Source organism: Streptomyces sp. NPDC051286 (assembly GCF_044455345.1).
Lineage (GTDB): Bacteria > Actinomycetota > Actinomycetes > Streptomycetales > Streptomycetaceae > Streptomyces.
Window position 1 is genome coordinate 1 of sequence record NZ_JBITER010000042.1, and the last position, 55,162, is coordinate 55,162.

Genomic DNA, 55,162 nt, shown 5'->3' on the forward strand with positions numbered 1-55,162 from the left:
GTATCCGGTACCTCCCGCGGACTCCGTCCCGCACCGCGACGGGCAGCGCGAGGGCGACGGGCCGCACGGCCATCGGAGTCGCAGCGGCGCCACCCACACCCACGGCGTGCCCCCCCCCCCCCCCCCCCCCCCCCCCCCCCCAACACCCCCCCCCCCCCCCCCCCCCCCCCCCACCCCCCCCCGCCGCCCCCACCCCCCCCCCCCCCCCCGGGGCGCCCCCCCCCCCCCGGGCCCCCCCCCCCGCCCTCGGCCAGGACGACACCACCGCGCTGAGCCCCGCGGAGCGGTCCCTCCTCCAGGAGTGGCTCAACCGGCTGGCCGACGGGGCCGACGGGGTCGGCTGACCGGGCGTGTGGCCGGCCGTCGCACCGGCACGGAAGGTCAGCCGCTGTGGCACACACCACACGGCCACACCCCGCCCGGCGCGGCGGACCATCGCAGTGCCGAGGCGCTGCTGAGTGTGCCGGTCGCCTCGGCGGCCACATAGGCGGCCTCCGCCAGCCGGCGATCAGGGCCGCTGGAGTCAGGGCCGTGCCGGGCGCGTGGCCGGTCAGATCAGTCCGCGGGCGGCTGCCCGGACGCCCGCCTGAAAGCGTGTGTCGGCGCCCAGCTTGGCCAGGACGGCGGCGACGCGCCGCGTGCCATCCGTGCTCCGCGGCGAGCTTCCGCGTGACGGCGATCCCGTGGGACAGGCCGTCCAGGTCGCCGGAGCGCACCGTGAGGTCGGCGAGGCGGCCCCGGCCCACGGCCACCGGATCCACCGCCACCGCCCACAGATCGGCCCCGTCGCTCAGGCGGAAACCGGCCTCGCGCACCGCGCTGACTACCGCCACGTGCGGCAGCCGCGCCACCCGCCCGGCCGTCCCCGCGCCGATCTCGGCGAAGTCGACCGCGCTGATCCGCAGATCCGTCGGCATCGCCGCCACGGCCTCCCGCCCCGCCGTGGCGCTCAGCGAGGACAGCGCCACGGTGATCGCGCTGACGAGCGCCACGCACACGGTGACGGCACCGGCGGTCGCGGTGGTGCGCCGGGGATTGCGGCGGGCGTTGGCCAACGCCAAGGTGCCGCGCGTCCCGGCCAGCCGCCGCATCGGCGCCCGCAGCACGTGGGTGACGGCCCGGGCGAACTGCGGAGTGAGCAGGATCAGCCCGGCCAGCAGCACCGGCGTGGCCAGGGACAGGACCGCGAGATCCCCCTCGCCGGCGGCCCTCTGGTTCGCGGCCGCCCTGGCGGCCGTGCTCGGCCTGTACCTCCGGTTGCTCGACCGGTACCGGGCGCAGGAGCACCGGGCCGGGCTTCAGGCGCAGCGCCTGGACCACGCGCGGGAACTGCACGACTTCGTCGGCCACCATGTGACCGCGATCATCGCCCAGTCCAAGGCCGTACGCTTCGCCACGGCGGCCGGCTGCCCGCCGTCGACCCAGGAACTGGACGGCATGTTCGCGGCCATCGAGGAGGCCGGGTCACAGGCGATGCAGTCGATGCGGAGCATGGTGGCGGTCCTGCGCAGCCCCGGCGCCGCGACGGCGCCCGGCGGCGAACTCGCCGACCTGCGCACCCTGACACAGCGGTTCGCGCGGACCGGACCGGCCACGACCCTCGCCCTCGACCCCCGTCTCGCCGCCGGCGGCCTGCCGCCCGGCATCGCCACCACCGTGCACCAGATCGTCCGCGAGTCGCTGACCAACGTCCGCAAGCATGCGCGCCGCGCCAAGGCGGTCACCGTCGACGTACGCCTGGACGGCGACACCGCCCGCCCGGCCGTTCTGGTGTCGGTGACCGACGAGGGACCGGGCACCGCCGGACACACCGCCGAACCCGCCGACCTCGGCGACGGCCCACGCTCCGGCTACGGCCTGGTCGGGCTGTCGGAGCGCGCGGCCATGGTCGGCGGCACCGTCACCGCGGGCGCGCAGGCAGGTGTGGGCTGGATCGTCGAGGCACGTATCCCGCTTCCAGGTCCGCTCCCCGAACCGCCTCTTGGACCCGGGGAAGACCGGACGAATGCCACCCTGGACGCATGACGATCAGCATTCTCATCGCCGATGACCAGCCGATGATCCGTTCGGCCCATGGCATGATCCTCGGCTCCCAGCCCGACATGGAGATCGTCGCCTCGGTGGCCGACGGCGCGACCGCGGTACGGGAGGCCAGGCGGCTGCGTCCGGACGTGTGCCTGCTCGACGTCAGGATGCCCGGCCTCGACGGCCTGGAGGCGACCCGGCTGCTGGCGGGCCCGGAGGCGGCCGACCCGCTGAGGGTTCTCATCGCCACCACCTTCGACCTGGACGACTACGTGTACCGAGCGCTGCGCCACGGGGCATGTGGCTTCCTCCTCAAGGACGGTTCCCCCGCGCTGCTCATCGAGGCCGTGCGGGCCGTGGCCGCCGACAACGCCCTCATCTCCCCGGCGGTCACGGTCCGCCTGCTGAGGTACCTGACCGACGCCGCATCCGAGGCCGCCTCCGGAAAGCCGGCCGGCCGCTCCCGGTATTCGGCCGGTATGCCGGAACTCCCTCTCACTGCACGTGAGTTGGATGTCGTACGGCTGGTCGCCCGCGGCCGTACCAACGAGGAGCTGGCGGCTGAACTGCACATCACGCTCGCCACCGTCAAGACACATCTCGGCAGCGTGCAGCGCAAGCTCGCGGCGCGTAACCGCGTCGAGATCGCCGCCTGGGCCTGGGAGAACGGCATCTGCACGGGCAGGGAGACACCGGGCGACGGCTGACCGGGCGGCGGGGACCGCTGGCCCCCGTGCTCGAGGAGGGCTACTGGTACTTCTTCTATTTCCTCACCGAGCGCGGGCGGAAGGGACTCCAGCGAAACCGGGAGGACCTGGCCCGCGTCGTCTGGCGTCGCAATTCGCCCGAATGGCGGTTCACCGAGGCCGAGTTCGCGCAGGCGGCGGAGTTGTGGGCCAACCCCGACTATGTCGACGTGGTGATCCACAGCTACCGGCACCGCCTGGCCGCCACTCCCGGTGCCCCCCGGTACGCCGGACTGGAGCGGAGGCTGCTGGACCAGCCGAAGATCATTATCCGCGCGGTCACTCTGGACGGGCAGGCCGACGGCGTCATCCCGCCGACCGACGGACGCGGGTACGCCGCTCACTTCTCGGGCCCCTGGGCACACCACGTCGTCCCGGGCGCCGGACACAACCTCCCCCAGGCGAAACCCGCGGTGTTCACCGCCGCGATCCTCGAAGTCGACGCCATGGGATGACTGCCGACTGGATCATCCCTGCCTTCGGCTCGTGCCGCTCTTCGACCCTTCCGACCTGCTGAATCGCAGCCACCGAGACGCCCTGCGTGTCGCTATGGCTGCTTCTGCGGCCCGCCGGCTCGGCGAGCACCGGGAGGCGATTGTTATGTGCGAGCAGGCACTCCCCGTTGTGCAGGCTCCCGCGCCCCGGGTCGAACGCCTGCCGGGTAGGTCTACGTCCTGGTCATCGGAGAGGAGTTGGCCGCTGGTTACGTTCACAACCCGGGCAGCCGCTACGGTGCAGTTGTGACGATCAACAGGGACACGGCATCCGGGACAGCGCTGTTGATCGCGGCAGCCCCGGCCGGTAAGGGCTGTCTCATCGATGCAACCAGCGTCCTGCCCACGCTCGCGGCCGTCCCGCCGAGCATCCTGACCGGCACGACGGCAGCCACCATCGTTGAACTCACCGACCCGGCCGACCCGCAGACCGTCCTCACCCGCATCCGCGCCGCAGCCGCCGCACCCGGCCCGCTCTCCCTCTACATCACCGGACAACTCCACCTCGACCACAAGCAGCGCCTGATCCACCTCGCACTCGCCCGGACCACGCCAACCACCCTGCGCTACACCGCACTGCCCTGGCACTGGCTGGCCGGCGAGCTCAAACTGCGCCGACCGGGCACCACCACCGTCGTCACCGACGTGGTCGCCGCCCCAGATGCCTGGCAGCAGCTGCGCACCCAGGGCCTCGCTCTCGGCCATGGGATCCGCGTATACGGCCGGATCACCCCGCCGCCGCCCCGCCGTCGAATCGCAGAACCGGCCTACTTGAAGACCCTCGCCGCCGCCTGGCGCAGTGGCATCAACCCGCCACTCGCTCAGCTCCACGAACAGGCCGCCGCCCAGGCCGGCCCCGACGACGCGCTGTTCCTGGCCGTCGACCACACAACCGTCCCCACCCCTGCGGCATCGGCTGTGCCAGTACCGAACCGGCCGCACCGGGAGCCTGCACCTGTTCCGACGGCGCCTGCTCCGGTATCGGAAAGCACCGGGGCGGCCGTTGAGGACCCGCTGCCTGCGATCTTTGCCGCCGCCCACGCCGGGCGGCACAGCGAGGCCGCGTCGCTGGCAGCCATGTGGGAGGGGTGGGCTCTGCGCACCTACGGCGCGGGCTCCGTGCAGACCACTCACTGGATCGAGGTCCGGGCCGACCTCGCCCGTCTGGCCGATGATCCGGCACGCAGCTGCGAATTGTGGATGGCTGCCGCCAACGCCCGCCTCGCCCGGCAACAGCCCCCGGACGACCCCGCCGTAGAAGGCGCCGTGGACCGCGCCCACCACCAATGGCAGGAACTTCGCGACCCACAGAAGGCCCGCAAACTCGGCCCGCCCCTGGTCTCACTACGCCGCCACGTACCCGGCCGACGCCCCGGAGCGGTCGAAGCCGCCCACCGCCGACTGGAACTGCTGCACACCATGCCCCCGGCGGAGACCCAACGTACGGCAGCATCCTGACCAGCAACAGCGCCGTCCCTCACACGCCCGGGGCGAACGCCCTTTACGTCCCGAACGAGGTCGGCGGCCGGCCCGCGGCGTTGACGAATCAGGCGTTGAGGTCCAGCACGCGGACCGGCTCGCCTTCCCACCGCTTCGGAGCGGTGGTGGCGATGATCGCTCCGTCGGGGCGGTCCGCGGTGGGCTGGGCGGCGTACTGACTGTGGGCCGCCGCCCATGTCTCCTGCCGGGCGACAGCCAGGGCTGCGGCCAGATCCAGGTCCAGGACAGTGATACCGGGCAGAGCGGCCAGATGTTCCGCCGTGCCGGGCCTTGCGCGATCGGCTTCGACGAGCGCGCACGCCGGGGCGTAGAGGAACCAGCCGGGTTCGGCGTGGGCCCGGTGGATGAGTCGTGAGGCGAGGACGTTGCCCTGGCCGGCGGCGGCCATCGCGGTGTCGTCCAGGACGATGTGCATGGCGTCACTCACCGGGCCGTCACCCGGGCCAGGCGGCGGTCCAGCTCGCTGTCCAGGTCGTCCTGTTCGGACGGGGTGGGGGCGTAGCCGTTCCAGTCCTTCAGCGCGGTACGGGCCTTCTCCGCCCGTTCGGCCCGTTCGGCTGGGGTGAGCATGGTCTCGGCCAGGCGCGCGAGATAGGCACGCAGCGACAGGCCCTCGGCAGCCGCGATCGCGGCCAGCCGGTCCTTGGCTTCCTCGGGGATACGGATATTGGCATCTGACATCGTCGTACTCCTTCCCATTCCCTCAGGATACGGGTACGGGTACGTACCCGTCATCTACGGGGTCGCCACCGCCTACCGGCTGCCCGTCGCGGGTGGCAGTACCTGACGGCCGCGATTTGTTCCGCAGTGCCGGCAGGCGGCGTGGGGTGGGGGCGGCCGGTCGCAGTCCGAGTTGGCAGATTTTGCGAGGAGCGGAGCAGCCGCCTTCCCGTGGGCTTGGCGGAAACATGTCCGCGCGAGGGGCTTCTTGTGCGCGGCGTCGGAGCCGTTCTGGACGGCCCCGTTCACCGGGCTGGGCCCTCGTCGGTTCGGCAAGCTGATCACCGCGCTGCGGCGTGGGGGTACGGACTTGGTGCGCAAGGGCCGACTGTGGAGCCCCAGAGTAATTCGCTGGACCAAGATCTCTTTCGTGGTAAATTACCGGCATGCTTATCGAGGTTGACAGACCGTAGCCGCCGGGCGTCGATGACACTATCGGCCCGTGCCATTGACTCCGGTCCGCTGTATCCCGGATGTGTATGACGCGCACGATTACACACTTCCGCGTTTGAATGTGCATGCCCTGGCACACCTTTGGCCAGCGCGCTCACATTCCTTTTTGCCTCCTGCCGGAGTACCCCGAATCAGCCTCCCCTCGTGGCGCGTTCACCGCATGCGCTGACTCCTTCGGCGACGTCGAAATTTTGTTCAAGCCGTGATTCCTCCGGTCCGGAATCGGACCGCCATGGCTGACGTCGTTCGAGGAATGCAATGTGCAGTCAGTCCTGTGCGATTCCGTCCTGCGTTCCCGTCGTCATGCGTCGGACGGCGCCCGTTCCTTTCGAGGCCTGCCTCTCGTCAGCGCGATGCCATGGCCCGCCGGGAGAGAGATCACGTGGAAGATTGTGAGCATCACCTCATGACGAACCAGCACCATGCGAACACATCAAGCGACCGGGCTCGACAGTCCCGCGTCGCCCTCGCCAACCCTCCCCCCGGTACCCGACTCGCGCGCATCCGGGAGCATCTCGAATCGATGGGCGCGCCCGATTTCCGCTACCGGCAGTTCGTGAGTGCCCTTCGCCGCGCGGAAGCCGAGACCTTCGACACTGTTCGCGAGTTGCCCGCCGAACTCAGGGCGGGACTCACCGAGAAGTTCGGGCCGCGCATACTTCCCATCGCGCCGGTTTCCCGCCAAGCAGAGAAGCAGGTCGAAAAGGTCGTCTTCGAGTCGGACCCGGGAATCCGTTTCGAGACCGTTCTCTCCCGCTACAGGGCCGGATGGTCCTCGATCTGTGTGTCGTCCCAGGCCGGATGCGGACTGGGCTGCACTTTCTGCGCCACGGCCGCCGTCGGCCTCGCCAGGAACCTGACGGCCGACGAGATCTACGCACAGGTCGTACATCCAAGCTGGCGACTGCACGACAAGGGCCTGCCGGAGAGCGTAGCGTTCATGGGCATGGGCGAGGCACTGGCCAACCCACATGTGTTCGATGCACTGCGCCTGCTTTCGGGAACTGGTTACGGGGAACTGTCGCAACGCCGCATCACCGTTTCCACTGTGGGTTTCGCGCCCAATCTGTCCAGGCTCACCAAGGAATACCCGCAGGTCACGATCACGCTGTCCGTGCACTCACCGTTCAGGGACGAACGTGCACGACTGATTCCGCTGGAGAAGAGATTCCCTCTCACCGAGAACCTGGCGATTCTGGATGAGCACGCGGGTACGGCACGCCGCAAGATCTACCTTGCGTATCTGCTGATCGCGGGTGTCAACGACACCGACGAGCACTTGCATCAGCTTGCCCGACTCGTGGCGTCGCGATCCCGGCCGGAACTTTTCCATGTGAGCGTGATCCGGTACAACCAGGCCCTGGGCGCAGATCCCGCCTACCAGGCGCCCTCGAAGACACATGTCAGTCAGTTCGTCGCAGGCTTGCGCGAACGTGGCATCCACGCCACCAGACGACGCCAGCTCGGCGCGTCCATCGATGCCGCCTGCGGCCAACTGCACGCCCGCTACGCCGCCTCCGCCCCTCCCGGCGACCCTCTCGCCGGTCTTCCGCCAATGAGTCCCGCCGAGGACCGACTGCTGCAGATCGGGCGGCCGTGCCGGTCAGAGTCTCGTCGGACGGCAACCGGCTGAAGCGCCGAACGGGGCTTCAGCACGACGACCGGAGGCGCGCGCCTGCGTCCCGGCCTCGGCCGTCCGCATCATGCACAGCACCACGGCCGTCGTTGGTCCATGCCCCACCCCGGCACCGTGAATACCCGCCCCACAGTCCTGGAGGACGTATGAACAACCATCGTGACCGAGGTCAGCGCACAGTCCCGCCCGTGCCCTTCGACCCGGAACTGAACCCCATCCTGGAGAAACTGGGAACCCCGCACGAGAACGCACCGGTGTCGGCCGACGACATCCCCCGGTGGCGTGCGCAACTCGCAACGGCAGACCCTTCACTCGATCAGCTGCGCGACCATGGCAGGTTCGAGGTCCAAAAGTTCCTCGCGCCCGGTCCGGACGGAGCACCAGACGTCTCACTCGTCGTCGCACGCCCCACCGGCCTGCGCCAACAGGCGCCAGTTGTCTACCACATGCACGGCGGAGGCATGATCGGCGGATCCAACCTCACCGGCATGCAGACGATCCTTCAAGAGTGGGCTGAGCCCCTCGAACTGGCCGTCGTATCTGTCGACTATCGGCTGGCACCTGAACACCCATACCCAGCGGCGATCGAGGACTGCTATGCCGGGTTGGTGTGGCTCGCCCGACACGCCGGGACACTCGGCGTGGACCTCCAACGTGTCATCACCGTCGGCGGCAGCGCCGGCGGGGGCCTCACTGCTGCCTTGGCCCTCATGACCCGTGACCGGAAGGGTCCCGGAATCCTTGGCCAGTTGCTGATGTGTCCCATGCTCGATGACCGCAACAACAGTTCCTCGGCACACCAGATGACCGGCCTGGGCGTGTGGGACCGCCCCGCCAACGACCTCGGCTGGACCGCTCTTCTCGGCAAGGACAGGGAAAGCTCGCAGGTCTCGTGCTACGCCGCGGCCGCCCGCGCAGCGGACCTGTCCCAGTTGCCGCCCGCCTATATCGACGTCGGTGCTGCAGAAACGTTTCGCGACGAATGCATCCAGTACGCGACGCGCATCTGGCAGGCCGGCGGAGACGCTGAACTGCACGTCTGGTCAGGTGGGTTCCACGGCTTCGACGAGCTGGCGCCACACACCGAAGTGTCCCGAGACGCCCGTCGAACCCGCTTCCGTTGGCTCTGCCGTCTGCTGAGCCGCGAGGTCCGCCAGGCGTCTTGACCGGCCCCTCCGCAGCCGCTGCGAGGCGTCAACTGCTCTCCGGCGACAACGGCCGGGCGATTGTGCCGATCGCGGGATACATGCATGTGACGTCCACCGGCGACGCGCACACGTGTCTCACATTGGGGGGGACCGGTTGGCGAAAGGTCGAGGTCAACAGACAGGTGGCTGACCAGCCGTCTGATACGTGTGAAATCAGGTAGGGTTGGGTACGAGATGCCCTAGGTGTGCGCTTAGGGATACTTCGCATCGTTGTGGTGTTTGCCGGCCTGGGTGGCTGATTGGTGTGCTACGTACAACAGTGCCGCGAATGTGACAGCGAATCGTTCGACATTCCTACTTCATGACGGACAGAAGGAGTCTTCGATGACAGAGAACGAGCGCTCGGGTCGGCTCGGCACCGATCGTCGCCGTTTCCTGGGTTTCGCGGCGGCTGGTGTCGTCGCCAGTCAGGTTGGCATGTTCGGCCAGGCTCAGGCAGCCACTGCCGATCAGGCGGCGTCGACGGGTGCCGGTACCGCGGCCGGGTGGGCGCCGCGGCCCGGCTCGGGCATCCGTCCTTTCCGTATCAAGGTCCAGCAGAAGGAGCTCAACGAGCTACGTCGGCGCATCCGGGAGACCCGCTGGCCGGACCGGGAGACCGTCAGGGATCGGTCTCAGGGCGCGCAACTGGCCAAGATGCGGCCGTTGGTGGACTACTGGGGTACCAAGTACAACTGGCGCAGCCTTGAGACGCGCCTCAATGCCCTGCCGCAGTACATCACGGAGATCGACGGGCTGGACATTCAGTTCGCGCACATCCGTTCCCCGCACGCCGACGCCATGCCGATGCTGATGACGCACGGCTGGCCCGGGTCGATCGTCGAGTTGCTGAAGATCATCGATCCGCTGACCAACCCCACGGCACACGGCGGGCGCGCCTCGGACGCCTTCCACCTGGTGCTGCCGACCTTGCCCGGCTACGGCTTCTCGGGCAACCCGACCAAGGGCGGGTGGAATGCCGCCCGCACGGCGCGCGCGTTCCATGAGTTGATGCTGCGGCTCGGCTACCCGGAGTACGTTTCCCAGGGCGGCGACTGGGGTGCGATCATCTCGGAGGTGCTGGCGGTCCAGCAGCCGAAGGGGCTGCTGGGGATCCATGTCAACATGCCCGGTACCGTGCCGGACGACATCCTGCGGCATCTGCGCAACTTCGATCCGGCCCCGGCGAACCTGTCGGCGGATGAGACGAAGGCTTACGACCGGCTGCTTCACTTCTACCGCGACGGCTTCGGGTACGCGGCGATGATGAACCAGAGCCCGCAGACGATCGGCTACGCCCTGGCGGACTCCCCGGTAGCCATGGCGGCGTACTACTACGACAAGATCGCGGAGTGGACGGACTCCGACGGAGAGCCTGAGAAGCTCTTCACGTACGACGAGATGCTCGACGCCATCTCGCTGTACTGGCTGACCAACACCGGGGCGTCGTCATCGCGGCTGTACTGGGAAGGCGCACAGGCCGGCGGCGGACCGTTCAACGCCGTTCCCATTCCGAAGCTTCCGGTCGCGGTGACGGTCTTCCCCGGCGAGATCTACCCCGCGCCGCGTAGCTGGGGTGAGCAGACCTTCGGCAACATCATCCACTGGAACGAGGTGGACAAGGGCGGTCACTTCGCCGCCTGGGAACAGCCGAATATCCTGACCGACGAACTGCGCACCGCGTTCCGAGTGCTGCGGTAGGACGGCACGGGTGTCTGGGGCTGCGAGCACATCGCCGCCCCGCACTCGGTCCCCGGCCGTACGCGACTTGTCCTGGCGGGAGAACCCATCGAGCTCCTCGGTCCCGCCGGACAGCACCCCGCGCAGGCCCGCGACCACCCGGACGACCGCCTCAGTGACCCGGCGGTCTGGGTGCTGAACGCGGCGGTTCACTGCGCTCTTTCCTAACCGAGCCAGACGAGCACAGCGATGCGGATCTCCCGGATGTCACGGAGAATGAGGTACTCGATGATGACCGGTTCGCCGGGGATTTCGAGGGAGTGGCGCACGCCGATGTCGTCCATTGGACCGCCAGGCGGTTTCCGTCCGAGGTCGATAGCACCGCCGACCTCGATGGCGAGCGCCCGCAAGAAGTTCGCGGTCATCTTTGCCAGATCGGGCGGCATGTCCATAACGGCCTGTGCGGGGATCTCCGCGGTGCGGACCGTCCAACTCACTGGGAGCCTTCGACCCGTGCGATCAGGGCGTCGACGGAGACAAGACCACGGCCGGTCGTAGCGTCGGCCCGTCCCCGCGCCGCGCCGGGAGCTCGGTTGAGCATCGCCGTCTTCCACCAGAGGTGCATCACGTCGGGAACAGCGGCCGCATCGGCCGCCAGGACCTTCCGGTAGAACTGGGCACGCTCCTCGCCGCTCAGTGAGTCGCCGATGGCGTTGATGGTGAGCGGGATCGCCGGAATCCTGCCGCTCACCGGGTGATCGGGCTGAGCAGTCACTGCCACTCTCCTTCGCTGTCGTATCCCCAGTGTCCTACGTCCTGGCGCCGGATGGGGCGAAGTCCCTGGACCTACTAGCGATGAGGCCGCTCCAGGCGGTGCCGCCCGTGCGGGGCAAGCGCGGCCGGCCCCGAAGCCGGCCCGACGTCGTACTCGGCGACCGCGGGTACGACCACGACAAGTACCGCCGGCTCGTCCGCGCACTCGGTGTGAAACCGCTGATTGCCCGCAGGGGCACGGAACACGGCTCCGGACTCGGTACCCAACGCTGGTTCGTCGAACGCGCGTTCGCCCACCTGCACTGGCTCCGCCGCCTGCGGATCCGCTGGGAGATCCGCGACGAGATCCACGAAGCCTTCCTGAAACTCGCGTGCTCACTGATCTGCTGGCGCCGCCTGTCACGGCAGACGGCCTGAGGGACCTTCGCCCTCTCGCTCCAGCCATTCCCTGACTGAAGGAGAACGGTCCAGCAGTTCGCTGGCCCGCATGCCGTCGTCGCGCGAGGTCACCCTCGGCAGCGGGGTGAAGTCGTCGGGAAGCACGTCCAGCAGGCTCATCACCCGGTCTCCCGTACGCAGGGTGATCAACAGCTCGCACCGCAGCTGACGCGGAACATCCGGGCGATGGGACAAGCTGTTCCACAGGGCCGGCCACAGGGAGTGGGTTCCGTCAGGTGCCGCATTCGCCACCACCCAGGCTGGGTCCAGCCGCTGGTTGAGGCTGAGCTCACACGCCCGTTCCTCCAGCCTGAGCAGCGAGGCCGTGTCGATGACCTTCACTTCACGAGGCAGCGGCTGATCCGAGTTCATCGCCCCATGCTGCCCGACGGCATCCCTCGACAGGGCCGGGGAGTGTCTAATCAACGGCCCTGTCTCGCTTTCGGTGGTGACGGAGAGTCGTGAGGGGTCGTTGACATTCGCGTGAAGGATGTCTATGAGCTCGTGCAAACGGTGTTCTCGGGCCTGTCCCCGCTGGTCATCGAGGATGTGGTCGACGAAGGTGAGCGGATCGTGGTGCGGGCACGGACTCCGCGGGACACTGCGGTCTGCCCGGTGTGCGGGGCCTCGTCGGAACGCGTGCACGGCTATCACCGGCGGACAGTGACCGACGTGCCGGTCGATGAACGACGAGTGGTGGCCCGTGTGCGGGTGCGGCGCCTGGTGTGCCCCACACTCGGCTGCCGCCACACCTTCCGCGAGCAGGTGCCCGGAGTGCTGGACCGATACCAGCGGCGAACCGTCCGCCTGACCAGGCAAGTCAAGGCCGTGGTCAAGGAGTTAGCGGGCCGAGCCGGGGCGCGTTTGCTGACGATACTCGCGGTGAGCCTGTCGCGTCACACGGCTCTGCGCACGCTGCTGCGCATCCCGCTGCCCGTCGGGCGGGTGCCCTGTGTGATCGGCGTCGATGATTTCGCTCTGCGCCGACGGCACCGCTATGCCACCGTGATCATCAACGCCGAGACCCATGAGCGGATCGAGGTGCTGCCCGACCGCACGGCCGACACCCTGGAGGCGTGGCTGCGCGAGCATCCGGGCGTCGAGGTCGTGTGCCGTGACGGCTCCGCCACCTACGCCGAGGCCATCCGTCGCGCTCTGCCTGACGCGGTCCAGGTCGCTGATCGCTGGCATGTGTGGCACAACCTGTGCGAAGCCGCCCTGAGCGAGGTCAAGGCGCACAGCAGCTGCTGGGCCACCGTCCTGGACGCGCCCATCTACGACGGGCCCCGCGCCCAGACCACCCTTCAACGCTGGCACCAGGTCCACGGCCTGCTCGACCAGGGCGTGGGCCTGCTCGAATGCGCCCGCCGCCTGCAACTGGCCCTGAACACCGTCAAGCGCTACGCACGCGCCGACCGGCCCGAGCGCATGCTCCGCGTCCCCAAGTACCGCGCCAGGCTCGTCGATCCCTACCGCGAACACCTGCGCAAACGCCGGGCCGACGATCCCGGCGTCCCCGTCAAGCACCTCTTCGAAGAGATCAAGGCCCTCGGCTTCACGGGCTGCCTCAACCTCCTGCACAAATACATCAACCAAGGCCGCGCGGATGCCTTCCGCAGCCACATCTCCTGGCAGCCAGGTTGCAGAGCGATTCAGCAGGTCTGCGACATCACCCTCGCGTCACAAGAGTGATGTCGCAGACCTGCCAGCCCTCACTGCGCGGGGCCTGCTGAACTGATCACGCAACGACAGGCCCTTCACGGGACGGAATTCATGGCCTCGACAAACACCACCACTTACCACTCTGACGGAGTCGGCTTACCGACTCGATCTCCCCTGATCGGGTGGCTGGCCGTGAGTTCGATCATGCTGGGAATCTTCTCAATCGTCACGACCGAGATCTTGCCGATCGGCCTGCTCACTACGATTGGCTCCAGCTTCGCCATCTCCGACGGGATGGCCGGGCTGATGATGACCATGCCCGGGCTTCTCGCGGCCGTCTCCGCACCCGTGGTCACCGTGGCGACCGCACACATCGACCGCCGTCTGATGCTGTGCGTGTTCATGCTCCTGCTGGCCATGGCGAACTTCCTGGCCGCCACGGCACCCGACTACTGGCTGGTCCTGGTCTCCCGTGTCATCGTCGGCATCGTCATCGGGGGCTTCTGGTCGATCGGTGCCGGATTGGCCGAGCGTCTGGTGCCCGCGGCGTCGGTCGGCCGTGCCACGTCGGTGGTCTTCTCCGCAGTACCGCTGGGCTCCGTGCTCGGTGTACCGGCCGGCACGTTCATCGGGGACCTGGCCGGCTGGCGCACGGCTTTCGTCGTCATGGGTGCCCTCACCGTCGGTGTACTGACCATGCTGCTCCTGGTCATGCCGCCGCTGCCGCCCAACCGGACGACCCGTCTGAGTGTGCTGCGCGGCATGTTCAAGAGCGTCAACACGCGTTTCGCCCTGCTGCTGACCTTTTTGGCCGTGCTGGCGCACTTCGGGACCTACACCTACGTCACTCCGTTCCTAGAGCACGTCACCCATGCCGGCTCGCAACTGATCACCGTCTTCCTGTTGGTCTATGGTGCCGCAGGAGTCGTCGGCAACTTCCTGGGCGGAGCGGTGGTCACCCGCTACCCCCGAGCCACCTTCGCTCTCGCCGCCGGCGTGATCGCAACCGTCACCTTGCTGCTGCCAGTACTGGGGCGCTGGCAGATCTGCGCCGTCGCCCTGCTGATCGTCTGGGGCGTTGCCTATGGCGCCGTCCCCATCTCCTCCCAGACGTGGTTCGCCAAGGCAACCCCCCACGCGCCCGAGGCAGCGTCGGTGCTGTTCACCGCCTCCTTCCAGGCAACGATCTCGCTCGGCGCGCTGGCCGGTGGTGTCATCGTGGACCGGACCTCCCCGTCCACGGTCATGACGTTCGGCGGCCTTGTCGCCGCACTCATGGTCGTGGCCGCATGGGCGCACTTCGCCCGCCGTCTGACATGGCCGGACAACACCTGACAGCTCGCAGAAACCTCGGACGCTTGTTCCAACGGCGGCGGGACTGTAAAACGTTCGTAACGTTTTACAGTCCCCCGCTCACCCGAAGTGCGTCGTGGTCTTGCTGACCCATTGGGACAGTGTGATCTGCATGGGCAGGGCCGCCCTGTCCGGCCTGCGGCGACGGGGCGACGCGTGGCTGCATTCGGCCCGGGTGACCGCGCACATCCGCTGGTTTTGGCCTCTGCCGCAGGCCAGGGCGTCGCGGAGAAGGGACAGATGTGCCGCCACGGCTGTGAGGCAGCCATGCTCGTCCCGGCATGTGTCGCAGGTTGCCAGGTGAGACCCCACCGCGCTCGCCTCATCGGGTGCGAGAGTCTTGAGCGCGTGTCCGGCCAGCAGTTCACAGAACGTGCGGCATTCCTCGACGGCTGACTCGTCGCCGTACTCCGTGGTCAGGCAGTGGGCTTCGATCATGGCGAAACCTCCGTTCGTGGTCTCACCATCTCCCAGGAACGGCCCCCCGCGCGTCGTCCCCGCGCAGCGATTTACGGCTACCACGACCGCGGTATCCACCGCGCCGGCCTACGGCCGGGGCGGAACACGGAACACCGTGCCAGCGATTTATGCGGGCGCCCGCGGGCGACCCGGTTCGGTCGCCGGACTGACCAGCCCGCACTGGTAGGCGATGACGACGAGCTGGGCACGGTCACGAGCCGCCAGCTTGGTCATGGCCCGGTTGACGTGGGTCTTGGCGGTCAGCGGGCTGACGAACAGGCGATCGGCGATCTGTTCGTTGGACAGGCCCAGTGCAACCAGGCCCGTGACGTCGCGTTCCCGCGGCGTCAAGCGCTCCAGCCGCTCATGCGCGGATGCCTGGCACGGGTCCGGCTGGGCCAGAAACCGAGTGATCAACGCTCGCGTCGCCGCCGGGCACAGCAGCGCCTCGCCGCCCGCGACCGTGCGGACGGCGTCTTCGTTGTCGGCGGCGGAGAGATCCAGGACCACGGGGGCCTGGTCGGCGACGTGCTGCGCCCGGTCCGCGTACCCCACCAATGGCTTCGCCGGCCTTCCGGCTCGCGGGCTGCTGGGAGCACTGGAGAAGGATCTGTACGAGGGAGCCAGGTCACCGGCGCGCCCGGCGGCGGCAGCGCGGACCGTTCCCGGGCCGTGAGGCGATACGCCTTCCACATTTTTTTGGTCATCTGACCTATATTTGGTTTCATGATTGACGAACTCTTCTTTGACGCCGACGGCCCTGTGCTCCTGGTCGGCGGATACGGCACGGTCGGCGCGGAGCTGGCACGGATGGCGGCCCCGTCGTGGCCGCTGGTGCTCACGGGCCGGACCGTGCGGCGCGGACAGCGACTGGCGGACGAGACGGGCGCGGAGCTGCGCACCTGGGACCTGACGGACCCCGCACCGTTCCGTGCGGGGGTCAGCGCGGTTGTCAGCGTCGTCAACGACCCGGACGACCGGGTTCTGCGCGCCGCGATCGACGGCGGGGTGCCGTTCGTGGACGTCACCCGCTGGACCACGCGCATGCAGCGCGCCGCCACCGTCGCGGCACTGGCGCGCCCGACCGCACCGGTACTGCTGTCCTCCGCGTGGATGGGCGGCGTGACCAGCCTCGTCGCCGCTTCTCTCGGCGACCGGCTCGGCGGCGCGGACACGGTCGACGTGGCCATCCGCTGGGACCTCGCCGACCGGGCGGGCGCGGACTCGGTGGAGTTCATGGACCGGCTCGGGCTGGACTTCGAGGTGGTGCGGGACGGACAGCGGCGCACGGTCATGCCGCTGAGCGACGTCCGCCGCGTCCGTATCGGGGAGTCGCTCACCCGGGTCGCCAGGATCGACACCCCCGAGCAGTTCACCCTTCCCCTCACTCTCGGAGCCACGACCGCGACAACCCGGATCGGATTCAGTTCGCCCGCGTCCACGGCGGCCCTGCTGGCTGCCAAGCGGCTCGGGTTCTTCCGCTGGGGCCGCGGCGGGCGCTTCACCAGCGCGCGCCGCGGACTGCTGTACGCACCGGGCGAAGGCGGCACGGCCCAGCTCCGCATCGACGTCACTCACAAGGGCGGCGCCCTCTCCGCGACGGTGACCGATCGGACAGGGCAGGCGCATCTGACCGCACTGGGCGCCCTGATGGGGCTGCGCCGGGTGCGCGGCGAGGACGGTGCCCCCGCACCGAGCGGCGTGGTCTTCCCCGAACAGCACCCGAATCCGCAGAGCGTGCCGTCTGACCTCGCCGCGCAGGGCGTCGACCTGGTGGTGCGCAGGGCCGTGAGCGACGAACAGGCGGACGGCAGGGCAGCGTGAGCGGACGATCCCCCGAACAGGACAAACGCGCGCCCACCACGCCCAAAGGCGTCCAGCGGCGCGCCGCGCTCCTGGACGCCGCCGAGAAGATCCTCTTCGAGTCCGGGTATGGCGAGCTGACCATGCGGGCAGTGGCGGCCACGGCACAGACCCGCCTGGGACACGTGCAGTACTACTTCCCCTCGCGCACGGAGTTGATCGCCGCTGTTCTGCGCCGCACCCTGGACCGTTCGCTCGACAGGCTGACCCCGTTGTTCGCCGGTGCGGCTGCGGACACCCCGTCGGGCGCGGAGGGGCTGATTCGTCAGCTTCTGGCAGAGCACGATGATTCGCGACTCGTCCGGGTCTACGCCGAGTTGTGGGCACTGGCGGGCCGCGACGAAGCCGTCGCGGCGGTTACGCGCGCCTTTTACAACGACTACGAGGATCACGTGGCCGGGTTCATCCGCGCCCGTAACCCAGCTCTCTCCGATACCGCCTGCCGGGCGCGGGCGAGGGTTTTCACCGTACTGATCGAAGGAGCATCCCTCTTCCGCTCCGGCATCGCCGCCCACCGCACCGAGGAAGCCGACACGGAACTCATCAACACGGCAACCGCCCTGCTCGGCTGAAGCTGCCCAAACGCGAGGTCGACCTCCGGGCGGGCAGCCTGCACCCCTGCCCCCAGGCAGGCGGCGCCGGCACAGGTCGGCACTCGGAAATGGATGGACAGGCCGCACCCAGAGTGCAAATGTGTGCAACACGGCACATGTCCATGCATGCCGTGCCGTGTGGTGGCCGACAGGCTTCCGGGCCTACACAGGGCACGGCGGACTGCGCAAGCACGGCGACGACATCTCAATCGTCGCGTCGGACCGTCCGACCATCAGCGCCGCGATGTTCACCCGGAGCCTCTTCGCGGGTCCGGCCGTAGTCCTCAGTCGTGCACATGCCGCGGGACGGAACCTGCGTGCTGTAACGACGCTGGCGCAGAACGCGAACGTCGCCACTGGGCGCCGGGGCGAGGAGAACGCTGCCGAGGTCGTCCGCCGCGTCGCCGGGATTCTGGGCAATCCGGGGAACGAGGTACTCATCGGCTCCACCGGCGTCATCGGACGTCCACTACCGATGGGCGCCATCCGTACGCACCTCGACGAGACCGCCAACATCGGCCTCGCGGCGTTCGTAGCCGGACCCATCGAGACCAGGGCGAGCTGCAGTCGTCCCGGCGTGACGTCGAAGACCTCGAGCAGGAAGCCCGCCGCGGCGTACGCCATCGTCGACAGGGTGAGGGTGAGGCCCCAGATGTACGCCCACGCGGCGGTCCAGCCCCAGGTCGTGCCGCGTGCGTGCCGGGCCCACTGGTAGACACTGCCGGCGTACGGCCAGCGCGAGGCGAGCTCGCCGAAGACGAGCGCCACGAGCAGCTGGCCGCCGAGCACGATCGGGAACGCCCAGAAGAAGCGCGGGCCGGCGGCGAACAAACCCAGCGCGAAGATGGCGTACAGCGCCACGATCGGCGAGATGTCGGCGAAGGCGAGCGACAGTGCGGAGCGGAACCCGAACCCGCGGTTCAGCACGTCGTGGCCGCCGTCCTGCGGCGTCCCGACCGCGCGGTCGGCGGTGCTCTCAAGTCTGGGTGGTCCCATTGCGGTGACCTCCTGGGGGTGGGCCAGTGGATTTCGGCCTCAGTCTCAGGGCCCCGCGGCACGGCGGAACAGCCACCCAATGTCACACTTCGGCGCACCGCCCTATACGAATGCACAACGCGCCCGGTGGCGCCGACCACGGGGTCGGCGCCACCGGGCGAGCTTGGTCCGGCCAGGTAGAGGAGGGTGGCGACGACCAGGGCGACGATCCAGGAGACCTCCGCGCCGCCGAGGTCGTCGACCAGCGGCCCGGTGTAGAGCCCGCTGTTGACGAACGGGAGCCGCGGCGCCGTCGCGGCCATGTGGGCGGTGCGGAGAACAGGGGAATCCCCGTGCGTGGTCCGACATCACGACTTGGACGGGGTGCGTCGGGGGCGGCTAGCGGCGAACACTCTGTCCATCACCCGGCCCGGAAGAATGTGTGCGAGAGGGACTGTGAACGCGGCGTCGAGGCCGAGTGTGTACCTCGTTCGCGGCCGGGGTTTGGTAGTGATTCTGGCGATTTTCTCCCCTGCTTTCTCGGCAGGCATGGCCCGCTTGAGAAAGGCGGCGTTCGAGGCGACCGTCGACTTGATGAGATCACCGTAGAGATGCTGCTGCTCGGCGTTCATCCGGTCGGCGAGCTCAAGCGAGATGGTCCCACTGTGGGCCGCCATCTCGGTCTTGACTCCGCCCGGTTGCACGACCACGACCTGCACTCCCTGTGCCGCGACCTCTTGGCGCAGCGAGTCGCTCGCGGCCTCGAGCGCGAATTTCGTCCCCGCGTAGGCCCCGAAGATCGGGAGCGCGGCCACTCCGCCGACCGAGCTGATGTTGACGATCCTCCCTCTGCTCTCCCGGAGAAACGGCAGGAGCTTTTGGATGACGGCGATGTGCCCGAAGAGGTTCACCTCGAACTGCTCACGCCAACGATCGAGCTCGAGCACCTCGACGGGCGCATTGACCTCGATTCCGGCGTTGTTGACGAGCGCGCGCAAGAGTCGCTGCTCGGGGTCCCGGGAAATGCGCTCCGCGAGGGCCTCGATGTGCGCTTCGACGGTGATGTCCAACATGACCGGCTCGACGCCCTGTGCCCTGATGGTGTCCGCCTCCTGATCACTGCGGACGCCGGCGAGGACGTGGTAGCCCATCGAGGCCAGTTCGCGGGCCGTCGCGGCTCCGATGCCTGTCGAGGCGCCGGAGACGACCATCAGCTCGTTCCGGTGCCGGCGCGCATTGTGCTGGTGCGACTGCGTCATGACCATCCTTTGATCTGTTCGAAATTCAGAGGGATTGCCCCCCGCGGTCGATCCGGCCCGGCCGAGTCGCCGGTGGAGCGGTGAACACGACGGCACGCCAACGGGAGGATCCGGGAGGCGGGGCGGCCCGCCGGCGGGCCGCCCCGCCCCCGCGGCGGGTTCGGCGCCCCTACCCGCGGGAGGGCGCCGGGCCGTCCAGGATCACCAGCTTGGATTCGAGGTACGGGAGCAGGCCCTCGAACCGGCCCTCCCGTCCGATCCCGGACTGCTTGAAGCCACCGAACGAGACGCCGTTGTCGGAGCGGAAGGCATTGTGACCGACGGTGCCCGAACGCAGAAGGCGCGAGACCTCGACCGCCCGCTCCACGTCATGGGTGAACACGGAGGCGTTGAGGCCGTAGACGGTGTTGTTGGCGATCGCGACGGCGTCGTGTTCGTCGGCGGCCGGGATGACGCTCAGGACCGGCCCGAAGATCTCCTCGCGCGCGATCGTCGACCCGTTGTCGACGTCCGCGAACACCGTCGGCTCCACGTACCAGCCCCGGTCGAGGTGGGTGGGCCGACCGCCGCCGGTGACCAGCCTCGCTCCCTCGGCCACCCCCTTGGCGATGTAACCCTCGACCCGGTCGCGCTGGCGCCTGGTGGCCAGGGGGCCCATCTGGCTCCGCTCGTCGAAGGGATCGCCGACCGTCACAGCGCCGAACGCGACTGCCAGCGCGGCGGCGAACTCGTCGTGACGCCTGCGCGGAACGACGATGCGGGTGAGCGAGGTGCACACCTGCCCCGTCAGCAGGGTCTCGGCCGCGGCGATGGTGGCTGCCGCCTTCTCCAGGGAGTAGTCGTCGAGGATCACCGCCGCCGACTTGCCCCCCAGTTCGAGGCTGACGCGGGCCACGCGCTCGCCGCACAGCGACGAGATGCGCCGGCCTGCGGCGGTGGAGCCGGTGAAGGAGATCTTGTCGACGCGCGGGTCCCGCACCAGCTGTTCGGAGACCTCGCGATCGGCGGTCACGAGGTTGAGCACGCCGGGCGGCAGACCGACCTGCTCGGCGACCTCGGCGATGATGTACCCGAGGCCGGGGGCCTCGGGTGCCTGCTTGACCACCACGGTGCATCCGGCGAGAAGGGCGGGCGCCACCTTGCCTGCGATCTGCCCCAACGGTGCGTTCCACGGGACGATCGCCCCGACGACGCCCACGGGCTCACGCACCAGCACCCCGTGCTCGCCGCCCATGGTCGGTCTCACCGCCTCCTCGAACACGAACGTGTCTGCCAGGTCGGCATAGAGGTCGAACTGGGCCGCCGCGCCGCGCCCCACGCCGGCGGCGACGGAGAACAGGACCCCGGACTCGCGCGGCCAGATCTGTGCGGCGTCGCCGCCGCGGGCTCTGACGCCCTCGGCCATCGCCCGCAGGTACGCCGCGCGTTCGGCATGGCTGAGGCGGGGCCACGGTCCTTCGTCGAAGGCGCGGCGGGCGGCCTCGACCGCGCGGGACATGTCGGCGGTCCTCGCCTCGGCCGCGCGGAAGTAGAGCTGTTCGGTGGCGGGATCGATCACGTCGAACATCGAACCCGTTGCCGGGGTGGCCCATCGGCCGTCGATGAAGAACCGGTCGGGGTGTGCGACGGGCATCGGGGGGACATGGTCGTGAGGCGGCATGGTGCTCCTCCGCTCTGGAGCACCCGCGGCATGCGCCGGTGCTCTCGGTTCGGGCGCCCCTGGTGGGCCTGACGGTGGAGAGGCGGGCTGCGATCAGCTCTGACCGGCGCGCTCGCGGAGGGCCTGCTGGTGGAGGTCGCGCGCGTTGGTGATGAGGGCCACGCCGTCCGGGCCCCACATCATCCGCATGATGCGCCGCTCGTTCTCGGGCAGTTGCATCCTGCGGATCAGGTCCTGGGAGTCCTCCAGCAGCCGCGCCGCCTCCACGCGCCGCGCTTCGTCGAGGCCCGCCTTGATCTGTATGCGCTCCGGGAAGGCGGCCAGGATCTGGGTCACGAACCGCTGGTAGACCTCCTCCAGGACGTCGACGGCGAGTTGGTGCGAGGGGTGCCAGTTCCGGCGCATGCACTCGGACATGACCTCGTGCATGTCCTGGCCGGTCTCCGGGTGGACGTTGATGGTTTCGCTCGTGCCGAAGAGGTCCCCGTACGTGTCGTAGAGCGCGTCGAGCTCCGCCATCGAGCCCGGGATCTCGTCCTCGGCCGCTCCGACCAGGCGCAGGTAGGCGCCCATCTCCCGGACGTACTGGTCGCGTTGGGCCTCGGTCAGCGGCCGGGGGCCCTCCTCCCCGTGGTACGCGAACCGCTCGTACATCCACAGGATCGAGTGCAGTTCGGTGATCGCCGCCCACATCGCGTCCCGGGGTTCGGCCGCCGCGTAGCCACCCAGCTCGGGGGTGGCGACGTCGATGATGTCCCCCTTGACGTGCCGGTGGACGCGGCCCAGGTGGGCGGCCATCCGCGTCGCGGTCTCGGTGTTCCCGAGCCACATGGGCGCGTGCATCCCGGAGTTGCGCTGCGCCCGCTCGAAGCCGTCGAAGACGGTGTAGGTGCCCGCCCTGGCCTTGCGCGAGATCGGGTCCTCGTCGCGGATCCCTGCGGGGATCGGCTTGTAGAGCAGCTGGAGCGTCGCCTGCGCGACGGTCTCGAAGACGATCGTCGCGGGGTGCAGCAGCACCTCCCAGGTCACGCTGCCCGGGCCGAAGAGCCCGTGGTCGCGGCTGCCATCCTCGTTGAGGGTGCTTCCGGCGGGGACGGGCTCACCGAGGCGGCGCCACCGCCGCTCGCTGCCCAGGAGGCGCTCCTCGGTCAGGACGTTGTCCTTGATGTCGTCGAACGCGGGTTGAGCCCCGGTGTTGGTCGTGCTCATGATCGGACTCCCTTGTCCTCGTCGCACCATCCATAGTTCCCGGGCGGGAAGAGCGCGGTGCGGCGAGGCTAGGAGGCTCTCGAGCCGGAGTCAAGGACGGCCGGCGGAGGCGATCCCCTCGAAGCCGTGGATGAAGACCTCGATGGAGAGCTCGAGCTGGCGCGCGTCGTAGGTGCTCACCACGGACTGGGCGGCCTCGAGCAGGTAGCGGGGGCGCTCCTCCGGGTGCTCGCGCAGCACCTCGCGCAGCCACAGGTCGCGCATGCCGCCGCCGTCCCGCTCCATGCCGGCAACCCCTTGCCCGTACGCGTCGCACATCTCGCTGAGCATCGCCACCGCCCTCAGGCCGGTCTCCAGGTCGAAGCCGCCCTCGACGAACTTCGCCAGCAGCGCCTCCGTGGCCGCCAGCAGGAGCGCGTCGACGGACCTGCTGACCCGCACGTGGCCGGCCAGGGGGCCGAGCGCGGCCACGGCCGTCGCGATGCCGTGTCCGTAGATCCGGCTGGCCTCGCGCCAGTCGCACTCGGGTGGAATCGAGACCGGCGCGAAGTTCCGCGCGAACGCGTCGACCGCGACCAGGCGCAGCAGGGACGCGCGGTCCGGCACGTGGTGGTTCACCGCCTTACGGTCGACGCCGAGCCGGTCGGCCACCGCCTGCATGGTCAGGTCGTCCGGCGGGATCGAGGACGCGGCCCTGAGGATCTGGGGGAGATCCAAGCCGGCCTTCATCCCCTGCGGGCGGCGCTTGGCGTCGGCGCTCGGTCGAGTGGCCATGGACCTTCTCTCTCTGCGGTCGGAACACCACTGTTGACGTTCCCCGTCGGCAAGCCTACGCTGCCACTCAGTTCCCGCCCGGGAACAGCGAGGCGGATGTCCGCCGGAATCGCATCGGCGCGCTGCCCTGTCGGCAGCCGAGGGCGCCACGACTCCTCACCCACCCCCGAGCAGCTCAGAAGCGCTGCGGGGTTCGACCAGATTCGCGCACCCGCTCAAAGGAGAGCCGCCCATGCCAGGCATCACCGGGACATGGTCGGCGGAGATGAACACTCCGTTCGGCAAGCAGAACCTCACGATCACCCTCAAGGGCGGCGAGCCGCCCATGGGCATCCTGGACTCCCCGGAAGGCCGCAGCGAGGTCCAGGGCCTCGTCCTGACCGAGGACACCGCGAACTTCACCCTGCCGATCGACACGCCCATCAATGCCACCGTGGTCTGGAAGCTGCGCGCGGAGGGCGACGACCTCTCGGGCACCGTCAAGGCCGGCTTCTTCCCGGCCTCCAAACTCAAGGGATCCCGTGCGGCCGAGGAGGGTACGGCGTGAGCGCCACCACCGACACGCTCGCGGCCGTACTGCGCTCCGGGGAAGGGCGGTTCGACCTCAACACGGTCACCCTCGAAGCACCCGCCGCGCACCAGGTGCTCGTGCGCGTGGTGGCGACGGGAATGTGCCACACCGACAGCGTCGCCCGTGCGATCGGGAACTTCCCCGTCATCCTGGGGCACGAGGGGGCCGGCGTGGTCGAGGCCGTCGGGTCGGCGGTGTCGAGCCTGCGGCCCGGCGACCACGTCGTACTGACCTTCGACTCGTGCGGCGCCTGCCCGGCCTGCCACGGCGGCCGGCCCTACCACTGCACCGGATTCGAACTGCTCAACTTCGGCGGCTTCGGCGCGGAGTCCCGGGCATCGGCCCGACTCGCCGACGGCGAGGACGTCGCCAACCGCTGGTTCGGCCAGTCGTCGTTCGCCGGATACGCGCTCGCCAACGAGCGCAACGCGGTCAAGCTGCCCGACGACGTCGATCTCGAGCTCGTCGGCCCGCTCGGCTGCGGGATCATGACGGGCGCGGGATGCGTGATCAACGTCATGCGGCTGCGCCCCGGTGACTCCGTCGCCGTGTTCGGGGCAGGCGCGGTGGGACTCGCCGCCGTCATGGCCGCCAAGGCCTCCGGCGCCGGCCGGATCGTCGCGGTCGACGTCCACGCCGGCCGCCGCGCGCTCGCGCTCGAACTCGGCGCCGACCGGGTCGTCGACCCGGCGGCCGTGGACGACCTCGCCGGTGAGGTCGTCGGCGACGAAGGGCCCTTCGACTGCTCCCTCGACACGACGTCGCGCGGGGAGGTCATGGCCGCCGCGACCGAAGTGATCGGCCGCCCTGGGCTCGCGGTGCTGGTCGGAGCCGGCTTCGAACCGCTCACCCTGGCCCCGACGTCCCTGGCCGGGAAGTCGGTCTCCTACGCCTACATGGGCAACTCGAACCCGCACGTGTTCATCCCGGAACTCATCTCCTTGTGGCAGCGCGGACTGTTCCCGTTCGACCGCCTCATCACGACGTTCCCGTTCGCGGACGTCAACCAGGCGGAGGCGGCTTCGGCAGCGGGCTCCGCGATCAAGCCCGTCCTGCTGATGAACGGAGACAGGCGATGACCCCCACCGACAGTTCCCCCACCGACAGCTCCCCCGCCGCTGCCGCGCGCGAAGCGCGGGAGGCCTTCGCGACCGGCCGCACCACTGCGCCGGCGTGGCGCCGCGAGCAGCTGACCGCGCTCGACCGCCTTCTCGCGGAGAACGGACCGGCGATCGAGACCGCGCTGAAGTCCGATCTGGGCAAGCACCCGCTGGAGACGCACACCATCGAGATCGGGTCGGTCCGCTCCGAGATCGCCCTGACGCTGGCAAACCTCGAGAACTGGCTCGCACCGCAGGAGGTGCCGGCACCGGGCTACCTGCATCCCGCCACCGCCTCGACCGTCCTCCAGCCTCTCGGGACCGTCCTGATCATCGCGCCGTGGAACTATCCGGTCCATCTGCTTCTGATGCCGCTCGTGGGGGCGATCGCCGCCGGGAACGCCGTCGTCGTCAAGCCCAGCGAACTCGCGCCGCAGACGTCCCGCCTGATGGCGAAGCTGTTCCCGGCCTACCTCGACTCCCGCGCGATCCGCTTGGTCGAAGGGGCGGTCGAGGAGACCACGGAACTGCTCACAGCCGCCTGGGACCACATCTTCTACACGGGCAACGGCACCGTCGCGAAGATCGTCATGGCTGCGGCGGCGAAGCACCTGACACCGGTCACCCTGGAGCTCGGAGGTAAGTCGCCCGTCTGGATCGACGAGTCGGCCGACATCGACGAAGCCGCCGCCTGGCTGGCCTGGGGCAAGCTCCTCAACGCGGGCCAGACCTGCATCGCCCCGGACTACGTACTCGCGACGCCGGCCGCCGTCGAACCCCTCGTCGAGGCCCTCGAGCGCAGCATCGCGGCGATGTACGGCGCCGATCCGCGGGCATCGGCCGACTACGGACGCATCGTCAACGCCCGTCACGTCGATCGCCTCGCACGCCTCTGTGGATCGGGGACCCCGGTCATCGGAGGACAGGTCGACCGCGACGAACGCTACGTCGCCCCGACCGTGCTCCGGGACGTGAGCCTCGACGACCCCGTGATGGCCGAGGAGATCTTCGGACCCGTCCTCCCGATCATCACCGTCTCCGACGCCGACGAGGCGATCGCGCTTATCAACAGCCGCGACAAGCCGCTCGCCCTCTACTGCTTCACCGGGCGGGACACCACCCGGACCGCCTTCCTCGAACGCACCGCGTCCGGCGGGCTCACCGTCAACGCCACGATGGTGCACGCCGGAGTCGAGGGCCTGCCGTTCGGCGGGGTCGGCGCCAGCGGGATGGGCGCCTACCACGGCGAGCGCACCCTCCGGGTGTTCAGCCACGAGCGGGCCGTACTGCACAAGCTCGACGGGCCGGGCCTCGCGCGGTTCGGCTGGGCGCCCTACACCGCCGAGAAGGAGCAGGCGCTCCGCGCCCCCGCCACCGGCGCGAACTGACCGCGATCCACCCCACCCACGAGGAAGCGACGGAGAAACACCGTGGAACTGTTCGCCCGCACGCACGAGCCGACGACCTCCCTCGACATCTCCAGCAAGGAGTTCTGGTCGAAGTCGCCGGACGAGCGCGACGACACCTTCCGCAGGCTGCGCGCCGAGGCGCCGGTCAGCTGGCACCCGCCGATCGAGGCCGGCCTCTCCGCCGAGGAGCACGGGCAGGCCGGCTTCTGGGCCGTGATGAAGGCCGAGGACATCACGTATGTGAGCCAGCACCACGAGCTGTTCAGCTCAGCTCTCGGAGGCACCGCGCTCCACCCCTACCAGGCCGACACCGGCAACCGGTCGGTCATCCTCGACATGGACCCGCCGGTTCACACCGCCTACCGGAAGGTCATCAGCTCGGCGTTCACCCCCAAGGCGGTCGCCAGGCTGAGCGCGCGGATCGAGGCCCGAGCCCGGCAGATCGTCGACCGGGTCACCGGCGCGGGCAGCATCGACTTCGTCACCGAGGTCGCCGCGAAACTGCCCATGATGACCGTGGCCGACCTCATCGGGATCCCCGAGCACCAGGTCGAGACGTTTGCTGAGGCCGGCGACCGGATCATCCTCCTCCAGGACCCGCTCGCCCTCCCCGAAGGCGTCGACTTCAACGACCTGCTCGGCGAGGTGTTCGGAACGCTCAGCGAGATCGGCTTCCCCCTGGCCGAAGAACGCCGGAAGAACCCCCGCGACGACATCATGTCGGCGATCGTCCACGCCGACGTCGAAGGCGTGGACTTCGACGACTGGGCGATCCTGAGCACGATGGTCCTGCTCAGCGTCGCGGGCAACGACACCACCAAGCAGACCACGACCCACACCCTGATCCAGCTCGCCGAGAACCCCGACCAGAAGGCCTGGCTTCTGGCGGACTTCGAGGGCCGAATCGCCGGCGCCACCGAAGAGTTCGTCCGGCACGCCTCACCGGTCATCGCCTTCGCGCGCACCGCGACGCAGGACCTGGAACTGGGCGGCCGGCACATCCACGCCGGCGACAAGGTCGGCATCTTCTACGCCTCCGGCAACCGCGACGAGTCGGTGTTCGAGGACCCGCGCCGATTCGACCTTTCCCGCGCCCGCAGCCCGCACGTCGGCTTCGGCGGTGGCGGAGTGCACTACTGCCTGGGCAACGCCGTCGCCAAGGCCCAGCTGCGCGCGCTGTTCAAGGAGATCCTCACCAGGCTCCCCGACATCCAGGTGGGCGAGCCGGAACGCCTCAAGAGCGACTTCATCAACGGCTACCGGCACCTGCCGGTCGTCACCGGCTGAACGGGAGCACCAGCACATGACCCCCCGACGCATCGTCGTCGACCGCAACCGCTGCACTGGCATCGGCATCTGCGAGTCGATCTTCCCCGAGAGATTCGAGGTCGACGACGACGGCACCCTGATCGTGTACGACGACCTCGTCACCCCGGACATCCGCGCCGGGATCGACGACGCGGTGCAGGCATGCCCCGCCTCCGCCCTCTCCGTCGTCCCGCGGGACGACCAGTGAGCCTGGTCGTCGTCGGAAGCTCCCTCGCCGGCCTGCGCGCGGTCGAGTCCGCGCGCAGGGCCGGCTTCACCGGAGACATTCACCTCGTAGGCGCGGAACACCACCTCGCCTACGACCGCCCCGCCCTCTCCAAGGCGCATCTCGTTTCGGGCGAGCCGGTCGAGCACCTGCAGTCCCCCGAAGGACTGCGCGCACTGCGGGTCGACGCACGCCTGGGCGTGACGGCGACCGGGCTCGACCCGGCTGCGAAGATCCTGCGCACCTCCGCCGGCGACGTCCCGTACGACAGTCTGATCGTCGCCACCGGAGTGACGCCGCAGTTTCCCCCCGGCCTCCCCTCACTCGACGGCATCCTCACGCTCCGCACGATCGAGGATGCCCAGGCGCTGCGCGCACGACTGCACCCAGGCGTCCGGATACTCGTCCTGGGCGCCGGCTTCATCGGCTCCGAGGTCGCCTCCTCCGCCCGTGCTCTCGGCGCCCTGCCGACCATCGTCGACGCCGCGCCCGTACCACTGGTCCGGGCGGTCGGCACCGACATCGGGCAGGCCCTCGCATCGCTGCACGCGCGCAACGGCACGCCACTGCGCCTGGCAGCGACGGTTGAGCGGTATCTCGGGCACGACCGCGTCGAGGGCGCACGACTGACGACCGGCGAGGTCCTGCCCGCGGACGTGGTGGTGGTCGGCGTGGGCGCGGCTCCCGCCACCGGGTGGCTGGAGGGGTCCGGCATCGAGCTGCACCCGAAGGACCGCGGCATCGTGTGCGACGCGTACCTGCGCACGTCGCTTCCCGGAGTCTTCGCGGCCGGTGACGTCGCGCACTGGCCCAATGCCGACCTCGACTCCGCCATGCGGCTGGAGAACTGGACGAACGCCGCGGCCCAGGGCGCGCACGCCGGTGTCAACGCCGTCACGCCCGGGGCACTGAGCCCCTACCGGACGGTCCCGTACTTCTGGAGCGACTGGTACGGCCAGCGCATCCAGTTCGTGGGAATCCCCGGTGACGACGTCGAGTTCGTATCCGGTGCGCCGGACGCCGACCGGTTCACCGCGGCCGTCTGGCACGGTGAACGCCTGGTCGGTGCGGCCACGCTCAACGAGCCTCGCAAGACCATGAAGCTCCGGCGCCTCATCGCGGGGCAGGGCACCCGGCAGCACGTCGGTGAACTCCTGAACCGGGGCCGGCCGTCGTGACCGCCCGGATGCCCGAGCCAGGAGCGGTGGAGGGCGACCTCGTCTGGGGCGTCCTCGACTCCTTCGTCACCTACGTCCGGGCTGTGGGCGGACACGTCACCGTCGCCCCACCGGCGGTGGAAACGGCAGACGGGTGCTTCCGGTTCCCCCTGCTTTCCGTCGACGACGGGCAGGCGAGATTCGCCGGAGGGGTCCGCTTCGAGGCACACGCGGGCGCACTGGCGCTCGACATCAGCGAGCCCTGGCTCAGCTCGAACGGCACGCTCTCGGTCCGCGGCACACACGCCATGAACTCCGAGGGCCGACGCCTGCCGTTCGCCGTCGTCCACCCGGACAACAGCGCCGAGCTGACCCCGGAAGCAATCGTGGCGTTCGACTTCCGCTACCCCGCCGGCACCGCCCTGGCGCCCGTCGACTTCCTCCGATCCCACTGACGATCCCAGAGGGCATCGGCGCGACAGGCTGCTCCCATGGTGTGATCAAAGCGGTGGACGCGTTCCACCTGCGGCGACGCGTGGGAGCCGCAGGCAGGGAAGGGCCTGACCAGCACTGAAAGACTCGAAACCGCAGGTCAGGACTTATCCCGTCAGCATTCGATGACGTTGACCGCGAGTCCGCCGCGGGCGGTCTCCTTGTATTTGACCTTCATGTCGGCGCCGGTCTCCTTCATCGTCTTGATGACCTTGTCCAGGGAGACGTGATGGCGGCCGTCGCCACGGAGGGCCATGCGGGCCGCGGTGACGATGGGCCCTCACCCGGGTGGGCCGCCTGGCGGGTGCTTCGAGCCTCCCGCGGAAGCGAGCCACGTCGGCACGGCTGGCGAGCAGGTTGCTGATCGTCACGGTGATGCTTGGTACTGCATGGGGAGCGGTGGACGACCTGATCTCGGACGTGGAGTACCACGTTCTGCGCCCTGCGGGGCCGGGAGGCTGCACGGTCGTGGTGCGGGAGACGTCCTTTCTCGTGATCGGCAATGGCGAGGCGTACGCGGTGGGGCGCACCGGCCTGGCCCAGGGCGAGTCGGCATCCTGGACGGTCGACGATGGTTACGGCCCGTCGATGCGGGCACGTACGAGTTGGACTGGGGGCGGGGCGGCGGTCTTCTGCGGATCAGCGGTACGAGCACCGATCCGGTCGTCCGTGGGGGATTGGTCGACATCGACTGCGGGTGGTGAGGCCGGTCATGCTCACCGGCGTGCCCGGCGCGAGGCCCTCGGGGGGCACGGTAAAGGGCGCGCCCCGGGGGGCGACAAGAGCCGGCTACCTCACCACCACCGCGGGGCCGTGCCACTCTCGTGCCAGAACGGGCGGGGACTCACGGTGACTCGGCAGCAACAACGGTGCAGACGCGAGGACCTGCGCCAAGGCAGATGTGCGCAGCTCACGCCAGCAACCGCCCAACCTCGCTCCCAAAGTGGTGATCACGGCGTTGAGGTGAACTCCGCCGGGAACCTGAACCGCTTGTACGACACCGATGCCTCGGTCTCCACGGCAAGCCCCTCCCCGATGATCAACAAACCCGACGATCATCCCAGCCCCAAGCTCGCCAGCTCAAGTTGACAATGCCGCGCGCGGAGGCGGCCCTCAGGCCAGCTCGGGGGACATGGCGGCGGCCATCTTCAGGTGTACGGCTGCCTCGTCGCCTCTGCCGAGGCGCTGGAGGGTACGGCCGAGCATGAGCCGCGTGTACGAGTCGTCGGGGCAGTCCTCCACGAGCCGCCGCAGCACCTTGTGGGCCTGGGAGAGCTGGGCCGAGTGGAAGTAGCCGCGGGCGGCGAGCTGTCGGACGTTCAGGTCGTCGCCGTGATGGTCGAGCAGCGGCCGGAGCAGGGTCAGGGCGCCCAGGGGGTCGCGCTGCTGGAGCAGGGACTCCGACCAGCGCAGCCGCTGGACCTCCTCGGGCATCTCGCGGGGGCGTACGTCCGCGGCCGCGGTGAGGAAGTCGGTGATCACCTCGGGCGGCTGAGCGCCGGCGAGTGCCCGGTCGCCGACCACGATGGTGGGCGAGGTCGCGATGCCGCGAGCCTTGCCGATCAGGAGGAGTTCGCGCACCTCGCGGTCGGCGGCGCCGTCGTCCAGGAGCGTGTCGGCGGCGTGGATGCCGGCCCGCTCGGCGATGGAGTGCAGCAGGCTGCGATCGCCGATGTTGTCACCGTCGAGGAAGTGCGCCTTCATCACCTGCTCGACGACCTCGCCCTGGAGGGTGCTGCCGCCGTGCTCGTAGGACAGGGTGACCAGGCGGTGCGCGTCATGACTGCTGGCGTGCCAGACCTCTCCCCATCCGGGACCGAACCCCTCCTCGGCGGCGATCCGGGACACGAGCCCCCGGCTGTCCGCCGTGGACGGACCGACGGCGCAGGAGGTCGCGGTGCCGTCGGCCACCGCGTGGGCGGAGGTCTCGTCCAGCCGGGTGCCGTGGGCGGGGGCGGTCGGGTCGATCCGGTACGGCCGCCACACCACCTCGGCGTCCAGGCCGGCCAGCGCCGGCGCGGCGAGCGCCTTCTCCAGCCGCCGCTTGCCGATGTACGCCCACGGGCAGACCACGTCAGCCCACACGTCGATGCGCACGGCGGTCGCCTCCTGTCCCGTCCTCCCGTCGCGCAGCGCATGCTCCTCGCTGACGAGCTCGGCCATGCGGTGGTGGATGTCCTGGTCCTGCACAGGGAGTGCCTTTCTCGGGCCGGAGCTGATCTGATCACGCCCGGCGGTGCTCATGGGTGGGTGCGGCATCGGGTTCCGGCGGGCGGGCCTGGCGCTCCGGGCCCGCTCTCCCCTGATGCCGCCGTCTTGGTTCGGGCTGCCGCCCCTACTTCTGCTGCTCCGCTGCGATCTGCTGGCGTACCTCGTCCATGTCGACCTTCCGCGACTGCGCGATCAGGTCTTCCAGTGCGTTCTCGGGCAGGGCGCCGGGCTGGGCGAAGATGGCGACCTTGTCGCGGATGATCGCGAGCGTCGGGATCGACTGGATGTCGAACGCCTGCGCGAGCTCCGGCTGTGCCATGGTGTCGACCTTGCCGAAGACCAAGTCGGGGTGACGCTCGGACGCGGCCTCGAAGATCGGGCCGAACATGCGGCACGGCGGGCACCAGTCCGCCCAGAAGTCGATCAGGACGAAGCCGTTGTTCGAGACGACCTCGTCGAAGTTCTCCTTGGTGAGTTCCAGGGTGCTCAACGGTTGCTGCCTTTCAGAGGGAAGTTCTCGACCTCGGTGGTGTTCATCAGCTCGCCGCCCGCTTCCACGGAGGAGGCGATCAGCAGCGGCCGGAGATTGGCGCGGGCGGCGTAGAGGGCGGCCGTGTAGCCGGCCGGGCCGGAGCCCATGACGATGATCTGCCGCACGGGAAGATCCCTTCTGTTTCCGGAAGAGCCGCCGGAACGGGCCTTCTGGTGTGCTCCAACACCCGACCTCGGTCAGGTATTCCACATGCACGCATTTTGTATCCCAGTTACTGTGTGCTGTGAACGTGTGCGGAGGGTGCATGCTCCGGCGGTTACCCGCCGACGGGCCTGGTGTGCGGAGGATGGGGTCATGTCGACAACCGGGAGCGCGTCCGAGCGGGCCTACGCCGCCATCCGCGAGGGCATCCTCGACGGAACGCACCGACCGGGCACGATGCTCGGCGAGGCGGGGCTCGCCGCCGAGCTCGGTGTCAGTCGTACCCCGGTGCGGGCCGCTCTCGTCCGCCTCCAGGACGAGGGCTGGATCACCGTCTACCCCAAGCGCGGCGCTCTCGTGCGCGGACTGAGCGAGAAGGCCGTCAGGGACCTCGCCGACGCCCGGCTCATCCTGGAAAGCACAGCCGTCCAACGAGCCACGACGGAGCGCAGGGCCGCTCTTGCTGTGCAGCTGGAAGAGGGCATCGACCGGCAGAAGCAGGCACTCGCCGCCCGCGACCTCAACTGCTTCGTCGAGCTCACGATCGCCTTCCACCGCTCCTTCGTCGAAGTCGGTGACAACCTGGTCATGCTCGAACTCAACGACAGGATCGCGGACCGCCAGCGGTTCCTGCTCTTCAGCTACGGCGAAACGCTCCTGGCCCGCTGCGCGGACATCATCGCCGAACACGCGGAGCTGATCGCCCGGTTGCGTGCCGACGACGTCCAGGGCTTCTCGGACGTTCTGCGGTCCCACGTCGGTGACACGTACGGTTCCGACGTGAGCCACATGCACGTCTGAGAACGGCCCGCTCGGCGACAGCCGTTCACCGAGTGCCACGGACGGCCGCGACGACGGCCAGGAGCGCGAGAGATTTTGTTGTCAAGTTCCTGTCGCTGTACGCGAGTTGACGTGCGCTGGGGACGATTTCGGCCGGGCCGGGGGCATCCTGGTCAGACGATCGTGAGGGCTCCGGTGGCGGTCTTCCAGATGCGGAACCGTTCGGTCATCTCGGTGCGGTAATCACTTGCTGTGATCAGATGGCGTCGGGGTCGGAAGTGGCTGGAGATCCGGCTGAAGGCGGCGAGGAACCTCTGGGCCGCTCCGCTGGAACGGAAGCCCTTCATAGCGCGCTTGCGCTGCCTCGTGGGCTGATGACTGTTCTCGGCCCTGTTGTTCAAGTACTTCGAACTGCGGTGCTCGACCGACGGCATGACCTCGCGGTGGGCGGCACCGTAGCTGCGGAGCTTGTCCGTGACGATCACGCGGGGCACGTACTCGAGGTCCTTGAGAAGCTTGCGGAAAAAACGCCTGGCTGCGGTCGTGCCGCGGCGGTCCTGGACGAGAATGTCGGGGACATTGCCGTCCTGGTCGACCGCGCGTCACAGGTACCGCATCGTCCCGTTGACCTTGATGAAAACCTCGTCCAGATGCCATTTGCCGCCGGGACGCGGCTGCCGGCGGCGCAACTGCGTGGCTGCCGGCGGCGCAACTGCGTGGCGTAGGCGGGGCCGAACGTGGCGCACCAGGCCCGGACCGTCTCGTAGAAGACCGTGATGCCGCGTTCCAGGAGGAGCTCCTCGACCTCCCGGTAGGAGAGCGGGAAACGGTGATACAGCCACACAGCGTGACCGATCACCTCGGGCGGAAACCGGTAACCCCTGTACGACGACGGTGCCGTCCCGCTCTCCACCCGCAGCCTCTCCCCGCAACGATCTACACCAAGATCACCCCACGGCCCGAGCCAAACCTGACAACGCCTGAACGAACGCGTCAGCGTCTGGAACCACATCACCGGGCTCACCAGCATGCCCACAACAGCCTGAGCCCACGGCCCACACCCCACCCCCACCACACCCCGACACGTCCTCAGCCAGACAAGCCCCGGACAAGTTGACAACGCCGGTTCGACCGCGTGAAGTTCCTGCGCCACAGCGAGGCGCGCGGCGACTACGACCAGGTCGTCCAGACGCTCAACGCTTCTGACCCGCACGGGAAATAGCAGGTACGTGTCACGTTATTGATCTTGGCGGATCAGGCGGGCCGCGTGCTCTGCCGTGATCATGACGGTGACCACCGGGTTGACCGACGGGATGGTGGGGAACACCGACGCGTCTGCCACCCGCAGCCCGCGCACGCCGCGCACCCGCAACTCGGGATCAAGCACCGCGAGCGCGTCGTCGGGGGCGCCCATCCGGCAGGTTCCGCTGACGTGGTAGACCGTCTGGTGGGTCGCGCGGGCCAGAGCCGAGATGTCGGCATCCGACGTCGCCTGCGGGCCGGGGAACACCTCGCGCCGCAACTGCGACGCCATGGGTTCTGAGTCGCCGATCCTCCGGGCGGCGCGCACGGCAGCGACCAGGACGGCTTCGTCCGCTCCGCCGGGGTCGGTGAAATACCGGTAGTCGATAGCCGGCCGTTCATCCGGATCGGCGCTGGTGATCCAGACACGGCCGCGACTGCGGGGCTTGGCCACGTTCGGCGCGATCGCCATGTAATACGGCGGCATCGCGACGCCATGCGCGACCACGTGGTCCACCCACGCCTCGACCGGGAAGTGCATCGTGATGTCCGGGTGCGCCCCATGCGGGTTCAGCCGCAGCAGCGCCCCGGCATCCCAGCCGGTGGCACAGACCCGCGACGGCGGCTCGGCCACCTCCCACAGGACGATGCCCTCGGCGTGATCCATCAGATTGCCGCCGACCCCTGGCAGATCGACGCGGACGTCGACGCCGACGGCATCGAGCACGGCGGCCGGCCCGACCCCCGACAACTGCAGCAGGCGCGGGGAGTCGATGGCCCCGGCGCAGACGACGACCTCCTTACGGGCGAAGATCTCTGCGGTCGCTCCCTCGCCAGTGCGGATCAGGGCGCCGGCTGCCCTGTTGCCGCTGTCCAGCATCAGCCGCAGCGCCCGCGTCTGCAGCAGCACTTGCAGGTTGGCGCAGCTGCGCTGGGCCGGGTGCAAATAGCAGATGGAGGACGAGGACCGGGTGTTGGTCTCCGGGCAGTAGCCGATCTCGAAGAAACCAGTGCCCTCGATGACGTCCTCGTCGTTCCAGGCCGACCGGACCGGCAGGCTCAGCGCGGAGCTCGCCGATCTGATGACATCGGCCACGAACGGATTCTGGTCCTGATGCGGCACCGGCGTGATCGGAGTCTGCAGCTGCTCGAAATACGGGTGCAGCGTGGCGGCGTCCCAGCCGTCGGCCCCGACGTCGACCCACTCTTGCAGATCGGCCACCCGCGGCCGCCACGAGATCATGGTGTTGGCGGTGGAGCAGCCGCCAAGGATCCGCAAGCGGGCCTGCCGGATATCAGAGTTGCCCCGTTCCTGGGGCACCGAGCGGTAGTCCAGGTCATACTCGCCCTCCAGCATTTCCGCCCACCGGCGGATCGAGCGGGCCCGTGGCTCGTGCTCATCGCTCGGGCCCCACTCGATGAGCCCGACCGAGACGGCCGGGTTCTCGGCCAGCCGCGCCGCGACGACGCAGCCGGCCGTGCCGCCCCCGACCACGAGGTAGTCGAACTCGGTCATTGGTCTCCTCTCAGCGCGGTAGCGCCAGATGCTCAGCTCAGAGAAGCCCACGCATAACTCTACCCGTTCTGCGAGAAGTGGTCTTGATGACAAAGGAGCATCACGGCCGAGCACTGATCCCACGGAAGTAACCAGCTACGCTGGCAAAATGGGGCCGCGGCAGCTTCGCCGACGCCTGCGAGCGGATCAACGCCCACACCGGCTCCGGCATCGGGCACCGGCAGGTCCAGAAACTCGCTGTCAGCGCCGCGGTGGACATCGACGCGTTCTACGACGCGCTCGTGCCGGCTCCCTGTACCGACGCCACGCCGCTGATCTTGTCGGTGGACGGCAAGGGCGTGGTGATAAGGCGCGAAGCACTGCGTGAGGACACTGCGAAGGCCGCGGCGGCCAAGGGCGGCAACGCGATGAAGACCCGGCTGGCGTCCGGGGAGAAGCACGGCAGGAAACGGATGGCCACCCTGGGAGCCGTCTACGATGCCGACCCCGCTCCTCGCACAGTCGACGACATCATCGCCGACCCCGACCGGCAAGAAGCCGACCACGGCGCGGCACCCGAGCGCCGCCAGGGGCCGAAGGCCCGGTCGAAATGGTTGCGCGGTTCGGTGACCGACACCGCTGCGCAGGTGGTGTCCGCCGTGTTCGACCAGGCAGGGCACCGCGACCCCGGACACCGCCGTCCCTGGGTCGTCCTGGTCGACGGTGCCCGCCATCAGATCGACCTCATCAAGGCCGAAGCACTACAGCGCGGCGTGGACGTCCACATCATCGTCGACCTCATCCACGTGCTCGAATATCTGTGGCGAGCAGCCTGGTGCCTGCACGACAGCGGCGATGCCTCCGCCGAGAGCTGGGTCGCCCGTCACACCCGCGTCCTGCTGGGCGGCGGCGTGCAGCAGCAGACAGCCGCTGCACTCGAGGAAGCCGCCCGCGCCGCCAGACTGCGTGGCGCCCAGCGCAAGGGCATCGACGAGGCCGTGAACTACCTGACCACCAAGGCCGAGCATTTGCGCTACGACACCGCCCTTGAACACGGCTGGCCGATCGCCACCGGAATCATCGAGGGAGCATGCCGGCACCTGGTCAAAGACCGCCTGGACATCACCGGCGCCCGCTGGGGCCTGTCCGGAGCTGAAGCCGTACTCAAACTGCGTGCCGTCCGCGCCAACGGCGACTTCGACACCTACTGGGCGTGGCACCAGCAGCAGGAGTTCATCCGCAACCACCAGACGCGCTACCGCGACCAGCTCATACCCACCACCTGATCAACAACACCCTCATTGGATCTGCACCCGTTGATGATGGCGAGCAGGTCCTTGCTGACCGCCGTTTGGTCCAGGAGGCCGGGGGTCTGGTGCAGTGCGGCGAGGGTCTGGCGGCAGGAGTAGTGGGTGACGATGTCCTCGCGGGGCACGCCGGTGATGACGCACCCCACGGCGGGGGAGTAGATGTAGCACTCGGGCCGGTCGGCAAGGATCCCGAACGCTTTGGACACGACGCTGTTCTGCCGGTACGTCCGGCCGAACAGCACCCGGTCACCGCGGGCGTCCGGGTAGTACTTGACCTACCCCAGGAAGTGCGTGCCGGGGTGGACATCGCCGATGACTTTGGAGATCACCCCGGAGCGGTCCAGGAGGTAGTCGCGGTCACGGATGGTCGCCAGCGCTGTGCCCAGCGGCGAACTCTTCGAGGCCGGGGAAGAGGGCGGTATCGACCGTCCCGGTGCGCTCATACTGCTCGAGTCCCTTCGTGAAGAGGTGACGGCGGTACTGCCACTTCAGGTGCTTGTCCGTACGGGAGGGGTCGCCTGGCCGCATCAGGGCGAGGAAGAACAGGGCCTTGACGAGTAGGTATGCGCCCAGGTTCTGGCTGACCGGCTGTCCGGTTGCGTTCAGGCAAGCGTCGTCCAGCACGGCGAGGTAGCGGAGCCGCTGGGCGGGGCTGGCGGTGTAGCCCTTGGTGCCGCCCTTGAAGGCGATGATTTCCAGGGCCGGGAGGACGTCGTATCCGAGTGGCACCAGGCCGTGGTGCTGCCAGTCGATGACCCCGGCCGGCAGGACGTTGGGCAGGCCGTAGTCGAGGTGGCCCGCCGCCAGCGGAACCCTGCCGAGGTGGTCCAGCACTCGGTCGAGTGCGGCGTGCGTCCGGGGGTTGTCCAGGTCAGGGTTCTCCTGGAAGACGTTCTGGGTGAACCCGGCGCTGTCCAGCCACTGCCGCAGTGCGCCGGGCGTGGACTGGACGAGGTAGGCGGCCTGTGCGCGCAGCAGCCGGGCGGCGACCTGCGCGGCGGTGTCGGCGACGTCGTCGGCCAGGTCGCGGCCGCCGTCCAGCGACGCCGCCGCCCGGTCGTGCAGTGTCTGGTCGCCCAGCGACTCCTCCACGACGTAGTAGTGGCCGTCGTCGGTGACGCCCTCCTCCAGGAGGTGCGGGACCGGGTAGTTAAGGTCCGCGATCCGGCGCTGGAATTCCGCTTCCGCTTGGAGCTCGGCTCCGCCGGTGCGCCGGTAGCGCGTTTTGTCGGCGGAGACGTACACCGCGCCGTCGGCGGCGGTCCGCTTCTTGACGAACCGCCAGTTCTTCTCGTTCATCAGCTCGCTCCTTCCGGCTCCTGTGCGGAACCGTGGGTGACCGGGTACTCGGGAATGGCCCGGGACAGGGTCCGGACGTCCATGACCCAGCGCATATCACCCGTCGCGACGCTTTCCCGCAGTTCGGCGAGGACGTCACTCCCGGGTGTGTCCGGCCGGGCCAGGTGGGCGCGGCGCCAGAATTTCAGCAGGCCCGGGAGGTGTGCCGCAGTGATGCCCGCCCGGATGTGCAGTGAGCACAGGGGCAGGAATCAGGTGAGGAACAGCTCTCGTAGCGCCGGGCTGACGCGGTGCACCTCGCACAGCCGGTGCAGCGCCGCGGTGTCGTCGTACGGGATGCGCCCGTGCAGCGCGTACTGGAGCCGCGTTCCGTTGTGTCGCCGGAGCATGGCCCCGTAGGCGGCGACGTTCGCTGCGGCGTTCTCGGTGACCGTCATCGCTGGCTGCCCGGCGCCGTGCCGGGCGGCAGCGGCCAGCACGGCGATGTGCACGCCGGCCCGCGGGTCCAGGACAAGGCCGTCGAGCCCGAGCGGCGCGAGGCTGATGCCGTGGTCGCGGGTGCGGGACAGGATCAGCCGCTCCGGGACGTTCTGGGCGATGGTCAGCAGATGGCCCGGTGGCCGGGCCCGGTGGGCGTGGAAGTCATCACGTGCGAGCACTGGTGTGCCCGGGGGCCGGTCCCAGACCAGCAACCGCCGGGTGTGCGGCCGGGAGCCCTGGTGCCCGCACGCCCGGCAGGCGTGGGCGACGGCGCCGGTCATGTGACCGCAGCGGGCGCAGAGACGGACCCCGGTGGGAGTGACCGTCAGGACACCCTCGTGCAGGAGGTGTTCGGTCATCTCCAGCGCGAGGGCGGCCACGACGGGAGCGGTGTCGGTGAGAACGCCACCGGCCGGGGCCGCGCCCGGCGCGTACTTGGCGGCGATCGCGCGTTCCTCCCGCTCCTGCCGGCCGATCGTGTCCCGATCGGGGGCGTCACGGTGGCGCAGGTCTCCGGCCAGAGTGACGGTGTTCCACAGATGCGGGACCGGCCCGGCGTCAAGGAGGGTGTTGAGAGCTTCGGCCGCGCGGATGCCGGCCGCCTTGCCCGGCCGTTCGGCGATGGTGAAGGGGCCGTTCTGCACGGGCCCGTTGATGTACAGGACGTTCATGGCCGCAGTCCTCTCAGCAGTCCGGTTGGGCGGTGCCGCGGGCGTGGAACAGGCCGTCGACCTGTTCGTAGACCAGGACGGCGGCGTTGGGTGTCTTGCGCACACGGGCCTCGTCGACCAGTTCAGTCACCGGCCGGCGCTCCAGGACCGCGCGCAGCGCGAGGATCGCTTTCCGTCATCCGGTCGTCGGGGAGATCTCCGTCGACTGCGACAGGCTCACCCTCGCGGAACGCGACCAGCACCTCGTGCTCTACAGCGCCCCGCCCGGATCCCCTGACGCCAATGCCCTGGCACTCCTGAACGTACTGGGAGCCGAGGCCGGCGACCACCGGCAGCGCCGCAGCCCTCGGTAGGAGTGCCGAGGTTCGGCACTCCGCCCTGCCGGACGGAGTCGATCCGGTCCGGCCGGCGTTCGACGTGGCGCTCCGTGGGCGCGGTCGCTACGAATCGGACGGTCATGTGTCTGGTCTTCCATGCGTTCGTAGGGCGCGTGAGGCTCGTCCGGGAAACCCCAACAAGTACCTGGACGGCGCCCACGCCCGTGGCGCCCGACTCTTCCGTCCGCCGACGGTGGCCAAGGAACAGATCCGCCACACCCGCGAATTCTCGCCCGTCCCGAGATCGCCTTCGCCTCGATCACCGGGTTCCTCGGCGTCGCGCGCGACACGATCCATGGGCACGTCCCCAAGGCGAAGGGGCCGGCGCCACCATGACCGCTGAACAGTACGGACGCCAGCTCAGCCCCTGAGCGGGGCTCGGCCTTCGCAGCCCGGGCTCCGGGGCGCCGGCGCGCCGCCGACGGCTTGACGTCTCAGACCTGAGCCATGCCACCGTCGACGAAGAGTTCGACGCCGGTGATGAAGCTGGAGGCATCGCTGGAGAGGAACGCCGCGGCCTTGCCCATCTCGCGGGGATCGGCGATCCGGCCGGACGGGTTGCCCTCCCCCATGCGCTTGACGGTGGCGCCGACCTGATCGGCGCCATGCGCCATCTCCAGCGCGCTCCGCAGGGACTCGGTGTCGACCGCACCGGGGCTGAGGACGTTCATCCGGATCCCCGAGCCCTTGATGTCCTGGATCCAGGAACGGATGAAGGCACGCACGGCGGCCTTGGCACCGCCGTACAGACCCATGGCCGCCGGGGGCTGGATGGAGGCGGTCGATCCGATGATGACGACCGTGCCGCCGGGCCGCAGCAGCGGCAGAGCCGGCTGGACGGTGAACAGGACCCCCTTGGCATTGACGTTGAAGGTCCGGTCGAACTGCTCCTCGGTGATCTGCCCGAGCGGGGCATGTGCGCCGATTCCGGCGTTGGCCACGACCGCGTCGAGCCGCCCGTACCGGCTCTTGATCTCTCCGTACGCGGATTCCATGTCGGCGAGCTTGGTGACGTCGGCCACGATGCCCGCACAGTGCGGTCCGATCTTGGCGACCGTCTCGTCCAGGGGCTGCTGCTGGAGGTCGGTGATGACCACGCGGGCACCCTGGTCGACGAATTCCTGGGCGATTCCGAGGCCGACGCCGGACGCACCTCCGGTGACCACAGCGACCTTGCCTTCGAGCGGGAGGCTCATCGTTTCTCTCCTCTGTGTGGACTGGCCCGCACTCCGCGGATGACGGCGGTACGTGCTCTACACTCACAAGTGGAGGCACCGCCGGTTAACGACTGTAAGTGGAGGCGCCGCCACTTAGCAATCCCTGGCGACGAAAGAGCCCTCTCATGACCACAGACAGCGGACGCCCGCTGCGGGCCGACGCGCGGCGAAACCGGGAGAAGATCCTCTCGGCGGCCGTGCGTGTCTTCGCGGAAGACGGGCTGGACGCACACCTCGAGCGCATCGCCAAGGAAGCAGGCGTGGGCTCGGGCACCCTCTACCGGAACTTCCCGACCCGGGAAGTGCTGATCGAGGCCGCCTACCGCAGCGAACTGACCCGGCTGTGCGAGGCCACCCCCGACCTTCTGGCGGCCCTGCCGCCGCGCGAGGCGCTCCGCGCCTGGATGGGGCGCTTCATCGACTACGCCCATGCCAAGCTGGGGATGGCCGAGGCCCTCCGCGCGGTCGTCGACTCCGGCGTCAACCCCTACGCCCATAGCCAAGAGCTGATCATGACCGCCCTCACCTCGCTCCTGAACGCCGCGGCCGCCGCCGGGACCGTCCGGACGGACATCGACGCGACCGACCTGTTCGCCGCCCTGACCGGCATCGCCCTCGCCTCGGGAAAGCCCGAGCAGCGCAAGCAGGCGGAACGCCTTCTCGACCTCACCCTCGACGGACTCAGGTACGGCGTGACCGGCTGATGCCGGCCCCGGACACTTCGGCGAACGACCCTTTTCCGGCACCCTGTACCGTGATCACGAGCCCGCAGGTGGGCAGCGCCGAGCACTGGCCTCGGGACGACATCCAGCAAACTTTCCCGGCCGCTCTGGGGGGCCGTTAACGCCGCCTTGCAAGCTGTTGCCACTCGGCCGACCGGCTTCGATTCTGTCGCATTCTGTCAGGCAGGTCGTCCAAACCACTTTGGTTCAGTCACGAAGTCGCACCCGACAAACGGGTCGCCCAGGGACTCCCGGAGTGCCTGGCAAGCCCAGTTTCTGAAACGAACGAAGCCAGCCAGGAGATCAGCAGAGCGTGGGTGCGTCAGCGGGTACTGGACCCATTGCCCGGGTCGTTGGGGTGGGGTTCGAGTGGAGTCACCCTGGGCGTCATCCACGGGCGCAGCGGGAGGGTGCCGAGTACCTTCTCGTGGAGTTCGTTCTCGTCGTTAGCCCGCCAGATGCCGATGCTGCGGAGTTCGCCGACGGGGCGCCACAGACGGGCGAGATGGCCGGTGGCGGCCAGTTCGCGGGCGCGGGCGGCCTCGGCGGCGCGGAGGCGGTCAACCTCCTCCTGAGGGGTGCCCTCGGGGATGGTGGTGGTGATCTCGACCAGGAACTCATGCATCGTCCGGCTCCGTTCGTTCGCGCGCCAGGCGGGGCCCGGGCGCTGTCTCCGCTCCGTCGTCCCGGAGCGGCATCATGTGCTCATCGTGCGTGCGGGGGCGGAGTGTGTGCCACGACTCGTGTCCTCTCGGGTGAGAGGCGCGGGCTCTCACGGCCCGTAGCATGGGGGCGTGGAGCTGCGTCAACTCCGGTATTTCGTGGCGGTGGCCGAGGAGCTGAACTTCGGCCGGGCCGCCGAGCGACTATGGATTGCCGGACCGTCCCTGTCCCAGCAGATCAAGTCGCTCGAACGCGATCTCAAGGTGCGCCTGTTCGATCGTGACCGGCGTTCGGTGGCGCTCACCCCGGCCGGTACCGCGCTGCTTCCGCACGCGCGGGCCCTGCTGGACCGGGCAGAGGACCTCCAGCGGATGGCGGGCCGGCTGTCCGGTTCGGATCCGGTGCGGCTGGGCTACGTCAACTGGCTGCCCACCGATCTGACGGCACGCACCTCGGCGGTGGCCCGGGTGCACCTCGACGCGTGGGTCGCCCCCTCCCACGCGCAGGCCGCCCGGGTCGCGGACGGCAGCCTGGACCTCGCCGTGTGCTGGGTTCGCACCGAAGACCTGGAGCGGCAGGACCTCACCGCCCGGCTGATCGGAGCCGACCAGCTCTATGCCGTGTCCACGAGCGCCGCGACCGGCGCCGTACGCGCCCGTGACACCGTCGTCCTGGTGGACGACGACACCACCTCGTGGTCGTCCTGGAACGTCTACGCTGAAGAGTTGGCCCGCGCCACCGGCGCCCAGGTCGAACGCATTTCGGACAACGGCATCACCGGACCCGCCTTCTTCGACCACGTCCGCCGCATCGGGCGACCAGTCATCAACTCTCCCAAGGGTCAGACCACTCCACTGCCGCCTGACCTGGTCCGGCGGCCGGTGGCCCCTGAGGTCCACTGGACGTGGTCCCTGGTGCGGCGGGCCGACGAGGTACGCCCCTCGGTTCTCGCCGTCGTCGAAGCGCTCTGCGATGGCGTCGGGGACCTCGGCCTGCGTGGTGACGGCGTCTGGCTTCCCGACGGCGATCCGCACCGGCACACCCCTGCCTCGTAGCGCCGACCTCGCCTGCGAGGTTTCCCCTCTCAGGTGGGAGGAGGCTGGTCCCGGCGGCGCGTTGCCCGCCCTCTCGCCGCGCCCTACCGTCGAGACGTCGACCGGTGGCCACAGCCGAGGTCGAGGAATCCCACCCCATCGCCGAGCCGCGCTCGGCTTCCCCTGGAGGTATGTCATGGGCATTCAGGATCAGAAGGTCGCCGTCATCACCGGCGCCTCGCAGGGCATCGGCGCCGGCCTCGTTACGGCCTACGCCAAGCTGGGCTACGCCGTCGTCGCCACCTCACGCACGATCGCCCCCGTCGACGACACGGGCATCCTCACCGTCCCCGGCGACATCGCCGACCCGGCCACCGCCGAGCGCGTCATCGCCGCCGCCATCGAGCGGTTCGGCCGCATCGACACCCTGGTCAACAACGCGGGAATCTTCGTCGCCAAGCCCTTCACCGACTACACCGCCGAGGACTACGCGAAGGTGACCGGAGTGAACCTGACCGGGTTCTTCCGCCTCACCCAGCTGGCCGTCGGCCAGATGCTCGCCCAGGGCGGCGGCCACATCGTCAACATCACCACCAGTCTCGTCGACAACGCCGACGCCCGGGTCCCCTCGGTCCTCGCCTCCCTGACCAAGGGCGGCCTGCAGTCCGCGACCAAGTCCCTTGCGATCGAGTACGCCACCCGCGGCATCCGGGTGAACGCAGTCTCCCCGGGCACCATCCGGACCCCGATGCACGCCGAGGAGACCCACGGGTTCCTGGCCGGCCTGCACCCCGTCGGCCGTCTGGGCGAGATCAGCGACATCGTCGACGCGGTCGTCTACCTGGAGAACGCCCCCTTCGTGACCGGCGAGATCCTCCACGTCGACGGCGGCATGAGCGCCGGCCACTGAAGCCGGCCGTCCACCGACAACACCCCCGGAACGACGAAGGAGCACGACATGTCCAGCATCGAGACAGGCGACCACGCCGTCCTGCGCAGCGTACTAGACCGGTGGAAGACCGCGGTCGACAAACACGAGCCCGACCTGGTCGCCGCCCAGTTCACCGAGGACGCGACCTTCCAGGGCCTGCACCCGTACAGTGTCGGGCGCCCGGGAATCGCCGCGTACTACGGCTCCCAGCCCCTCGGACTGACCACCGAATACCGCATCCTGGAAACCCGGCGCCTCGCCGACGACCTCGTACTCGGCTACCTGGCCGTGGACTTCTCCTTCACCGACCGCCCGACACTGAGTGTGTACCTCAGCGCGCTGGTGCGGCTCACCGCGGACGGGTGGGCCATCGCCCACTACCAGGTGTCCCGCCTGGACGCCGCTCACGAGGCGTCCCCGGAGATCTCGACACCGTGAACCGATGGCCGCGAAGAGGCGGGCGCAGGCTGGAGCCAGAACGCGCCCCCTTCATCTTGGCCGTTCCGCCTGCTACGCCCGGGCGGAACTGTGCCGGTCAACTCGGACAGCGCGCCGGCTGGTGCGACCGGCAACGCCAGCTAACCCACGCGACAATCTTCCATGACGTCCGGAACATGTCGAAGACCGTGAGCCAACATCGCTAGAAGTGCAGACGACGATCTGGAGGACCTGTCCCACAACTCGCGCAACCTACCGCGTTCATCAACTGGTTCGGGGCACGAGGTCATGATCGGGCGGCGTAGTCGATCCAGGCGTCGGTGAGAGTCTGCAAGGTCCCAAGGGTCGCGCCGGACGGCGCTGTCACGTTGGCTGACCGGGTGGGATGATCTTCGGGTTGATCATGGTGGAGGGGGTTGTCCGTGGGCAGTACGCCGCCGTCGTACAAGGGGCACTGGTACCCGGTCGAGGTGATCTCCCGCTGCGTGTGGCTGTACTTCCGCTTCCCGTTGTCATTCCGTGAGGTGGAGGAGCTGATGCTGCAGCGCGGCGTCATTGCGTCCTACGAGACGATCCGCCGGTGGTGTCTGAAGTTCGGACAGTCCTACGCCAACGCGCTGCGCCGCCGACGTCCCCGCCCCGGCGACACGCGGCACCTTGACGAGGTCTTCATCACGATCAACGGCGGGCAGAAGTACCTCTGGCGCGCGGTCGACCAGGACGGCAACGTGCTGGACATCCTCGTCCAGAACCGGCGCAACAAGGCCGCGGCCAGGCGCTCCTTCCGTCGGCTCCTCAAAGGAATCGGGGCCGTGCCGAGGGTGAACGTCACGGACAAGCTCCGTTCCTACGGGGCGGCCCACCGCGAGGTGATGCCCTCGGTCGAGCACCGCTCCCACAAAGGCCTAAACAACCGGGCCGAGAACTCCCACCAGCCAACGAGGCAGCGCGAACGCGCCATGAAAGGCCTCCGCAGCGTCGGAGGAGCTCACAGATTCCTGTCCGCGTTCAGCGGCATCTCACCCCACTTCCGGCCACGCCGGCACCGGATGACCGCCCCGACCACCGCAGCGTGACCCAGGCCCCCGCCCAACCCCCACACGCCCTCAACCGATCAACACCCCACCAACGTGACAACGCCCACCGCCGAGCTCCTCGCCAGCCCGAGGCCCGCATCACCCGGATCCGGGTGATGCGGGCGCCCGTCTCCGACGGACCGAAGTCCGCCGAAGACGGGCGCGCATGTGCCGGGGAAGTGGCTCAGGAGCGGTAGTCCCACAGGAACAGCGACCGTCCGGGATCGGTCCGCGCGGCGTTGACGCCGTCGCCCCGGGTGTAGTTGTTGCCCTCGCTGCCGGCCCAGTCCAGGATGGGCCCGCCCGAGGTCTGCAGGTGCTGGAACACACTCGCGTCACCGGCGGACGAGCCGAACTGGTACAACCTGGAGGTGTCGGCGTAGGGCCAGTACGGCGCGTACGGGCCTTCCGGCGTGAGCTGCTTGGTCAGAGTGTTGTGGAAGAACACGTTCTGCGGCCCCGTGGAGCCGGACCAGCCGACACCCTTGCTGCCCGCGGCCCAGTAGACGGGCCACCAGGTGCCATCGTCCCCGGCGCCTCCCTCGCCCCCGCAGTTGGTGTTGCACTCGCCGGAGGAATGGTTGTACGGCACGTGCACGGTGTTGTTCTCGAACAGGTTGCGGCGTTCCCAGCCGCCGTGCAGGTTCAGGTCGGAGTCGAAGTCGTTGCCGATGGCGACGTTGCCCGAAGCCGACCACTGGAAGGTGAAGTGACGTAGGTTCCGGCTGGTGTTGAAGGCGTACAGGGAGTCCCAGACGCGGGATCCGCGCAGGTAGCCGTTGCCGCCCTTGCCCTTGTTCCACGAGCCGTCGAAGACGTTCCGCTCGATCTGGATGTTCCTGGCCACCTCGGTGACGACCGGGTGCGAGCCGACCATGTCGGCACGCACACCGCGCACCCAGGAGTCCGCAGCCCACTTGAAGACGATGCCGTGCATGGCGTACTCGGGCGCCATGTTGCCATAGTTGTGGACCGCTTGGTCCGGGGTGAACTGGTAGGTGCCGCCACGGAGCTTGGGCAGGCCGTTGAGGTCCTCGGTGAAGGAGAAGTCCTCGAAGCCCACATCGGTGATCATCTTGAGCGGGGTGACCTTGCTGACGTACGGCTTGCCGCCCACGCCCAGCGGAGGGGAGCCGTCCGAGGTGGAGTCCACCGGGACGTCGAACTCCAGCGGCTTGTCGATGGTGACGGTGTGCTTGGCGGCGTCCACGGAGATGATGCTGAACACCTGCTGGCGCATGTGCAGGTTCTCCAGCCGGCCGTCCTCCGCCGTCGCTCCCACGACCTGCTGTGTCTGGTAGAACTTCAGACTGTTCGCCGCGCCGACCCACAGGTCGCCGCCCGGCTTGAAGAGGTCCATCTTCGCCTTGGCGTTCAGCTGGATGGTCCGGTCGCCCTGGTGCGCGGCGTAGTTGGCGTCGGCCGCTGAACCGGCCACGGCGACACCCGACTCCCAGTGCTGGTTGATCGAGCCCTCGAAGATGTCACGCCGGTTCTCCGGGATCTGGGACGGGAAGCCGCAGATCGAGGCGTACCGCGCGGCGGCCTCGCGGGTCTGGACCCGGAACAGTCCGCGTCCCGGCCAGATCCAGCCGCCCGTGCCGACGTTGTAGCCCGTGGTGAACTCGCACCTGTGGATCGTCGAGCTCTGGTCCCAGCGATCGCCGCTATCGGTGAGGACGTCGTAGCGGGTGTTCTTGTCGGGGCGGAAGACGATCCGCGAGCCGTTCGCCGGGTCCGACCCTTGTCCCCGGATGACCAGGTAGGACGCGTCCACGGACAGCTGCTTGCTGACGTCGAGGATGCCCTTGGGTAGTTCGATGACCGACAGTCGGCCCGGATTCGCTGACGGTGTACAGGAGTTGCGGATCCGGTCGATCGCGGCCTGCAGCCCCGCCGTGTCGTCCTGCCCGTCGTCGGCCTTCACACTGAACTGCTGCTCGAGGACGGACGGCGTGAAGTGGCAGGCGGGGTCGGGGTTGCGGGAAGCGGCGCCCGGAAGCACCTCGCCGGCGCGGTATCCGGCGCGGCTCCAGTCCGGCAGCCCGTCGACGGGAGCGCGGCGATTGCTCTTGCTCAGCACCGTGCTGTTGTCGACCGCCCCCTCGACGTCCCCGGGCTGGACGGACGGTTTGCCCACGCAGGACGAGAACACCGGGTTGTCGCCGAGCCTCGCCGCGATCTGCGTCAGGCAGGCGGACAGAGCCTGCTGTCCGTAGTGGTTGGGATGGATAGCCTCCTGCTGGTTGCCCTGGGCCTGCCACGGAAGGTCCTTGAGGCCTTCGATCACATACGGCACCCAGCGCACCCACTCGGCCTGCTCGGCCGGGACCGGGGAGGCCAGCGTGCGGCTCGAATCGGCCTGCCGTGTCGTCCTGTTGCACAGCTCGTGCCCGGCGAACGCGTCCTGGAGGTCGAGGAAGGAAACCCCGGCCTCGTTCGCGGCGCCGCGGAGCATGGCACTGATCCGGGGCACCACGGAAGTGTGCGCCCAGTCGCTGTCCGCGTCCAGGAACGGGCAGCCGCCACGGAGGTAGCGGCTGTAGTTGGCCGGCGGGAGCGGGGCGTTCTCCGGGTCGCGGTAGTCGCCGCCGAGCGGCAGGGGGTTGGGGTAGGACTGCAGCACGATCTGGTACGTGCCGTCCTCCTGGCCGGCCTCACGCAGCGTCGTGCGGATCGCCTCGACCGACTGGACGACCTTGGCCCGCGCCGGGCCGAGTCCGTCGGCGAACTCCTTCTCCTTGGCGTCGCGGCAGCCCTTGTTGAACAGCGACGGGTAGAAGTACGCCTTGACGCAGTCCTGGAGGATGTCGGCGAACTTCAGGTCGTTGCCGCCGATCGACAGCACCACCAACCGGACGTCGTTGTTCTGCGCGATGTCGCGCAGGTCGTCGATCTGGGGCCGCTGGCCCTTGAAACCGGTCGTCGTGACGTTGTCCGTCGTCGCGCCGGAGCAGGCGATGTTGAACCGCCTCTCCACCGGTACGTCCTCGAAGGTCAACCCCCTGATCTCGGCGGAGTCGGAGCGGTCGCAGGCGCTGCCGCCCTGGTCGTACGACGTGTCGCCGTAGACCTTGGTCAGGTCGTGGTCGCAGACGCTCTCCTCGCCGTTGCAGTTCACCGCGGCGCGGTCGGTGCCCCATGCGGAACCGGTCGCGGAGGAACCGGCGTTGCCGGCCCACCGTCCGCCCTCACCGGAGATGTAGCTGTCGCCCATGGAGACCACCGCGGTCGGCAGACCGCAGGTGTCCGCGGCGGCGGCCCGTGCGAGGTTCGGCGCCGTGGGGTTGTAGGTGGTCGCGTACCGGAAGGTCCACCCGTTCGTGCAGTCGGTGGCCCTCACCGGGGCGAACCGTACGGGCCAGTGGTCGGATTCGCCCTTCTGCTCGCTCCGCGTCACCACGAGGTTCTCCAGCTGGTCGCTGGCGATCATGTAGTCCAGCGCGAACTGGGACTGCTGCGTGTAGACCGGTGTACCGTCGGGTTTTCCGTTCTCCGTCGCGTAGAACGTGTTGGGGAACCTGGCGCGCGTGGCGTCCGCGAGGCTGTTGAAGTCGCCCAGGGCCCGCCACGACTTGCCGGCCATCTGCCCGGTGATCGTGGTGATCAGCGCGACGGTGTGCGGATTGGGCTTGTCGCCGGAACGGATCGACGCGGCATGGATGTTGAAGTACCAGGTGCCGCCGACCTCGACGCCGAACGCGGGGCGGGACCTGATCCACTTGTTCTTGGGGTCCTCGGCCGGGAAGATCTTGACGCGGTCCTTGAGGTCGCCGATCTTCTCGGGTACCTGGCGCAGCCAGATCGCCATGGACTTCGTGGCGTTACGAACCGTGTCCGGCGTCCCGGCGTCACCCTCGTCTGTCTCCGCCTGGTCGTCGGGGTCGGTGCCGGGAGTGGTGGGGGGAGGGGTGCCGGGAGGGGTGGTGGGGTCGGGGCCCCAGGCATTCTTGTCCAGGATCTTCAGGTAGAGCAGGACACCGTTCTTCGTCCTGGTGCTCTGCCTGCCCCACTCCTTCGCGTAGAGCCGGTACTTGAGGCTGGGATAGCCCTTCGGAGTCGTCGTGGTGTCGTCGGTGTTCTCGGCGATCACCTCGGCGTCCTTGATGAAGCCGTCGGGAGGCGTGTTGGCCTCCTGCAGGGCCACGACGTTAGCCCTGGGGAGCAGCTTCGTCTTGACGTCGTACCACGAGGTGCCGCCCTGCATGTTGAACGTGACGGCCGGCTCGTCGACCTGCTCGATCGCCTGTGCGGTCACGGGCACGAACAGCGTGACGAGCGAGGCGAGCAGCGCCACGCACAGGGTCTGCGCCAGAGCGAGCCTCGGCCGGGATTGGGGCCTCGGCCGGGAATAGGGCCTGTGCCGGGAACCGGGTCCCGGCATGCGTATGGACAAGGGTTTGCCTCTCTTTCCTGCCCGCCGCAGTCCCCCGCGGGACCCGTGAGCCGGTGCCGGTCACTGCAGCGGTCCTCTGATGCGACAGAAGAGGACTGGGCGATTCAGTCGTGGATGTGGCCGGGTGGGGTGTGGTGCAGGTGAGGTATCTTGCTGACCGGCCCGAACGTAACAACCCCCTGGAGCGCGGGCGATGGCGCCGCGTACCGTCGCCGTGGCCTGGGTGCCCGCTGTCAGTCCACCGGGGGGCCATCACTCATGCGCCTCCGTGGCGCTCTGGGCTGACGGGGGACGGGGGACTGGTGGCGCCGCGTCTGCTCGGGCCTTGAAGAACCTGATCAGTTCGCGGCTCAGCAGCTCTGGCTTTTCCTCCGAGAGGAAGTGGCCGGCGTCGGGGATCTCGACGAACCGGATGTCGGTCGCCAGGTCTTCGTTCGAGGCGCGGGACAGTGCGAGGTAGCGGCCGCCGGGCACCAGGACCGGCATGGTCAGCTTGGGGAAGCCGGCCGCGACTCGCAGGTCTTCGCGGAGTGTCCGGTACCAGCCGGCCACCGCACGGATCGCTTCGACGGAGTCGTAGGCACGGGCGTAGATCTCCCAGCTCTTCTCGTCGATGGCCTCGGGGGCGACGGTGAGCTGATCCGCGGACCAGTCGACGAGGGTCCGGTAGCGGCCCGCGAGCAGTCGCTCGGGAAGCTCGTCGAGCTGGTTGAAGCCCAGGTGCCACGCGTTCAACCCATTCGGCGCGGGCAGGGCGGGAAGGTCCCCCAGTTCACTCGTCGGTGCCCCCGGCTCCCACATCGCCAGTCTGGCGGTGCTCTCGGGGAATTGGGCGGCGAAGAAGTAGGCGATCCAGGATCCGACGTCCTCGCCCGCGACGTTGACCCGGTCATAGCCCAGGTGCCGGACGAGTTCGTGGACGTCGCGTGCCATGGTGGCCTTGTCGTACCCCGATTCGGGCTTTTGAGACTCGCCCATTCCCCGATATTCGCAGACGATCACCCGAAAGTGCTGCGCGAGTAGGGGGATCATCGTGCGGTACTGCCACCAGGTGCGGGGCCAGCCTGGGAGCAGTACGAGCGGTTCGCCCGAACCGCTGCTCACATAGTGCAGACGGACTCCGTTGACATGGGCGAAGCCATGCTCGAAAGATTCGAATGGTTCGGGTTCGGTGGGCATGTGTACTCTCCTACGGGAATGTACCGGCCGTCGGATATGCAAGAGAGAGGTGCCCGCCTGGGCGGCACCGACGGAGCCCGGCCGCCCAGGCCGTGCGGGATCGCGTCGCGCGGGCGGCTCCGTCACCGCGGAGGTTCTAGCTGGGGTCGGGGAGGATCTCCGTGGCATAACGCTCCATCAGCTCCGTCGGGGGCTCCCCGATGCTGAGCTCCCGAATGGGCGGCGCCACCCCCGGCTCGGCCGGTGTGGCGCCAGTGAGGAGCAGTTCCTCCATGCCGCCCGGAGTGAAGAAGAAGATCATCTTGGCCGCGTGGTAACCGCGGTTGCGGAAGCGGTGCCGAGTACCCCGCGGGACGAAGAAGAATCCGCCCGCTCCGGCGGTCACGGTTTCGTCGCCGTTGAGGAACTCCAACTCCCCGGAGATCACGTAGAACGCCTCGTCGTGATCGTTGTGGACGTGCGGTGCGGGTCCCCCTTCGGGCGGCACCGTCGCCTCCAGGAACGTCAGCGCCCCATTGGTCTCCTGTCCGCCGACCTTGAGGGTGTAAGTGTCGGCGAACACCCAGGCGGTCTCCCCCTGCCCGGAGGGAACGTAGATCGCGCTTCTCTTCGTGTACCGGGGGTCCGTCGCGTAGGGATCGATCAGACTCATGGCTCTCCTCACTACCGAGCAGCAGTATCCTAACGATCATTAATAAACTATTCCGAGCCCATGACGACGTGTCAACACCGCGCCTCGGTAGGCTGCGGGAGGGCCCAGCTTCGAACGGGCGACCGAGGCGCCAGCGGGCGAGAGAAGGGCAGGAGAGGTTCATGCCGGGTGGTCGACCTCGCAGCTACGATCCCGAGCTGGCGCTGAACGCGGCCATGCTGACCTTCTGGACCCAGGGCTACGAGGGCACCGCCATGTCCCACCTCACCGCGGCCATGGGGATGAGCGCCCCCAGCATCTACGCGGCGTTCGGCGACAAGGAGACCCTCTTCCGCACAGTCGTCGAACGCTATATGGCCGGTCCCGGGGCCTACATGCAAGCCGCCCTCGACCAGCCGACGGCCGAGGCACTGGCGCGCACTTTCCTGCACTCCGCCGTGGAGGCGGTCACCGGCGACCGCACCCCGCACGGCTGCCTGATCGTGCAGGGCGCGCTCGCCGTAAGCCCCCGCTCGGCCTCGGTGCGGGAATACCTGACCAGGCTTCGGGAGGACGGGGTGAAGTCCCTGGCCGACCGGCTGCGGTCCTTCTCCGGCGCCGACGGTCTGCCTCCCGGCTCCGACCTCTCGGCCCTCGCGCGGCTCCTGGTCACGGTCGTCCAAGGACTCGCCGTCCAGGCCGCTTCGGGTGTGCCGCGCGAAACGCTTCACACCATCGCCGACCAGATGGTCACGTGCTGGCCGCGTCGAGCGGATTGAACCTGGCGGCAGTCGGCAGCGGCCCGTGGCCACCCGCGGTGGGGTCTTGCAACGACAGCGACCGGGACAACATCTTCCCCAGTGGACTGCCCGCCGGATCCCCAGAAGAAGCCCTCGACTGCGCAGGCACCAGCGCGAACACGCCTCGCGCTACCGAACCGACTTCGACCTCGCCTCATGATCCACAAGATCCACGTCACTCAGAAAGCAACGCACCCTCGCTTCGGTGGCCCCAGGCCGCCTTCCTGCAACCGCTTGCGTCCGGCAGCGGTCACAGAGATCGAGCGGGCAGCGGCAACGGGCATGGCAGACAGGGCGATCGCGAGAAGTGGATCAAGACAGCGGCAGGCTGCCGTATCCACGACGGCCACCGCGAACCGCCCATCACCGGACACGTCATCCAGATCGGGCTGAATGACCGTCATGCCCACACCCGCCGAGTCCACCTCGACCTCACTGGCCCAGAGGCTGACCGGCCGTGCCCGCACCGCCTGGCCGCAGCTGGGCCCGACCGGAGAGTCTCAGCTGGTGGCGGCCTTCGCGATCAGCTCGCTGATCTGATCGACCGCGGCGGAAGGGCCGGGGAAGAAGCGGTTCTTGGTCAGCGCGAAGGAAATGCCGGTCGCGGTGTCGGCATACGCCGCGCTGCCTCCCATGCCGGGCATGCCGAAAACGCTCAGCGTCTCCGGCGGGTTGGCTCCGGGCCGACCGAGGTTGTAGCCCAGCGCGCGCGGCATCGGGAAGCCGACCATTTGGTCGACATCGTCCGTGGCCAGGGCCGTGACCTCTCGCAGCCGCTCGTCCGAGACCAGCCGGACACCGTCCACCTCACCAAGCAGCGCGGCGTACATCCTGGCCACCGCGCGGGCGGACATCGTGCCGCCCGAGGGAATGTCCGACGTGAGCACCACAGGGTTGTTGCCGTATGCGGCGCTGGGGGTCACGGCGGGCGGCGTGGCCTTGACGATCGGCAGGTCGGCGGGCATCGCCGCCATCATCTCGGCGGTGCCGGGCGCATCCTCGAGTCGGGCGAGGCGGCCGAGCCGGGACTCCGGGACGCCGAAGAACAGCTCGTCGGCGATGCCCAGCGGCGCCGCGATCTCCTGCTCAAGTACGTGCGAGATCGGCTTGCCGGTGACCCGGCGGACGATTTCGCCCATCACGAAGCCCCAGGTCATCGCGTGGTAGCCGGTCTTGGTCCCGGGCTCCCACCAGGGCTTGGAGCCGGCGATCAGGGCACACATCCGGTCCCAATCAGCCAGGTCCTGCACCGTGAGGTCGGACGGCACTGCCGGGACGCCGATGGAATGGGTCAGCGCGTGGCGGATGGTCGCCTTGTTCTTGCCGTGGGCGCCGAACTCGGGCCAGAGCTCCACGATCGGCCTGTCATAGTCAAGGGCGCCGCGGTCTGCGAGGACGTGCACCACCGTCGCAGTCACACCCTTGCCGGTGGAGGCGCTGTAGAAGGGGATGTCCGAGGTGACCGGACGGTCGCTGTCCGGATCGGCGACGCCCGCCACCGCGTCCACCACCAGCTCACCATGCTGGTACACCGCGACCTGGATCCCCAGCTCGGCGCCGCACTCCACCAGTTGGTCAATGGCCTGTTGTACAAGCTTCTGCATGATGTTCATGCCCTCTCGATCTTTGGCTGCGGTGCTTGTGGGCACCGTTCACCCGAGAGTCGGCGCCAACGGTGAGATCTCGACATCTCCACATTCCTCGTCGGTTTCCCCACGCCGTCGGCGCTCGGCCTGGTACGCGGTCCATGCGAGTTCCCCCTGCTGTGTGGCCTCTGAGGAGGATCGGAGGGA

At 69.0% G+C, this 55,162-nt stretch carries 52 protein-coding genes and 8 pseudogenes; 31 read left to right on the top strand and 29 right to left on the bottom strand.

Annotated features, from left to right (window positions below):
* The first annotated feature begins 717 nt into the window (after positions 1-717).
* The 4 genes from ACIBB8_RS29850 to ACIBB8_RS29865 all read left to right on the top strand — a co-directional run bounded on the left by ACIBB8_RS29850 (position 718) and on the right by ACIBB8_RS29865 (position 4,723).
* A complete protein-coding gene (locus ACIBB8_RS29850; RefSeq protein WP_398957353.1) occupies positions 718-2,025 on the top strand; it encodes a sensor histidine kinase in 1,308 nt (435 codons plus the stop codon).
* Positions 2,022-2,732 (top strand): response regulator, encoded by a 711-nt coding sequence (locus tag ACIBB8_RS29855; RefSeq protein ID WP_398957355.1) that lies wholly within the window; start codon positions 2,022-2,024, stop codon positions 2,730-2,732. The genes ACIBB8_RS29850 and ACIBB8_RS29855 overlap by 4 nt, the downstream gene beginning before the upstream one ends.
* A 26-nt stretch (positions 2,733-2,758) precedes the next feature.
* Positions 2,759-3,226, top strand: a complete 468-nt coding sequence (locus tag ACIBB8_RS29860; protein WP_398957357.1) for an alpha/beta fold hydrolase — start codon at positions 2,759-2,761, stop codon at positions 3,224-3,226.
* Positions 3,227-3,511: 285 nt separating this feature from the next.
* A complete protein-coding gene (locus ACIBB8_RS29865; protein ID WP_398957359.1) occupies positions 3,512-4,723 on the top strand; it encodes a hypothetical protein in 1,212 nt (403 codons plus the stop codon).
* Between the two features lie 88 nt (positions 4,724-4,811).
* On the opposite strand, the gene ACIBB8_RS29870 is transcribed toward ACIBB8_RS29865, so the two are convergent.
* The 3 genes from ACIBB8_RS29870 to rpmF form a co-directional block, all read right to left on the bottom strand.
* Positions 4,812-5,180 (bottom strand): hypothetical protein, encoded by a 369-nt coding sequence (locus ACIBB8_RS29870; RefSeq protein WP_366691448.1) that lies wholly within the window; start codon positions 5,178-5,180, stop codon positions 4,812-4,814.
* A gap of 8 nt (positions 5,181-5,188) precedes the next feature.
* Complete coding sequence (locus tag ACIBB8_RS29875; protein WP_366691429.1) at positions 5,189-5,446, bottom strand: hypothetical protein; 258 nt, start codon at positions 5,444-5,446, stop codon at positions 5,189-5,191.
* Between the two features lie 72 nt (positions 5,447-5,518).
* The gene (gene rpmF / locus ACIBB8_RS29880; RefSeq protein ID WP_398957361.1) at positions 5,519-5,734 is read right to left on the bottom strand and encodes a 50S ribosomal protein L32; all 216 of its coding nucleotides are present in this window, start codon (positions 5,732-5,734) and stop codon (positions 5,519-5,521) included.
* Between rpmF and ACIBB8_RS29885 the strand changes: the two are divergent.
* From ACIBB8_RS29885 to ACIBB8_RS29900, 4 genes and pseudogenes are all read left to right on the top strand, one after another.
* Positions 5,694-5,822, top strand: a pseudogene (locus tag ACIBB8_RS29885) (IS5/IS1182 family transposase); the annotation flags it as partial. The gene rpmF and the pseudogene ACIBB8_RS29885 sit on opposite strands and share 41 nt — an antisense overlap.
* A gap of 639 nt (positions 5,823-6,461) precedes the next feature.
* The gene (locus ACIBB8_RS29890; protein WP_398957363.1) at positions 6,462-7,571 is read left to right on the top strand and encodes a radical SAM protein; all 1,110 of its coding nucleotides are present in this window, start codon (positions 6,462-6,464) and stop codon (positions 7,569-7,571) included.
* Between the two features lie 191 nt (positions 7,572-7,762).
* Positions 7,763-8,740: an alpha/beta hydrolase gene (locus tag ACIBB8_RS29895; RefSeq protein WP_398957365.1), complete on the top strand. Its 978-nt coding sequence runs from the start codon at positions 7,763-7,765 to the stop codon at positions 8,738-8,740.
* 366 nt (positions 8,741-9,106) lie between these two features.
* Positions 9,107-10,462, top strand: a complete 1,356-nt coding sequence (locus ACIBB8_RS29900; RefSeq protein WP_398957367.1) for an epoxide hydrolase family protein — start codon at positions 9,107-9,109, stop codon at positions 10,460-10,462.
* A 203-nt stretch (positions 10,463-10,665) separates the two neighbouring features.
* Here the strand turns inward: ACIBB8_RS29900 and ACIBB8_RS29905 are convergent, their stop codons facing one another.
* Positions 10,666-10,938, bottom strand: a complete 273-nt coding sequence (locus ACIBB8_RS29905) for a hypothetical protein (RefSeq protein WP_398957369.1) — start codon at positions 10,936-10,938, stop codon at positions 10,666-10,668.
* Positions 10,935-11,216 (bottom strand): hypothetical protein, encoded by a 282-nt coding sequence (locus tag ACIBB8_RS29910; protein ID WP_366696029.1) that lies wholly within the window; start codon positions 11,214-11,216, stop codon positions 10,935-10,937. Before ACIBB8_RS29910 ends, ACIBB8_RS29905 begins: the two co-directional genes overlap by 4 nt.
* Before the next feature lie 86 nt (positions 11,217-11,302).
* Here ACIBB8_RS29910 and ACIBB8_RS29915 point away from each other — a divergent pair.
* Positions 11,303-11,632: pseudogene (locus ACIBB8_RS29915) on the top strand (transposase); the annotation flags it as partial.
* On the opposite strand, the gene ACIBB8_RS29920 reads toward ACIBB8_RS29915, so the two are convergent.
* A complete protein-coding gene (locus ACIBB8_RS29920; RefSeq protein ID WP_398957371.1) occupies positions 11,615-12,025 on the bottom strand; it encodes a hypothetical protein in 411 nt (136 codons plus the stop codon). The pseudogene ACIBB8_RS29915 and the gene ACIBB8_RS29920 overlap by 18 nt on opposite strands.
* Before the next feature lie 141 nt (positions 12,026-12,166).
* Between ACIBB8_RS29920 and ACIBB8_RS29925 the strand changes: the two are divergent.
* Positions 12,167-13,282 (top strand): annotated as a pseudogene (locus ACIBB8_RS29925) (ISL3 family transposase); the annotation flags it as partial.
* A gap of 144 nt (positions 13,283-13,426) precedes the next feature.
* Positions 13,427-14,650 (top strand): MFS transporter, encoded by a 1,224-nt coding sequence (locus ACIBB8_RS29930; RefSeq protein ID WP_398957374.1) that lies wholly within the window; start codon positions 13,427-13,429, stop codon positions 14,648-14,650.
* Positions 14,651-14,728: 78 nt separating this feature from the next.
* On the opposite strand, the gene ACIBB8_RS29935 is transcribed toward ACIBB8_RS29930, so the two are convergent.
* Together ACIBB8_RS29935 and ACIBB8_RS29940 are read right to left on the bottom strand one after the other, a co-directional pair.
* A complete protein-coding gene (locus ACIBB8_RS29935) occupies positions 14,729-15,106 on the bottom strand; it encodes a zf-HC2 domain-containing protein (protein ID WP_398957376.1) in 378 nt (125 codons plus the stop codon).
* Positions 15,107-15,253: 147 nt separating this feature from the next.
* A pseudogene (locus tag ACIBB8_RS29940) lies at positions 15,254-15,604 on the bottom strand (LuxR C-terminal-related transcriptional regulator); the annotation flags it as partial.
* 249 nt (positions 15,605-15,853) lie between these two features.
* Here ACIBB8_RS29940 and ACIBB8_RS29945 point away from each other — a divergent pair.
* From ACIBB8_RS29945 to ACIBB8_RS29955, 3 genes are all read left to right on the top strand, one after another.
* Positions 15,854-16,951 carry a saccharopine dehydrogenase gene (locus ACIBB8_RS29945; RefSeq protein ID WP_398957378.1) on the top strand — a complete coding sequence of 366 codons (1,098 nt, stop codon included), beginning with the start codon at positions 15,854-15,856 and terminating at the stop codon, positions 16,949-16,951.
* Entirely contained in the window at positions 16,948-17,562 is a 615-nt protein-coding gene (locus ACIBB8_RS29950; protein WP_398957380.1) for a TetR/AcrR family transcriptional regulator, read from the top strand. Before ACIBB8_RS29945 ends, ACIBB8_RS29950 begins: the two co-directional genes overlap by 4 nt.
* 157 nt (positions 17,563-17,719) lie before the next feature.
* Positions 17,720-18,298, top strand: a complete 579-nt coding sequence (locus tag ACIBB8_RS29955) for a bifunctional ornithine acetyltransferase/N-acetylglutamate synthase (protein WP_398957441.1) — start codon at positions 17,720-17,722, stop codon at positions 18,296-18,298.
* Here ACIBB8_RS29955 and ACIBB8_RS29960 read toward each other — a convergent pair.
* From ACIBB8_RS29960 to ACIBB8_RS29980, 5 genes and pseudogenes are all read right to left on the bottom strand, one after another.
* Positions 18,205-18,579: pseudogene (locus ACIBB8_RS29960) on the bottom strand (amino acid permease); the annotation flags it as partial. The gene ACIBB8_RS29955 and the pseudogene ACIBB8_RS29960 overlap by 94 nt on opposite strands.
* Before the next feature lie 347 nt (positions 18,580-18,926).
* A complete protein-coding gene (locus tag ACIBB8_RS29965; protein WP_398957382.1) occupies positions 18,927-19,769 on the bottom strand; it encodes an SDR family NAD(P)-dependent oxidoreductase in 843 nt (280 codons plus the stop codon).
* A gap of 217 nt (positions 19,770-19,986) precedes the next feature.
* Positions 19,987-21,450 (bottom strand): aldehyde dehydrogenase, encoded by a 1,464-nt coding sequence (locus ACIBB8_RS29970; RefSeq protein ID WP_398957384.1) that lies wholly within the window; start codon positions 21,448-21,450, stop codon positions 19,987-19,989.
* 120 nt (positions 21,451-21,570) lie between these two features.
* Positions 21,571-22,686 carry an oxygenase MpaB family protein gene (locus ACIBB8_RS29975; RefSeq protein ID WP_398957386.1) on the bottom strand — a complete coding sequence of 372 codons (1,116 nt, stop codon included), beginning with the start codon at positions 22,684-22,686 and terminating at the stop codon, positions 21,571-21,573.
* 90 nt (positions 22,687-22,776) lie between these two features.
* Positions 22,777-23,460, bottom strand: a complete 684-nt coding sequence (locus tag ACIBB8_RS29980; protein WP_398957388.1) for a hypothetical protein — start codon at positions 23,458-23,460, stop codon at positions 22,777-22,779.
* Positions 23,461-23,692: 232 nt separating this feature from the next.
* Between ACIBB8_RS29980 and ACIBB8_RS29985 the strand changes: the two genes are divergently transcribed.
* The 7 genes from ACIBB8_RS29985 to ACIBB8_RS30015 are packed head-to-tail and all read left to right on the top strand — an operon-like array spanning position 23,693 to position 29,686.
* On the top strand, positions 23,693-24,007 hold the full coding sequence (locus ACIBB8_RS29985; protein ID WP_398957390.1) for a hypothetical protein: 315 nt from the start codon (positions 23,693-23,695) through the stop codon (positions 24,005-24,007).
* Entirely contained in the window at positions 24,004-25,110 is a 1,107-nt protein-coding gene (locus ACIBB8_RS29990) for an NAD(P)-dependent alcohol dehydrogenase (protein ID WP_398957392.1), read from the top strand. Before ACIBB8_RS29985 ends, ACIBB8_RS29990 begins: the two co-directional genes overlap by 4 nt.
* Positions 25,107-26,519 (top strand): aldehyde dehydrogenase family protein, encoded by a 1,413-nt coding sequence (locus ACIBB8_RS29995; RefSeq protein WP_398957394.1) that lies wholly within the window; start codon positions 25,107-25,109, stop codon positions 26,517-26,519. The genes ACIBB8_RS29990 and ACIBB8_RS29995 overlap by 4 nt, the downstream gene beginning before the upstream one ends.
* A 42-nt stretch (positions 26,520-26,561) precedes the next feature.
* Positions 26,562-27,827, top strand: coding sequence for a cytochrome P450 (locus ACIBB8_RS30000; protein WP_398957396.1), 1,266 nt, complete (start codon positions 26,562-26,564; stop codon positions 27,825-27,827).
* Positions 27,828-27,843: 16 nt separating this feature from the next.
* Entirely contained in the window at positions 27,844-28,056 is a 213-nt protein-coding gene (locus ACIBB8_RS30005; protein ID WP_398957398.1) for a ferredoxin, read from the top strand.
* Positions 28,053-29,252, top strand: coding sequence for an NAD(P)/FAD-dependent oxidoreductase (locus ACIBB8_RS30010; RefSeq protein ID WP_398957400.1), 1,200 nt, complete (start codon positions 28,053-28,055; stop codon positions 29,250-29,252). The genes ACIBB8_RS30005 and ACIBB8_RS30010 overlap by 4 nt, the downstream gene beginning before the upstream one ends.
* 8 nt (positions 29,253-29,260) lie before the next feature.
* On the top strand, positions 29,261-29,686 hold the full coding sequence (locus ACIBB8_RS30015; RefSeq protein ID WP_398957402.1) for an HtaA domain-containing protein: 426 nt from the start codon (positions 29,261-29,263) through the stop codon (positions 29,684-29,686).
* Positions 29,687-29,838: 152 nt separating this feature from the next.
* Here ACIBB8_RS30015 and ACIBB8_RS30020 read toward each other — a convergent pair.
* The 4 genes and pseudogenes from ACIBB8_RS30020 to ACIBB8_RS30035 all read right to left on the bottom strand — a co-directional run.
* A pseudogene (locus ACIBB8_RS30020) lies at positions 29,839-29,994 on the bottom strand (L-serine ammonia-lyase, iron-sulfur-dependent, subunit alpha); the annotation flags it as partial.
* An 842-nt stretch (positions 29,995-30,836) separates the two neighbouring features.
* Positions 30,837-31,913, bottom strand: a complete 1,077-nt coding sequence (locus ACIBB8_RS30025; RefSeq protein ID WP_366696067.1) for a DsbA family protein — start codon at positions 31,911-31,913, stop codon at positions 30,837-30,839.
* A 145-nt stretch (positions 31,914-32,058) separates the two neighbouring features.
* Complete coding sequence (locus tag ACIBB8_RS30030) at positions 32,059-32,424, bottom strand: thioredoxin domain-containing protein (protein WP_366696069.1); 366 nt, start codon at positions 32,422-32,424, stop codon at positions 32,059-32,061.
* 17 nt (positions 32,425-32,441) lie between these two features.
* A pseudogene (locus tag ACIBB8_RS30035) lies at positions 32,442-32,573 on the bottom strand (thioredoxin-disulfide reductase); the annotation flags it as partial.
* A gap of 208 nt (positions 32,574-32,781) precedes the next feature.
* Here ACIBB8_RS30035 and ACIBB8_RS30040 point away from each other — a divergent pair.
* Positions 32,782-33,429 (top strand): GntR family transcriptional regulator, encoded by a 648-nt coding sequence (locus tag ACIBB8_RS30040; RefSeq protein WP_398957405.1) that lies wholly within the window; start codon positions 32,782-32,784, stop codon positions 33,427-33,429.
* 152 nt (positions 33,430-33,581) lie between these two features.
* Here ACIBB8_RS30040 and ACIBB8_RS30045 read toward each other — a convergent pair.
* Positions 33,582-34,321 (bottom strand): annotated as a pseudogene (locus ACIBB8_RS30045) (IS6 family transposase).
* A gap of 324 nt (positions 34,322-34,645) precedes the next feature.
* Positions 34,646-36,166 (bottom strand): GMC family oxidoreductase, encoded by a 1,521-nt coding sequence (locus ACIBB8_RS30050; RefSeq protein WP_398957407.1) that lies wholly within the window; start codon positions 36,164-36,166, stop codon positions 34,646-34,648.
* A 140-nt stretch (positions 36,167-36,306) separates the two neighbouring features.
* On the opposite strand from ACIBB8_RS30050, the gene ACIBB8_RS30055 reads away from it, so the two are divergent.
* On the top strand, positions 36,307-37,431 hold the full coding sequence (locus tag ACIBB8_RS30055) for an ISKra4 family transposase (protein ID WP_398957444.1): 1,125 nt from the start codon (positions 36,307-36,309) through the stop codon (positions 37,429-37,431).
* Here ACIBB8_RS30055 and ACIBB8_RS30060 read toward each other — a convergent pair.
* The 3 genes from ACIBB8_RS30060 to ACIBB8_RS30070 form a co-directional block, all read right to left on the bottom strand.
* Positions 37,401-37,661, bottom strand: coding sequence for a hypothetical protein (locus tag ACIBB8_RS30060; protein WP_398957409.1), 261 nt, complete (start codon positions 37,659-37,661; stop codon positions 37,401-37,403). The genes ACIBB8_RS30055 and ACIBB8_RS30060 overlap by 31 nt on opposite strands.
* A 151-nt stretch (positions 37,662-37,812) precedes the next feature.
* Positions 37,813-38,754: a phosphotransferase gene (locus ACIBB8_RS30065; RefSeq protein ID WP_398957411.1), complete on the bottom strand. Its 942-nt coding sequence runs from the start codon at positions 38,752-38,754 to the stop codon at positions 37,813-37,815.
* A gap of 251 nt (positions 38,755-39,005) precedes the next feature.
* Positions 39,006-39,905 carry a hypothetical protein gene (locus ACIBB8_RS30070; protein WP_398957413.1) on the bottom strand — a complete coding sequence of 300 codons (900 nt, stop codon included), beginning with the start codon at positions 39,903-39,905 and terminating at the stop codon, positions 39,006-39,008.
* 95 nt (positions 39,906-40,000) lie between these two features.
* On the opposite strand from ACIBB8_RS30070, the gene ACIBB8_RS30075 reads away from it, so the two are divergent.
* Complete coding sequence (locus ACIBB8_RS30075) at positions 40,001-40,258, top strand: hypothetical protein (RefSeq protein ID WP_398957415.1); 258 nt, start codon at positions 40,001-40,003, stop codon at positions 40,256-40,258.
* Positions 40,259-40,716: 458 nt separating this feature from the next.
* On the opposite strand, the gene ACIBB8_RS30080 is transcribed toward ACIBB8_RS30075, so the two are convergent.
* Positions 40,717-41,478 (bottom strand): SDR family NAD(P)-dependent oxidoreductase, encoded by a 762-nt coding sequence (locus ACIBB8_RS30080; protein ID WP_398957417.1) that lies wholly within the window; start codon positions 41,476-41,478, stop codon positions 40,717-40,719.
* Between the two features lie 146 nt (positions 41,479-41,624).
* On the opposite strand from ACIBB8_RS30080, the gene ACIBB8_RS30085 reads away from it, so the two are divergent.
* Positions 41,625-42,203, top strand: a complete 579-nt coding sequence (locus ACIBB8_RS30085; RefSeq protein ID WP_398957418.1) for a TetR/AcrR family transcriptional regulator — start codon at positions 41,625-41,627, stop codon at positions 42,201-42,203.
* 340 nt (positions 42,204-42,543) lie between these two features.
* Here ACIBB8_RS30085 and ACIBB8_RS30090 read toward each other — a convergent pair whose 3' ends face one another.
* A complete protein-coding gene (locus ACIBB8_RS30090) occupies positions 42,544-42,846 on the bottom strand; it encodes a muconolactone Delta-isomerase family protein (RefSeq protein ID WP_398957420.1) in 303 nt (100 codons plus the stop codon).
* Between the two features lie 169 nt (positions 42,847-43,015).
* Here ACIBB8_RS30090 and ACIBB8_RS30095 point away from each other — a divergent pair, with 169 nt between their 5' ends.
* From ACIBB8_RS30095 to ACIBB8_RS30110, 4 genes are all read left to right on the top strand, one after another.
* On the top strand, positions 43,016-43,939 hold the full coding sequence (locus ACIBB8_RS30095) for a LysR family transcriptional regulator (RefSeq protein ID WP_398957422.1): 924 nt from the start codon (positions 43,016-43,018) through the stop codon (positions 43,937-43,939).
* Between the two features lie 175 nt (positions 43,940-44,114).
* On the top strand, positions 44,115-44,828 hold the full coding sequence (locus ACIBB8_RS30100) for an SDR family NAD(P)-dependent oxidoreductase (RefSeq protein WP_398957424.1): 714 nt from the start codon (positions 44,115-44,117) through the stop codon (positions 44,826-44,828).
* A gap of 48 nt (positions 44,829-44,876) precedes the next feature.
* A complete protein-coding gene (locus ACIBB8_RS30105) occupies positions 44,877-45,287 on the top strand; it encodes a nuclear transport factor 2 family protein (RefSeq protein ID WP_398957426.1) in 411 nt (136 codons plus the stop codon).
* Positions 45,288-45,709: 422 nt separating this feature from the next.
* Positions 45,710-46,363: an IS6 family transposase gene (locus ACIBB8_RS30110; RefSeq protein ID WP_398957427.1), complete on the top strand. Its 654-nt coding sequence runs from the start codon at positions 45,710-45,712 to the stop codon at positions 46,361-46,363.
* Positions 46,364-46,547: 184 nt separating this feature from the next.
* On the opposite strand, the gene ACIBB8_RS30115 is transcribed toward ACIBB8_RS30110, so the two are convergent.
* From ACIBB8_RS30115 to ACIBB8_RS30125, 3 genes are all read right to left on the bottom strand, one after another.
* Positions 46,548-50,660 carry a GDSL-type esterase/lipase family protein gene (locus ACIBB8_RS30115; protein ID WP_398957429.1) on the bottom strand — a complete coding sequence of 1,371 codons (4,113 nt, stop codon included), beginning with the start codon at positions 50,658-50,660 and terminating at the stop codon, positions 46,548-46,550.
* A 351-nt stretch (positions 50,661-51,011) separates the two neighbouring features.
* Positions 51,012-51,938, bottom strand: coding sequence for an alpha/beta fold hydrolase (locus ACIBB8_RS30120; protein ID WP_398957431.1), 927 nt, complete (start codon positions 51,936-51,938; stop codon positions 51,012-51,014).
* A gap of 136 nt (positions 51,939-52,074) precedes the next feature.
* Positions 52,075-52,590 (bottom strand): cupin domain-containing protein, encoded by a 516-nt coding sequence (locus tag ACIBB8_RS30125; protein WP_398957433.1) that lies wholly within the window; start codon positions 52,588-52,590, stop codon positions 52,075-52,077.
* Between the two features lie 161 nt (positions 52,591-52,751).
* On the opposite strand from ACIBB8_RS30125, the gene ACIBB8_RS30130 reads away from it, so the two are divergent.
* Positions 52,752-53,348: a TetR/AcrR family transcriptional regulator gene (locus tag ACIBB8_RS30130; protein ID WP_398957435.1), complete on the top strand. Its 597-nt coding sequence runs from the start codon at positions 52,752-52,754 to the stop codon at positions 53,346-53,348.
* A gap of 200 nt (positions 53,349-53,548) precedes the next feature.
* Here ACIBB8_RS30130 and ACIBB8_RS30135 read toward each other — a convergent pair whose 3' ends face one another.
* Positions 53,549-53,773 carry a hypothetical protein gene (locus ACIBB8_RS30135; protein WP_398957437.1) on the bottom strand — a complete coding sequence of 75 codons (225 nt, stop codon included), beginning with the start codon at positions 53,771-53,773 and terminating at the stop codon, positions 53,549-53,551.
* Between ACIBB8_RS30135 and ACIBB8_RS30140 the strand changes: the two genes are divergently transcribed.
* A complete protein-coding gene (locus ACIBB8_RS30140) occupies positions 53,772-53,909 on the top strand; it encodes a hypothetical protein (protein ID WP_384375751.1) in 138 nt (45 codons plus the stop codon). The genes ACIBB8_RS30135 and ACIBB8_RS30140 overlap by 2 nt on opposite strands.
* On the opposite strand, the gene ACIBB8_RS30145 is transcribed toward ACIBB8_RS30140, so the two are convergent.
* Complete coding sequence (locus ACIBB8_RS30145; RefSeq protein ID WP_398957439.1) at positions 53,870-54,973, bottom strand: serine hydrolase domain-containing protein; 1,104 nt, start codon at positions 54,971-54,973, stop codon at positions 53,870-53,872. The genes ACIBB8_RS30140 and ACIBB8_RS30145 overlap by 40 nt on opposite strands.
* Between the last annotated feature and the right edge of the window lie 189 nt (positions 54,974-55,162).

What these genes read in the sequence shown, in the direction of transcription:
- ACIBB8_RS29935 (WP_398957376.1), bottom strand. Translation starts at nt 15,106, where the DNA reads ATGATCGAAGCCCACTGCCTGACCACGGAGTACGGCGACGAGTCAGCC.
- ACIBB8_RS30090 (WP_398957420.1), bottom strand. Translation starts at nt 42,846, where the DNA reads ATGCATGAGTTCCTGGTCGAGATCACCACCACCATCCCCGAGGGCACC.
- ACIBB8_RS29870 (WP_366691448.1), bottom strand. Translation starts at nt 5,180, where the DNA reads ATGCACATCGTCCTGGACGACACCGCGATGGCCGCCGCCGGCCAGGGC.
- ACIBB8_RS30135 (WP_398957437.1), bottom strand. Translation starts at nt 53,773, where the DNA reads ATGACGGTCATTCAGCCCGATCTGGATGACGTGTCCGGTGATGGGCGG.
- ACIBB8_RS29970 (WP_398957384.1), bottom strand. Translation starts at nt 21,450, where the DNA reads ATGCCCGTCGCACACCCCGACCGGTTCTTCATCGACGGCCGATGGGCC.
- ACIBB8_RS30100 (WP_398957424.1), top strand. Translation starts at nt 44,115, where the DNA reads ATGGGCATTCAGGATCAGAAGGTCGCCGTCATCACCGGCGCCTCGCAG.
- ACIBB8_RS29975 (WP_398957386.1), bottom strand. Translation starts at nt 22,686, where the DNA reads ATGAGCACGACCAACACCGGGGCTCAACCCGCGTTCGACGACATCAAG.
- ACIBB8_RS29855 (WP_398957355.1), top strand. Translation starts at nt 2,022, where the DNA reads ATGACGATCAGCATTCTCATCGCCGATGACCAGCCGATGATCCGTTCG.
- ACIBB8_RS29985 (WP_398957390.1), top strand. Translation starts at nt 23,693, where the DNA reads ATGCCAGGCATCACCGGGACATGGTCGGCGGAGATGAACACTCCGTTC.
- ACIBB8_RS30145 (WP_398957439.1), bottom strand. Translation starts at nt 54,973, where the DNA reads ATGCAGAAGCTTGTACAACAGGCCATTGACCAACTGGTGGAGTGCGGC.
- ACIBB8_RS30040 (WP_398957405.1), top strand. Translation starts at nt 32,782, where the DNA reads ATGTCGACAACCGGGAGCGCGTCCGAGCGGGCCTACGCCGCCATCCGC.
- ACIBB8_RS29965 (WP_398957382.1), bottom strand. Translation starts at nt 19,769, where the DNA reads ATGGTCGTCTCCGGCGCCTCGACAGGCATCGGAGCCGCGACGGCCCGC.
- ACIBB8_RS30015 (WP_398957402.1), top strand. Translation starts at nt 29,261, where the DNA reads ATGCCCGAGCCAGGAGCGGTGGAGGGCGACCTCGTCTGGGGCGTCCTC.
- ACIBB8_RS30085 (WP_398957418.1), top strand. Translation starts at nt 41,625, where the DNA reads ATGACCACAGACAGCGGACGCCCGCTGCGGGCCGACGCGCGGCGAAAC.
- ACIBB8_RS29900 (WP_398957367.1), top strand. Translation starts at nt 9,107, where the DNA reads ATGACAGAGAACGAGCGCTCGGGTCGGCTCGGCACCGATCGTCGCCGT.
- ACIBB8_RS30120 (WP_398957431.1), bottom strand. Translation starts at nt 51,938, where the DNA reads ATGCCCACCGAACCCGAACCATTCGAATCTTTCGAGCATGGCTTCGCC.
- ACIBB8_RS29890 (WP_398957363.1), top strand. Translation starts at nt 6,462, where the DNA reads ATGGGCGCGCCCGATTTCCGCTACCGGCAGTTCGTGAGTGCCCTTCGC.
- ACIBB8_RS29875 (WP_366691429.1), bottom strand. Translation starts at nt 5,446, where the DNA reads ATGTCAGATGCCAATATCCGTATCCCCGAGGAAGCCAAGGACCGGCTG.
- ACIBB8_RS29930 (WP_398957374.1), top strand. Translation starts at nt 13,427, where the DNA reads ATGGCCTCGACAAACACCACCACTTACCACTCTGACGGAGTCGGCTTA.
- ACIBB8_RS30140 (WP_384375751.1), top strand. Translation starts at nt 53,772, where the DNA reads ATGCCCACACCCGCCGAGTCCACCTCGACCTCACTGGCCCAGAGGCTG.
- ACIBB8_RS30005 (WP_398957398.1), top strand. Translation starts at nt 27,844, where the DNA reads ATGACCCCCCGACGCATCGTCGTCGACCGCAACCGCTGCACTGGCATC.
- ACIBB8_RS29945 (WP_398957378.1), top strand. Translation starts at nt 15,854, where the DNA reads ATGATTGACGAACTCTTCTTTGACGCCGACGGCCCTGTGCTCCTGGTC.
- ACIBB8_RS29995 (WP_398957394.1), top strand. Translation starts at nt 25,107, where the DNA reads ATGACCCCCACCGACAGTTCCCCCACCGACAGCTCCCCCGCCGCTGCC.
- ACIBB8_RS30050 (WP_398957407.1), bottom strand. Translation starts at nt 36,166, where the DNA reads ATGACCGAGTTCGACTACCTCGTGGTCGGGGGCGGCACGGCCGGCTGC.
- ACIBB8_RS30070 (WP_398957413.1), bottom strand. Translation starts at nt 39,905, where the DNA reads ATGAACGTCCTGTACATCAACGGGCCCGTGCAGAACGGCCCCTTCACC.
- ACIBB8_RS30065 (WP_398957411.1), bottom strand. Translation starts at nt 38,754, where the DNA reads ATGAACGAGAAGAACTGGCGGTTCGTCAAGAAGCGGACCGCCGCCGAC.
- ACIBB8_RS30105 (WP_398957426.1), top strand. Translation starts at nt 44,877, where the DNA reads ATGTCCAGCATCGAGACAGGCGACCACGCCGTCCTGCGCAGCGTACTA.
- ACIBB8_RS30080 (WP_398957417.1), bottom strand. Translation starts at nt 41,478, where the DNA reads ATGAGCCTCCCGCTCGAAGGCAAGGTCGCTGTGGTCACCGGAGGTGCG.
- ACIBB8_RS29980 (WP_398957388.1), bottom strand. Translation starts at nt 23,460, where the DNA reads ATGGCCACTCGACCGAGCGCCGACGCCAAGCGCCGCCCGCAGGGGATG.
- ACIBB8_RS30130 (WP_398957435.1), top strand. Translation starts at nt 52,752, where the DNA reads ATGCCGGGTGGTCGACCTCGCAGCTACGATCCCGAGCTGGCGCTGAAC.
- ACIBB8_RS29920 (WP_398957371.1), bottom strand. Translation starts at nt 12,025, where the DNA reads ATGAACTCGGATCAGCCGCTGCCTCGTGAAGTGAAGGTCATCGACACG.
- ACIBB8_RS30125 (WP_398957433.1), bottom strand. Translation starts at nt 52,590, where the DNA reads ATGAGTCTGATCGATCCCTACGCGACGGACCCCCGGTACACGAAGAGA.